Annotated in this window: 36 protein-coding genes (1 of these 36 running past the window's edge); 18 read left to right on the forward strand and 18 right to left on the reverse strand. The window is 67.0% G+C overall.

Features of this window, described 5'->3' with window-relative positions; translation table 11 throughout:
* Positions 1-77 precede the first annotated feature (77 nt).
* Positions 78-524 carry a DNA-binding protein gene (locus BLR02_RS22770; protein ID WP_090570700.1) on the reverse strand — a complete coding sequence of 149 codons (447 nt, stop codon included), beginning with the start codon at positions 522-524 and terminating at the stop codon, positions 78-80.
* Between the two features lie 363 nt (positions 525-887).
* Here BLR02_RS22770 and BLR02_RS22775 point away from each other — a divergent pair, with 363 nt between their 5' ends.
* The 5 genes from BLR02_RS22775 (at position 888) to istB (ending at position 5,818) form a co-directional block, all read left to right on the forward strand.
* Entirely contained in the window at positions 888-1,610 is a 723-nt protein-coding gene (locus BLR02_RS22775) for a ParA family protein (protein ID WP_090570697.1), read from the forward strand.
* Between the two features lie 142 nt (positions 1,611-1,752).
* Positions 1,753-2,034: a hypothetical protein gene (locus tag BLR02_RS28845; RefSeq protein ID WP_143018246.1), complete on the forward strand. Its 282-nt coding sequence runs from the start codon at positions 1,753-1,755 to the stop codon at positions 2,032-2,034.
* Between the two features lie 104 nt (positions 2,035-2,138).
* Positions 2,139-2,816: a hypothetical protein gene (locus BLR02_RS22780; RefSeq protein WP_143018247.1), complete on the forward strand. Its 678-nt coding sequence runs from the start codon at positions 2,139-2,141 to the stop codon at positions 2,814-2,816.
* Between the two features lie 712 nt (positions 2,817-3,528).
* Positions 3,529-5,058 (forward strand): IS21 family transposase, encoded by a 1,530-nt coding sequence (istA, locus tag BLR02_RS22785; RefSeq protein ID WP_143018248.1) that lies wholly within the window; start codon positions 3,529-3,531, stop codon positions 5,056-5,058.
* A gap of 13 nt (positions 5,059-5,071) precedes the next feature.
* The gene (gene istB / locus BLR02_RS22790; protein WP_090570682.1) at positions 5,072-5,818 is read left to right on the forward strand and encodes an IS21-like element helper ATPase IstB; all 747 of its coding nucleotides are present in this window, start codon (positions 5,072-5,074) and stop codon (positions 5,816-5,818) included.
* Between the two features lie 904 nt (positions 5,819-6,722).
* Here istB and BLR02_RS22795 read toward each other — a convergent pair.
* Together BLR02_RS22795 and BLR02_RS22800 are read right to left on the reverse strand one after the other, a co-directional pair.
* Entirely contained in the window at positions 6,723-9,272 is a 2,550-nt protein-coding gene (locus BLR02_RS22795) for a CHAT domain-containing protein (protein ID WP_176849746.1), read from the reverse strand.
* A gap of 35 nt (positions 9,273-9,307) precedes the next feature.
* Positions 9,308-10,276 (reverse strand): hypothetical protein, encoded by a 969-nt coding sequence (locus tag BLR02_RS22800; RefSeq protein WP_090664766.1) that lies wholly within the window; start codon positions 10,274-10,276, stop codon positions 9,308-9,310.
* Positions 10,277-10,644: 368 nt separating this feature from the next.
* On the opposite strand from BLR02_RS22800, the gene BLR02_RS22805 reads away from it, so the two are divergent.
* From BLR02_RS22805 to BLR02_RS22830, 6 genes are all read left to right on the forward strand, one after another.
* A complete protein-coding gene (locus BLR02_RS22805; protein WP_176849747.1) occupies positions 10,645-11,808 on the forward strand; it encodes a type IV secretory system conjugative DNA transfer family protein in 1,164 nt (387 codons plus the stop codon).
* A 100-nt stretch (positions 11,809-11,908) separates the two neighbouring features.
* Positions 11,909-13,189, forward strand: a complete 1,281-nt coding sequence (locus tag BLR02_RS22810) for a hypothetical protein (protein ID WP_143018250.1) — start codon at positions 11,909-11,911, stop codon at positions 13,187-13,189.
* Positions 13,190-13,285: 96 nt separating this feature from the next.
* A complete protein-coding gene (locus BLR02_RS22815) occupies positions 13,286-14,401 on the forward strand; it encodes an IS630 family transposase (protein ID WP_090570142.1) in 1,116 nt (371 codons plus the stop codon).
* A 329-nt stretch (positions 14,402-14,730) separates the two neighbouring features.
* On the forward strand, positions 14,731-15,366 hold the full coding sequence (locus BLR02_RS22820; RefSeq protein WP_143018251.1) for a GTPase domain-containing protein: 636 nt from the start codon (positions 14,731-14,733) through the stop codon (positions 15,364-15,366).
* Between the two features lie 42 nt (positions 15,367-15,408).
* Entirely contained in the window at positions 15,409-16,725 is a 1,317-nt protein-coding gene (locus BLR02_RS22825) for a GTPase (protein WP_090570136.1), read from the forward strand.
* The gene (locus BLR02_RS22830; protein WP_090570132.1) at positions 16,725-17,474 is read left to right on the forward strand and encodes a hypothetical protein; all 750 of its coding nucleotides are present in this window, start codon (positions 16,725-16,727) and stop codon (positions 17,472-17,474) included. The genes BLR02_RS22825 and BLR02_RS22830 overlap by 1 nt, the downstream gene beginning before the upstream one ends.
* Positions 17,475-17,539: 65 nt before the next feature.
* On the opposite strand, the gene BLR02_RS22835 is transcribed toward BLR02_RS22830, so the two are convergent.
* Positions 17,540-18,952, reverse strand: coding sequence for a hypothetical protein (locus BLR02_RS22835; protein ID WP_090570130.1), 1,413 nt, complete (start codon positions 18,950-18,952; stop codon positions 17,540-17,542).
* Positions 18,953-19,156: 204 nt separating this feature from the next.
* On the opposite strand from BLR02_RS22835, the gene tnpA reads away from it, so the two are divergent.
* From tnpA to tnpC, 3 genes are all read left to right on the forward strand, one after another.
* Positions 19,157-19,582 carry an IS66-like element accessory protein TnpA gene (tnpA, locus tag BLR02_RS22840; RefSeq protein WP_176849749.1) on the forward strand — a complete coding sequence of 142 codons (426 nt, stop codon included), beginning with the start codon at positions 19,157-19,159 and terminating at the stop codon, positions 19,580-19,582.
* Positions 19,579-19,929 (forward strand): IS66 family insertion sequence element accessory protein TnpB, encoded by a 351-nt coding sequence (gene tnpB / locus BLR02_RS22845; protein WP_090570121.1) that lies wholly within the window; start codon positions 19,579-19,581, stop codon positions 19,927-19,929. Before tnpA ends, tnpB begins: the two co-directional genes overlap by 4 nt.
* A gap of 113 nt (positions 19,930-20,042) precedes the next feature.
* Positions 20,043-21,563, forward strand: coding sequence for an IS66 family transposase (tnpC, locus tag BLR02_RS22850; RefSeq protein ID WP_090664788.1), 1,521 nt, complete (start codon positions 20,043-20,045; stop codon positions 21,561-21,563).
* A gap of 9 nt (positions 21,564-21,572) precedes the next feature.
* On the opposite strand, the gene BLR02_RS22855 is transcribed toward tnpC, so the two are convergent.
* The 3 genes from BLR02_RS22855 to BLR02_RS22865 all read right to left on the reverse strand — a co-directional run bounded on the left by BLR02_RS22855 (position 21,573) and on the right by BLR02_RS22865 (position 25,071).
* Positions 21,573-21,980, reverse strand: a complete 408-nt coding sequence (locus tag BLR02_RS22855; RefSeq protein ID WP_143018253.1) for a hypothetical protein — start codon at positions 21,978-21,980, stop codon at positions 21,573-21,575.
* Positions 21,981-22,110: 130 nt separating this feature from the next.
* Positions 22,111-22,887, reverse strand: a complete 777-nt coding sequence (locus BLR02_RS22860; RefSeq protein ID WP_090570115.1) for a recombinase family protein — start codon at positions 22,885-22,887, stop codon at positions 22,111-22,113.
* A 6-nt stretch (positions 22,888-22,893) separates the two neighbouring features.
* Complete coding sequence (locus BLR02_RS22865; protein WP_176849750.1) at positions 22,894-25,071, reverse strand: P-loop NTPase fold protein; 2,178 nt, start codon at positions 25,069-25,071, stop codon at positions 22,894-22,896.
* Between the two features lie 246 nt (positions 25,072-25,317).
* Between BLR02_RS22865 and BLR02_RS22870 the strand changes: the two genes are divergently transcribed.
* Genes BLR02_RS22870 through BLR02_RS22885 form a run of 4 tightly spaced genes read left to right on the forward strand, consistent with a single transcriptional unit; the run spans position 25,318 to position 28,395 of the window.
* Entirely contained in the window at positions 25,318-25,614 is a 297-nt protein-coding gene (locus BLR02_RS22870) for a hypothetical protein (RefSeq protein ID WP_090570110.1), read from the forward strand.
* 4 nt (positions 25,615-25,618) lie between these two features.
* Positions 25,619-27,796, forward strand: coding sequence for a dynamin family protein (locus BLR02_RS22875; RefSeq protein WP_090570108.1), 2,178 nt, complete (start codon positions 25,619-25,621; stop codon positions 27,794-27,796).
* A gap of 56 nt (positions 27,797-27,852) precedes the next feature.
* Positions 27,853-28,173: a YkvA family protein gene (locus tag BLR02_RS22880; RefSeq protein ID WP_218127578.1), complete on the forward strand. Its 321-nt coding sequence runs from the start codon at positions 27,853-27,855 to the stop codon at positions 28,171-28,173.
* Positions 28,174-28,182: 9 nt separating this feature from the next.
* On the forward strand, positions 28,183-28,395 hold the full coding sequence (locus BLR02_RS22885) for a hypothetical protein (RefSeq protein ID WP_090570105.1): 213 nt from the start codon (positions 28,183-28,185) through the stop codon (positions 28,393-28,395).
* 368 nt (positions 28,396-28,763) lie between these two features.
* Here the strand turns inward: BLR02_RS22885 and BLR02_RS22890 are convergent, their stop codons facing one another.
* The 11 genes from BLR02_RS22890 to BLR02_RS22940 all read right to left on the reverse strand — a co-directional run.
* Positions 28,764-30,857, reverse strand: a complete 2,094-nt coding sequence (locus BLR02_RS22890) for a DEAD/DEAH box helicase (RefSeq protein WP_090570102.1) — start codon at positions 30,855-30,857, stop codon at positions 28,764-28,766.
* Positions 30,854-32,170, reverse strand: coding sequence for a BREX system ATP-binding protein BrxD (gene brxD / locus BLR02_RS22895; protein ID WP_090570100.1), 1,317 nt, complete (start codon positions 32,168-32,170; stop codon positions 30,854-30,856). The genes BLR02_RS22890 and brxD overlap by 4 nt, the downstream gene beginning before the upstream one ends.
* A complete protein-coding gene (pglZ, locus tag BLR02_RS22900) occupies positions 32,170-34,884 on the reverse strand; it encodes a BREX-2 system phosphatase PglZ (RefSeq protein ID WP_090664770.1) in 2,715 nt (904 codons plus the stop codon). Before pglZ ends, brxD begins: the two co-directional genes overlap by 1 nt.
* A complete protein-coding gene (locus BLR02_RS22905; RefSeq protein WP_090664771.1) occupies positions 34,881-38,588 on the reverse strand; it encodes a hypothetical protein in 3,708 nt (1,235 codons plus the stop codon). The genes pglZ and BLR02_RS22905 overlap by 4 nt, the downstream gene beginning before the upstream one ends.
* On the reverse strand, positions 38,585-42,310 hold the full coding sequence (pglX, locus tag BLR02_RS22910; protein WP_090664772.1) for a BREX-2 system adenine-specific DNA-methyltransferase PglX: 3,726 nt from the start codon (positions 42,308-42,310) through the stop codon (positions 38,585-38,587). The genes BLR02_RS22905 and pglX overlap by 4 nt, the downstream gene beginning before the upstream one ends.
* A 123-nt stretch (positions 42,311-42,433) precedes the next feature.
* Positions 42,434-42,814, reverse strand: a complete 381-nt coding sequence (locus tag BLR02_RS22915; protein WP_342670591.1) for a HigA family addiction module antitoxin — start codon at positions 42,812-42,814, stop codon at positions 42,434-42,436.
* A 23-nt stretch (positions 42,815-42,837) separates the two neighbouring features.
* Positions 42,838-43,119 carry a type II toxin-antitoxin system RelE/ParE family toxin gene (locus BLR02_RS22920; RefSeq protein WP_090664773.1) on the reverse strand — a complete coding sequence of 94 codons (282 nt, stop codon included), beginning with the start codon at positions 43,117-43,119 and terminating at the stop codon, positions 42,838-42,840.
* Positions 43,116-47,327 (reverse strand): BREX system serine/threonine kinase PglW, encoded by a 4,212-nt coding sequence (gene pglW / locus BLR02_RS22925; protein WP_090664774.1) that lies wholly within the window; start codon positions 47,325-47,327, stop codon positions 43,116-43,118. Before pglW ends, BLR02_RS22920 begins: the two co-directional genes overlap by 4 nt.
* A gap of 87 nt (positions 47,328-47,414) precedes the next feature.
* The gene (locus BLR02_RS22930; protein ID WP_245704914.1) at positions 47,415-50,120 is read right to left on the reverse strand and encodes a UvrD-helicase domain-containing protein; all 2,706 of its coding nucleotides are present in this window, start codon (positions 50,118-50,120) and stop codon (positions 47,415-47,417) included.
* A gap of 410 nt (positions 50,121-50,530) precedes the next feature.
* The gene (locus BLR02_RS22935) at positions 50,531-55,780 is read right to left on the reverse strand and encodes a DEAD/DEAH box helicase (RefSeq protein ID WP_090664776.1); all 5,250 of its coding nucleotides are present in this window, start codon (positions 55,778-55,780) and stop codon (positions 50,531-50,533) included.
* Between the two features lie 12 nt (positions 55,781-55,792).
* Positions 55,793-57,671, reverse strand: partial view of a sigma factor-like helix-turn-helix DNA-binding protein gene (locus tag BLR02_RS22940; protein WP_090664777.1) — the final stretch only. Its footprint extends 2,375 nt past the window's final position; only the last 1,879 of its 4,254 coding nucleotides appear in the window; its start codon lies off the right edge, out of view; it ends in the stop codon at positions 55,793-55,795.

The raw sequence follows: 57,671 nt of genomic DNA on the forward strand, positions 1-57,671 counted from the left end.
CTACGCCGGCCGGCGCTGCCGACCACACAAGTCGTGGCGCCCAGGCCAACGCGAAACTAACATTCACAGCGGACCACTCAATGGGGGCCGATCACGATCGCGTCCCCTCGCCGGTCCATTTCGGTCTCCGTCGCGTCCACACTCGCCTCAGCGAGGTCGAGTTGCTCTTTGATGCGCTGTTCGGATGCCTGCAGATCGTCTGTGATGCGCCGGAACGTCGCATCCGCGTCCTCCCTCGCATGGCGATGGATCGTGCAGACAATGGTGTCCAGTTCGGTTGTGAGTGCGGTCTGCGCCGCGGCTACGAGCTCGAGCAGTGGGGCTGGCAGGCTGACGGTGTCGACTGGCTCGGCCGCCGGTGGAGCCGCGTCTCCCTTTGCTGTCCAGACGGTCAGTAGGCGGCGCGGGTTGCCGCGGTCACCAAGTTCGCGGCGTATCGACCAGCCGTTGATCTCCTTGCCGCGGGCGCGGACCCGACGCGCCGCCTCCAAAACCTCAGATTCTGTTACGAGCGGGGGACGCATCCGAGCTGGCTCCGTTAGTTAGTATGTTTGGCCAAACGAACTAACCGCAAACAAACTAACTAATGGCTACCTTTCGGCGCACCCCTCCGTTCGATCTCGGGCCGGACTGTGCTGAGGCCGATGGCGGGGTGTCGACTTCCCTTTGATCGCTCTCCCCTCCCCTCGCCTACCCTACTGCGCTATTCGGAGACAGCAGACGCTAGCTAATGATAGCGAAGCTATATGGCTATCCGGAGATAGCGTCCGCTATTAGGCTTTGCATGCGCTAGCGAGGGTAGCATAGAGAGGCAGGAGTTCGGGCTAGCCGGGCCAGCGGGGCGACTGTACCGCTAGGGGCGCTAGCAGACGCTATTGGGGGATAGCATGGGCAACATCGTGACGATTGCGACCAGCAAAGGGGGCGGCGGGAAAACCGCACTTTGCACCCTCCTGGCCGCTAACTTGGCATCGCGTCTCCGCATCAGCGTGACAGACGCTGATCGCAACGCCAGCTTCGCCACTTGGCATGGGCTCGGCTACGAGGGCCCTGCCCTCACCTGTCTGACCGAGATCAGGCACATCGAGGTGGTGGATACGTTGCAGGCTCAGGCCGAGAGCCATGACCTGGCACTGTGCGACACTGCGGGGTTCGAGAACCAAACCGCCGCGATGGCGATTGCCACTTCCGATGCTGTCCTGATCCCGCTGATGGCCGATCGGGGGACCGCCCGCGAGGCGATCAAAACGTGCAAACAAGTGATCGCCTGCGGCAAGTCGGCTCGGCGAACCATCCCCTATCTGATCGTGCCCATGGCCTGGAATCCCCGCGGACTGGCTGAGCGCGCCACGCTTGAGGAGATGGCGGAGGCCGAGGGTGCGCTTGGTCTGCAGTTGCCGGTCGCTCGGCAACATATCTCCAGCTCAGCTGAGGTGCGCAAAATGTCCTACACGGGCCGAGTGCCGACCTCGGGGACAATCGGCTTGGAGATCGACCGGCTGATTACTGAACTGACCGGGGCCGGTATCCTGCCAGCTAAGTCCAGCTTCCCGTCAAGGGGGCCGATACAGTCCGATCTGTTGGCCACATCAACGGACGCAAGCAGTTAGCGTGTTATATCCCAGCTAGCGGATGCAAGTGCGTCCTAGCGGTGCTAATGTAGATAGCGGAGATAGCAAGGCTAACGGGAGTAGGGTGATGTCGTCCGCTGGACTCAAGCGCAAGCCATCGGGGTTGGAACTAGCTGGGGCCTTGGCTCCGATCACCGGGGATCTGCCTGCCACTACGGGGACCCGCGTTGAGGTCGAGCCGTCAGCGAAGCATCGCCAAGCGGCCACAGAGGCGGCGCCGAAGGTCGAACTGGTCCAAGTGAATTTTCGGGCCAGCAAAGGCCTGGCCAAGCTCATCGCTCGCCTCTCAGCTGAGCGTGGCAGCACCCGCCGCCTCGTTGCCCAACTGCTGCAGCTTGATGGGCACGAGGTGCCTGAGGTCGACCTCAATCCGCCCGACACTCGCCGCCGTTACGACGACTAGCGGCGCTATCAAATGATAGCATCGCTAGCTGTATAGCAAAGCTAGGTGTGGCGTGAGGGGGAAGAAGTACGATGGGACAGGCGAAGCGGCGGAGGGAGGCGGGGGTGCAGGTGATCTATCACCACACCAGCTCGCTTCGCACCAATCTCCTGTGGATGTCTGGCTACATCGACCTCGAGGGCAACTCTAAGGGCGTCATCCATCCCGAGCTGGGAGAGATCCACACAGATGCTGCGTTGCGCCGTCCAATGCGCGACTTCCCACCCCTCGTCTGGTTCACCACGCGTATCGCGGTGCCAGCTTGCCTGCAGCAGTCGACCATTATGCTTCTGGACAAGGTTACGGGCGAGACGCGTGCCATCGACGGCCCGGAGGGATCGTCGAATGCCATTGCACTCAACCGGCTAGCGCTTGGCTTCCCGATAGCCAGCATCCCGGTCACCCCATGGCCGGAGCACGCCGGCTATTCTAGCCCGGAGGGGCAGGGGCTGAATGATAGCGCCAGAGCAGTCGGGGACAATCCAGACGATTGGTGGGTGTCAAACTCGCCAGTCGACCTGCTGCAGATGAGTGAGATCTGGGTCTCTCCACGCATAGCGAACCCAAAGCTGCAACGGTCAGATCACTATCTGATCGACGTGCGACGGATGGTCACGGCGTGCCGAGCAAATCCAAGTGCGTACATTCCACCGAGCTGGATGCCGACGTCCAGGGCGGTGAGGTTGGCTGAGCGTATCGGTGTCCCCGCTATTCAGTCCCGTGGCGGCTTAGTGCGCGACTGACCGTGGTTAAGGCCGGAGAGGCAATTCGGCGGCAGCGGATTATCAACGATCTCTCCGCGATGATGGCCCCGGCTCATGGGGCATATAGGATGGGACGGGGATCGGTTGCTGCTCTAAGCGTTGCGCTCACCTGGGCATTACTCGCCTGTCCGTCCGCAACACGGGTTGCATTGGCCGAGGGAGCTTTTGGCGATGCCGCCCTCGCCGGTGAGATCCAGCAGCTTGGATCACGGTTGGCTCGATCCCTTCCGCACGATACCGAGCAGCTCTACCTGATATCGTCGATTGACGAGGAGTTACGGCTGGACGGCAATGACCGCTGCCGGGTTGTCCATGTTACGGCTGCTCATAAGGGGGCGGCCGTCGCAACGGCTCAGGCTATCGCCTGCCCGACACAGGCAGGCTGGGCGCTACAGGATGAGACAGTGCACCCCTAAAGGTAGCGCGTGCTAGCGATGATAGCGCGCTAGCTTACCTAGCATTGCCTTGCCTTGTTAGCATTGCCCAGGCTCTTAGAGTGCGGATTCCGGAGCATGTCGGCCACTGATTCCGATTTGAAGTCGGCCGGTGATTCCGGGATGAAGTCGGCCATTCCGATCTGAAGTCGGCCACCCCCTGCGGGGGGTGGGGTGTTGCTCGACCCTTGGGCGGGCCCGGTCCTCCTTCGCATGCTGCGCGAGGGGGGAGCGGGATGCCGGCCGAGAGAGTGTCGATGCGACGTGTGCGAGAGATCCTGCGGCTGAAGTACGAGGCGGGCGCTTCCGACCGGGCGATAGCCCGCTTGGTTGACGTGGCGCGCAGCACGGTGCGGCTGTGCCTGGACCGGGTGGCTGCGGCGGGCCTGGCCTGGCCGCTGCCGACGACGCTGACCGACGGAGCGCTGGAGGCGCTGCTGTTCGCCGGCGGCGGGGCGCCGGCCGGACAGCGGCGCAAGGTGGAGCCTGACTGGGTGGAGGTGCACCGGGAGCTGCGCCGGCCCGGTGTGACGCTGATGCTGCTGTGGGACGAGTACCGGGCCACCACCCCGGGCGGCTACCAGTACAGCCGCTGGTGCGAGCTCTACCGGGCCTGGGAGGCCAGGCTGTCGCCGACCATGCGGCAGGTCCACCCGGCCGGGGAGCGGCTGTTCGTCGACTTCGCCGGGCAGACGGTGGAGGTGGTCGACCCGACCACCGGCGAGGTGCGCACGGCGCAGGTGTTCGTCGCGGTGCTGGGGGCGTCGAGCTACACCTACGCCGAGGCGGTCTGGACCCAGAGCCTGCCGGACTGGATCGGCGCGCATGTCCGGACGCTGGAGTTCCTCGGCGGCGTGCCGCGGCAGGTCGTGCCGGACAACCTGCGCGCCGGCGTGCTGCGGGCCAACTGGTACGAGCCCGGCCTCAACCCGACCTACCGCGACCTGGCCGCCCACTACGGCACCGCCATCCTGCCGGCGCGGGTCCGCCGGCCACGCGACAAGGCCAAGGTCGAGGCCGGCGTGCTGGTGGTGGAGCGCTGGATCCTGGCTCGGCTGCGGCATCAGCGGTTCGCCTCGCTGGCGGCGTTGAACGCGGCCATCGCCGCGCTGTTGGCCGACCTCAACGCACGACCGATGCGCCGGCTCGGGGTCAGCCGGCGGCAGCTGTTCGACGAGTTGGACCGCCCGGCATTGGCGGCGCTGCCGGCCGAGCCCTTCGTCTATGCGGAATGGCGCATCCGCCGGGTCGGGCTCGACTACCATGTCGATATCGACGGTCACTATTACTCGGCGCCGCACCGGCTGCTGCGCCAGCAGGTCGAGGCCCGGCTGACCGCCCGGACGGTGGAGCTGTTCCACAAGGGCGAGCGGGTCGCGGTCCACATCCGCGGCGGGCTGCGCGGCCGGCACACCACGCTGCCCGAGCACATGCCGCAGGCGCACCGGCGCCATGCCGAGTGGACGATCGAGCGGATCGGCCGCGAGGCCGCCGCCATCGGCCCTGCCACCGCGGCGCTGACGGCAATCATCCTCGAGAGCCGGCCGCATCCCGAGCAGGGGTTCCGCGCCTGCCTCGGCATCCTGCGGCTGCTGCGGACCTATGGCCGCGAGCGGCTGGAGGCAGCCTGCGCCCGCGGCCTCGATATCGGCGCCCGCTCCTACGGCTCGATCCAATCAATCCTGCAGCACGGCCTCAACCGCCAGGCAGCCCCACGGCCGGCGCGGGACGGCGAGGAGCTGCCGCTGCTGCACCCGAACATCCGGGGCTCCGGCTACTACCACTGAGGAGAGACAGCCCATGCTGACCCACCCCACCCTCGACCAACTGCGCCAGCTCGGCCTGGCCGGCATGGCGCGGGCTTTCGAGGATCTTGCCGCCAATGCCCAGGGCGGCGAGCTGGCACCGGCCGAGTGGCTTGGCCTGCTGCTCGACCGCGAGATCGCCGACCGGCACGATCGCCGGCTCAAGGCCCGGCTGCGGTTCGCCAAGCTGCGCCACCAGGCCAGCGTCGAGGACATCGACTGGCGGACCAGCCGCGGCCTCGACCGCGCGCTGTTCCAGAAGCTGGCCTTGGGCGGCTGGATCGAGGCGCGGGAGAACTTGATCATCGAGGGCCCGACCGGGGTCGGCAAAAGCTGGCTGGCCTGCGCCCTCGGCCAGAAGGCATGCCGCGACAACCACTCCGTGCTCTACCAACGGGTGCCGCGGCTGTTCGCCGATCTCGGCCTGGCTCGGGGCGATGGCCGGCATGCCCGGCTGATGCGCACCCTCGGCGCGGTCAAGCTGCTGATCCTGGACGATTGGGGCCTCGAACCACTCGGGCCGGAGCAGCAGCGCGACCTGCTGGAACTGGTCGAGGACCGCTACGGCCGCGGCGCCACGCTGATCACCAGCCAGGTGCCGGTAGACCGCTGGCACGACCTGATCGGCAACCCGACCCTGGCCGATGCCATCCTCGATCGCTTGGTCCACAACGCCCACCGCATCCAACTGCGCGGCGACAGCCTGCGCCGGAAGCGGCCGGCAAAACCGGTTGAGGCTTGACCCGAACCATCCGACTGACGGAGACAACCAACAGCCCCTGGGCGAGCAGCCACCCCGGCCGACATCAATCGGAATGGCCGGCCGACATGGCGTCGGAATCGGTGGCCGACTTCACCGGAATCCGCACCGGTGCGCCTGAAGGTCGGCAAGACTGCCCTTTACGAGGCGCTCAGGCCGCCCACAATTTGGGTTGTTCGTCCGTTCGCGCGAGCCTGACACTCAGCGCACTTTCGTGTCCTGACCCCTTGAAGGTCCCGCCTTCGACTGCTTGGTGCAGTGCACCACTGCGCCGAACGCTCTGTGACAAGGACATTCACAAAAATCATAATCTATTGTTTCTGCAGTGTTTTTCCCGCATTTACCCATTCTGCCGATTTGCGGGAAAAACTGGCCTACATCAAAGGTGTACGCCTTTGAAAGATGTCATTCCTAGATGCAGGACCGGGGCGGTTCGCCGGCATCTTGCTCTCCGGCCTGCCTTACGGCTGGGGTGGGCTGTGGCCTGCCTTATCGGATCCCCCGCCGTGCTCGCGGCATGTTAGGCGTTCACCCTGCTTCTGCGGTGCTATTCGGTACCGCCCGTGTTCAGCCCGGCAGGACGCTCGGCTCGGCAGCTGTAATCCCTACTACCTCAAGATAGTGTTGGTGTCAGCGTTCTCACGACAAAGCCGTCGGTCGCTATGTCCTCCCGCATCACGGCTGAGCTTACAGGTGCGCCGCAGTCATGGAGCTGCCCTAGCTGATGGGAGCTCGAGTAAGCCGCGGCTTACTTGGTTCTATCGGCCAGCCTGTCTTGGTGCTCGGATGGCGTGACGATAACACCAGTGGCTTTGGGATGCTGCCGGACAAGACCAAGTGTGCGCTGGTTAGCAAACGCTCGAGCGCCACGTCTTAAGGGCGGCGCCTAGCGCCAGTCGCCAGAGACGACGTAGGGCGCCCAGAAGTGAGGGTGGTCCAGCCTTCCGTCGCCAGCGTCGAGCAGCGCGAGCTGCGCTTGGCGCAGCGCCTCGGCCCGCCCGAGGCCCGCGCCTAGGTGACCTTCCAGGAACCGCTCCAGGACGAAGCCTGCCACCTCGTCCTCGATGCTCCATAGCGAGCCGAGGACGGAGTTGACGCCTAGCCGCAGCAAGGCCGCATCGAGGCCGATCCCGCCGCCCGCGTCCTGGCGTGACAGCGTCTCGCACCCCATCAGCAGCGCCAGATCGATGGGCGAGAGGTCGTGGCGTGCGAACTCCTCAAGCCGCACCCGCTCGCCACCCCCCAGGACGAAGGCCGACCTCCCCATCTCCGCCGGATCGGCCTCGAAGTGCGAGGAGAGATGCAGGATCGCGGGGCCGCGCCGGAGCGCCTCAGCGAGCGCGGCCCCCGTCGCCTGCCCGTCGGCCCGAGAGAGCACCTCCCAGCCGCGGGCGCGCGCCGCCGCCTCCACGACCGCGCCGTCGGTAGCCGCTTGGAGCAGGGGCGGCATTCCCGGCGCGTTGGAGACGGTGAGGCTGGCGGCGAGCGGCCGCCCGCCGCGCATTGCGCTGTGCCCGGGGCGGAGGCGCCGCGCCCCGTGCAGGGCCGTGGCGCAGCGGCGCACCAGTGGGGCGCGCCCGTCGTGCAGGGCGGCGAAGGGGATCCTAGGGATCAGCCCGGTCCCCTCCACCACGACCGTCGTGATTGACGGGTCGTCCAGGGCGTCCGCCACGGGAGCGACCAGCAGGTCCCAGGCGCGCCGCGTCGCGTCGAGGTGGCCGCGGTCGGGCGCGCGGACAGCGCGCTCCAGCCCGTAGACGCAAGCCGCCAGGGCGTCCGGCGCCCCCAGCCGAACCTCGCACACCACCACTTGGTCCCCGGCGCGGAGGCGCACCAGCAGGTGGTCGCGGTGCACGAGGTATCCGAGCTGCGCCTCGCCCGGTCCGCCGTCCCAGTCGTCGTCATCCTCGAGGCGCCGCTCGGCCGCTGCGTCGGCGGCGCCGCCGAGTTGCGCGAGCGTCCCGAGGCCGCGCAGCCACTGCGACGGGGTAGCCGCGATGCGGCCGTGCCGGACCAACCCGGCAGTTGCGGCAACCTGCGACCAGAACGCCTCCTCGCGCGCGGTGAAGGGGACCCTCCTGGCCGCCATGGCAGCGAGGGCGCCGTCCGCCGGGCGCGGCACCGCGGCCTCTTCCTGCTCAAGCAGCGCGTCGACGCGGATGGCCTCGCCGATCCGGCCCTGGGCCACCAGCAGATCGCGCAGCAAGGCGTAGCAATCGCGGACCCAGTCGTCCCCCATTCCCTCGAGGCGGTGGCGGGCATGGCGGGTGATGTCGAGCCGTATCGCCTCGTGCCCCCGGGCCGCGGCCTTGAGCAGCGCCGCGGGCGCGAGGGTCGCGGCCGGGTCGCCCGACGCGGCTAGGTCGAGCAGCAGGTGGGCGAGGATTGCCGGGACGTCGAAGGCGAGATCCCGGTCCTCGTCGAGCAGCCCGTCGGCGAGGATCCCGATGAGGACCGCAACGCCTGCCTCCTCGTCCCCCGCGCGGAGCCGCTCCATAGCCCCGAGGAGGCGGTTGTCGTTCAGCGTCGGGCTGTCAGGCCGCAGCCGGACGCCCGCGAGGATCCTCCCGGCCTCGTTGTCGTCGTCTGCGGCGATCGCACGGAGGAACTCCGTGCAGTGGGCCTTCCCCGCCCGGAAGTGGCGCGAGGCCACGATCCGTCGCGCTGCCGCCTTGGCCGCCGGTAAATTCCCGGCCCACATGGCAAGCTGCACCTCGCCGGCGTCCCGCATCAGAGAGCCGAACTCCTCGACGAGTGCGGGCGGGGCGCCGATCCCGCGAAGGATGCGCAGGGCCGCCTCGAGGGCCCGGTGTGCCTCGTCGGGGGCCGACCGCCGGCCGGCCTCGGCGCAGTGGAGCTCGTACCAGAGGGAGAGGAGGCGGATCCCGACCTCCATAGGGAGCGTCGGCAGGAGTGGCTCCGCGGCGTCGAGCCAGGCGACGGTCTCGCCTGACAGCCCGCGGACAGACGCGCCACGAGCGAGGTCGAAGACGAGCAGCTGCGCCAGGTCAACGCGCGCGACCTCATCGAGCGCCGACGGATCCGGCAGGCACATCCGCAACAGGGCGGGACTGGCCTCCTCGCCTGGAGGCCCGGGAGGGAGCCCAAGCAGGCGCCGGAGCGAGGTGGCCGCCCCGCCCCGGGCCTCCGCGGGCCGTCCGCCGAGCCTGGCGGCGTCCCTGCGAAGGCGATCCTGGTTGGGCAGGAGCTCCCGGCGCAGGTTCTCCGGGATGCTAGGCAGCAGCGCCTCAGCGGCGTCGGCAGCCATGCGGACCCCAGCCGCGTCAGCCCGGACGACGGCGATGGTGCCGAGGAAATGGTGCCCCAGGACGCCATAGAAGGCGGCCCGGGGGCCGTCGAGCCCCTCCGCGACGCGGAGCAGCCTCGTGGCGGCCCGCTCCATGCCGCGGGAGTCCATCCGCTGATGCGCAGCCACCGCTTCGTCGTGGGCCGCGATTGCCGCCGCCTCGCTCACGGGCCGGCGCCGACGGGCTTGCGGGGCGGAACCGCGTCGAAGAGCAGCCTGCCGGCGAGTGCGTCGCCGCGCGCGGCGCCCCGCTCCACAGCCGCGCGGAGGATCTCAATCTCCTCGACAGACAGGGTGGCCTGCGACCGCTCCGCTCGCCAGCCCTCCGGCAGGTCCGAGAAGTTTCCGAATACGAAGAGAACCAGCTCGCGCCGCCCTGTAATGCCGCCGACCTCGAAACCGAACCGGGTGTAGGCGAGCACCCGCTCCTGCTTGGCGACGACGAGCGCCCGGGCGGATGTCCGCGGCGCGGCCGCCCCGTGGACCTCTGCGTCCGCGGCCTCGACGAGGTGCAGGGCCGAGCGCGGATCTAACGGGACCAGCTGGTAGTGCCGCTCATGAATTGGCCGGTGCAGCAGCGCCGCGCTCGCCCTGCGCGCCTCGACGGCTGCCGTCAGGGCGTCAGGCAACCCCTCCACGGCGATGCCGTACCGCGCGGTGATCTCGGCCACTGCCGCCACGGCCTCATCCTCGGAGGCCGCCCCGAAGTCGCTGCGGTAGGCGGAGGGACGCAGGCTCCGCCGGAGCTCGGCCTCGGGGACAAAGCGCCCCTCGGGCAGCGGCGGAAGCGAGCCTATCCAGCTCGAGGCGCCCGCGACCGAGGCCCACTTTCCGTAGCCCGCGAGGCGCATGCGCTCGGCGAAGGCCGCGCACTCCAGGTTGAACCAAGTGACGTCGATGCCGGGCACCTGCGCCGCGAGGTTTGTCCTGTCAACGAACTGACGCACTAGGTCATCGGGGGGCCTGTTCCTTCCTTTGAGAAGCCGTGTCACCTGCCCCTGGCTGCGGTCGAGCACTGCGGCCATATCGACGTTCCGCCGCGGCATGCGTGGATTCCGCTCCTCGTCGGCGTTGTCCATGAGCCAGCGCATGTTGAGCCCGCGCGGGCTTCGCTCTTCGTCGTTCCCGCCCATCTCAGCCCTCCGCTGCCAGTCCCCGCCTTCGGCGGGGACTGCACCTGAGAATGCGGGCGCCGTCCAGCGCGAGTGGCGCGCGGCGCAAGGGTGCGCAACACCGCGGCCCTGCCAGTCCGCCGCGGTCAGCCCGATAGTCCGCCCGCCCGCCGCGCGGCAAGGGGAGTCCCCCGGTCACGGCGGCGGAGGGGTCCGGAGGGGGCATGGTGGGAGGGCAGCCGGAGAAAGGGCGCGCGCGCGCCGGGGGAGGGCGCGCCGCCCCCAAGGGTTTCCTGCTCGGCCGGCGCTGCCCAGAGCAGGCGGAACGCCGAGTCGGCTTCGTGTGCCGGACCGAGGCTCTGACAGGAGGGGGCGGGGCGCCCGGCGAGGTGGTCGCCTACGGCGGCGATGCCCCGGTCATCACTATGGCGCCCACCGGGGCGGGCAAGACCAGCGGCCCAGTTGTCTCCAATCTGCTTTTGTTCCCCGGCCAGGTGATCGCAGTCGACGTGAAGGGTGAGCTGCTCGCCTTGACTGGTCGACGGCGCCGCGCGATGGGGCAGGAGGTCCACGTCCTCGACCTCCGCGACGGCGCATCCGGCGGGGGGTGCCTCAACCCGCTCGATCTGGCGGCCCGTTCCGGCACTGAGGCGGCAGCCGTCGGCCGCTCCTTCGCCGCGTGCCTGATCGAGCGCGGCGAGGAGCGGGACAGGTTTTGGAATGATTGGGCGGAGACCCTAATCGGCGGCGCCGCAGCTTGGCTACTGGAGGACTGCCCTCCGGGAGAGCGAAGCCTCAGTCGGGTCTTCGACCTCTTCACCGACGACGATCCTGTTTATAAAATCGCAACGATGCTCGACGCCAAGAGGGTCAGGAACCGCGCAGCCTACGCGGCCTTCGCGGGCTTCCTGTCGCTGCCGGACCGAGAGACGCGCCCCTGTGTACTCGGCAGCACCACGACGCATCTGCGCATATTCGACAGCGCCCTCGTACGCCGCCTCACCGACGCCACCAGCTTCGACCTAGACGCGCTCGTCGCTGGGCGCCCGATGACGATCTACATCGTCGTGCCGCCGTCCCGCCTCGCCGCCTACGCCCCGCTGCTCCGGATCTGGCTCTCAGGGCTGATGAACCTGCTCTCGCTCCGGCAGCGCGCACCTCGGCGCCGCACCTTGATGCTGGTCGACGAGGCCGCCCAGCTCGGGCGGATGCAGGCGTTTGTCTTGGCCTCGACCCTCATGCGCTCCTACGGCCTGACGCTATGGAGCGTGTGGCAGAACGCCGCGCAGCTCGACATGTACGGCGCGCAGGCGAGGACGCTTGTCGACAACGCCGGCGCGATCCAGTTTTTCGGGGTGCGCAACATGCGCATGGCCGAGGAGCTCGCGGCGCTAGTGGGCGGCGTCGACCCGCGCGACCTCATGTCGCTCGGCCGCGACGAGCAGTACGTCCTCCTGGAGGGCGGTCTTCCACAACGGATTGGTCAAGTTCGCTACTACGATGACCCGCTGTTCGAGGGACTGCCGGGCGGCCCACGGCGGCGCGCACGGTGACGCCGCGCAACGGCGCGCAACCGTCTGCGGATTGCTGGCCCTAATCGCCGCGTGTTCCTGTTCGGCGCGCCGCCGGAGCGCGGCAGACAGGAGGCCGGAGATGACGAGAAGGAAAACCGCTCCCCCCGCCGCGGGCATGCCGCGTCCCCACCTGGACGCTCGGCCGCACCTCAGGCGTCGCGACGCGCTCGCCCTGGCCATGGTGCTGGTGTCCCCGCCCCTCCTGTCGCCGCGCCCCGCGCGGGCGATCCCGACGCTAGCCGCGCTCGCCACTTGGGAGAACTTCAAAATCGCGGCCTCGGTGGTCGGCAGCATCGGTAGCGCCGTCACCGCAGCCTTCACCGCGCGCCGTGCTCTCGCGGCGCCCCCTGAGACCGCCGTCGAGCGCGCGGTCCAGGTGCTGACGGCGCAGCCCGCACTCCTCGACGAGATGCTGAACTTCCGCATGGTGATACGTGAGGAGCTGGAGCGGTCCCGGGTCCATGAGATGACGGACGAACTCCGCGGCCGGGCTGAGACGGCGCGCGACTTCCTCCTCGGAATGCCGGAGGGGCCGCGTCGCCTGGAGCTCTCGGCGCGTGAGTTCATGGAGGTGTCCCTCATCCTCAACAAGCTCGCCGGTTACGGCTCGGCGGCGATTTTTCCCTCCTATGCGGTTGGCTGCGGCGTGCAGCTGCTGCTGGCAAAGATGGCAATGGGCGACCGGGACGGGCCGCAGCCCGCCGACATCCGGCGCCGCATTGAGCGGCATCGGCGGCTGATCGCCGGGTGGACGGATTCGGGCCGCCCTACCAATCCGGCCGCCCTCGCCGCGGGGCTCCAGCCGGAGATCTTCGGGACCGAGGAGTGGCTCGCGGGCCCGTCCGTGGTGCGGCTGGCGGAGACCGTCGTTCGCACCGACACGCAAGTGCCCCAGGTGGTGAACGGGCAGGCCAGGACAGTCACGGAGTCCCGCTGGCACGTGAATGAGTTGTCCATCGCTTTCCTTGGCTTTGACGCCGCCGGCGAGCCGAGGACCGACCGACGGGTCACCCGCACCCTCAACTTCGCACCCGGCGCCGAGCGCCCTTATCGCTACGCGTTCCGCGCCTCGGTCGGGCACTACCCGAACGCGACACCTGTCGAGCAGATGGTGCGGTTCCCTTGCCTCACCTCGAATGACAGCTGGACATCCTGGGAAGCGCAGCCAGATGGCCAGGGACGCGTCCAGCTGCCCAACGGGCTCGCCCAGGTGCACGATGGCAAGCGGGCCTGCATTGCCGACACCTACAGAGCCAAGCGCGCCCGCCTGCTCGAGCTCCGGGACCAAGAAGCGAAATTCCTCGACGCTCAGGCAGCCATGGTGGCCTGTATCGAGCACCTGGGCCGGATCGAGGTGTGACCCGGCCGCGGGCGGCGACACTAGTGTCCTGACCGAGAAATAGCTGGTCACTCGTGGTTGGCTGTGATTCGCTGCGGCTGGCAGCGAGGACTGATCATGGCGACGCCGCGGGCGGTTCGGATCGAGTTGTCGGAGGCCGAGCGTGCCGAGTTGGAGACGCGGCTACGCCGGCGGAAGGTGGCGCGCGGCGACGCGGTGCGGGCGGAGATCGTGCTGCTCGCCGCTGACGGCTTGAGCAACCTGGCGATCGTTGAGCGGCTCGGGGTGGCGCGGATGACGGTGGCGACCTGGCGGCGCCGCTTTGCCGAGCTGCGGCTCGATGGCTTGGCCGACGAGCCCCGCCCAGGTGCTCCCCGGACCGTCAGCGACGAGAAGGTCGCCGCGGTGGTGACCGCGACGCTGGAAACCCTGCCCGCGGGCCGGACGCACTGGAGTTCGCGTGGCATGGCCAGAGCGGCCGGGCTGGCGCCGTCCACCGTGCAGCGCATCTGGAAGGCGTTCTCGCTGCAGCCGCACCGGGTGGAGACCTTCAAGCTCTCGACCGATCCGCTGTTCGTCGAGAAGGTGCGCGACATCGTCGGCCTCTACCTCAGCCCGCCCGAGCGTGCCCTCGTGCTCTGTGTCGATGAGAAGAGCCAGATCCAGGCGCTCGACCGGACGCAGCCGCTGCTGCCGCTGCGCCCCGGCCAGGTCGAGCGGCGCACCCACGACTACAAGCGCTGCGGCACGACCTCGCTCTTCGCCGCGCTCGACGTGAAGGCCGGCACCGTCATCGGCACCTGCATGCCGCGGCACCGGGCGGCGGAATTCCGCCGCTTCCTCGACACCGTCGAGGCCCGGGTGCCGGCGGACCTCGACATCCACGTGATCATGGACAACGCGGCAAGCCACAAGACGAAGCTGGTGCGAGGCTGGTTCGCCAAGCGGCCCCGCTGGCATGTCCACTACACCCCGACCTCGGCCTCCTGGATCAACCAGGTCGAGCGGTTCTTCGCGCTGCTGACCGACGACGCCATCCGGCGCGGCGCCCACCGTTCCACGGCGGAACTCGAGGCCGCCATTAAGGCCTACATCGAAGCCCACAACGCCGAGCCGAAGCCGTTCACCTGGATGAAGAATGCCGATGACATCCTCGCCGCCGTCCAGCGCTTCTGCCAGCGCACCATCGCCGTCCAGGCAAAGTGCCTGGGAACTTCAGAGTCAGGACACTAGCCGCTAAGTAGCACTGCACTGCGTGCAGGATGCCTTGGTAGCCGACCAGCAGCGCCTCGGAATGCTCGGCGCAACGACTTAGCGCATAGTGGAACACCATCACCGGCAAGTCCGGCACTGCTGCTACAGCCTTGGGGGACGGGGCGCCGCGTTACTCGAAAACGAGGCCGCCCGGAGGCGTACGAAATACAAGCAGTTCAAGGGCTCCCGGGTCAGAGTACAATCGTCGCGCCGGATGCGCGACGGTTTTGGAGGTTAACGAGTATGTGATCTGCCGTTCCGTGTTGTCCGACGGTAGCGTCAGCGGCAGGCCCTTTGACGGAGGCGGCATGTTCGGCTTGGAACTCGCGGGGCTCTATTTGGCAAAATGGGCCTACGACAACGTCGCCCCGCAGCTCGCGCGGGCACTCGCCTCCCCGCCGCCCCCTGACCATCCTTCACAGGTCATTGCTCTAGTGGGCGCGACCTGCGCCGGTAAGTCCACGCTCGGGAACCGCTTGGCGGGGCGCGCGGCCTTCGAGACCGGGCCGACGCACGGGACGACTTCCCGTACCCACGACGCAACTTGGCGCGGCGGCTGGGTGATCAGGGACACGCCCGGCCTGCTCGACGACAGGTCTCCCGACCCGGTCTCCGTCTCTCGGACGGCCAAGGTTGTCGTCTACGTCGCCTCCGGCCAGCTGCTGCGCCCGGAACTCGACGCTCTGCGCCGGATCCGCGAGTGGCAGCGGCGGGAGACGGGCCGGGGTGCGCGGGAGCGCCACGCTGTCCTCTTTTGTGGCAAGGCCGACCAGCGTCACGGCGCGATGCCGCGCGCCGAGGCCGAACGCGTGGAGCAGGAGGTGCGCTCGCAGATGGCGGACCTGATGCCCTCCGATCACGTCGTATTCGGTTCGGCGCTGAACCCGGATTGCGCGGGCGTGCGCCGGCTCGGGAACCTTCTCGCGCGCCTCTCCAGCGCCTGATACGAGGCAAGGACTGCAAATCCAAGGATCGGAGGGAGTGGGATGCTCGACGACACGTCGCCGCCGGACAACGCGGCGCTCAGGGCCGAGATGGAGCAGGTGCAACGGGAGCTGAGCGGCGCGCTCGAGAGCCTGCTCAAGGAGGCGGGGGCCCGCCTGAAGCCCGCCGAACGGGACGAGATCGTCGCGGAGTTCAAGGAACTCGACATCCTGCTCGAGCGCCTGAAGAGTGGCCTCGTCTGGATCGCCATCTTCGGGCGCACCACGGCAGGCAAGTCGGCGGTAACCAATGCCATCATGGGCGCGGACGTGGCAAAGGTCGGCATCCAGCACGACCTGACGCGAGAGGCCACGGCCTTTGAGAAGCGGCCCTGGAAGATCGTCGACGTGCCCGGGGTAATGGGGAACGAGGTCCTGGAGGATCTCGCCGTGACCGAGGCGAAGCGGGCACTCGGCCACGTCTTCGTCATCGAAGCGGAGCCGTTCGCCCCCGAGATCAAGCTCTTCGACGCGGTGCATGCCGCGACGCCGGACACCCAGAAAATCGTCCTCTTCAACAAATGGGACATGTACGAGGGGCGGATCCCCGCGGCGGACGTCGCCATGGTGAAGGCGAAGGTCTTCGAGAAGATGCGCAAGTATGTTGCGTCCGACGAGGACATCGTCTTCGGCAGCGCGCTCCGCTATGACCCGGCATCGGACATGATGGTCCGCCAGGAACTGCCGCAGCTCATGGACCGCCTCTACGCGGGCGCCGGGACACTCGGGCAGGTCATCAACGTCATCGACCCGGCCAACCGGGCCTCCGAACTCCTCGCGGGCATATCGGGCAAGGTCGCCGCGGTCCGGACCAAGGTGGCTCGGAAGGTGGTCTTCGCGTACGGCCTCGCTTCTGTCGCGGGCGGCGCGGTGCCCCTCGACACGCTCACGGTCCAGCCCGGCCTCTTCGCCAGCGAGGTGTTCGTGCTGTCGCGCATCTTCGGCAAGACCATGCGGGCGGCCGACGTTAAGGGTACCGCGAAGGAACTCCTGAAAACCTGCGGCATCCTGTTCGCCGCCGAGTTCGCGGCGATCACCGCGGCTGACGTCGCCAGCACCGTCGCGTCCGTCTTCGTCCCGTTCCTGGCGCCAATCTTCGGCATCGCCGACGCCGCTCTGCTGTCCTGGTACAGGTACCGCCGGGCGGTCATCTTCGGCGAGGTCGCCATGGAGTACGTGAAGCGGGACTTCTCCTGGGGAGGCGAGGAGCCGAGGGCAATTATAGCCGAGTGCAAGGCGCGCGCGCAGAAGCACTACGCCCGCTTCGAAAAGGCTTCCGACGCCTTCGGCGCTGCCGGGGCGGCTGGCCGCCGGGCCTGATGTCGGACCCTCTCCACACGCTCGTCGACTTGGCGACGCTGATGGACGCTTACGACCGCGCCGCCGAGGCGCTGTTCTGTATCCGCAGCGGGGCCACCGCCGCGGCGCACGGCGCGGCCCTGGTTGGGGCGTCGGAGGTGATAGGCGCCTACCTGGAGGACCGCGCCCGAGGTGCGGGGCTGGCCATGCCGCAGGCGCGGCGCGCCCACCGGGCCGGGGTGGCCTGCCTCGCGGGGCTGGCCGCCGAGTGGGGCCGGGGACCGCCGGCCCCACTCCGCGTCCGTGCCTTCCGCCAAGCGACCGGCGCCTGCCTCAGCCATTGGGGCGACTTCATCCAGTGCGCCGTCGCCGAGGACTCCTGCGCTCAGGTCTGGCTGGCCCCCGCCTTCAGCTTCATGACGGCGGTGGCGGCGGGCTCGCGCAGGCATGCCCAGGACGCGGTGTCCGAGTGCGACCCCGCGCCCGGCGCGCCGTCCGCGGCCGTCTACGCCGAGGAACTACGCCGGGCAGTCCTCAGCGGACTACGCGAAGTAAAATACCATTCCGAAAAGACGCTCCGCGGCACCTGGGCGAGCGAGGTGGCAGTGAGCGAGTCAAACGCTTTCGCGCGGACCTTCGTAGACGGTGTCATGGGTGCATTCGGTGACGCCAGCATGCACGGGGAGCACGGCCGCATCCGCGTCGTCCGGCGCAAGGCCGAGTACGTGAAAAAGCTCAGCCTTGAGCTGGAGACACGCTTGCATGGTTGACAGCCCGGCGCGCGACTGTGGCGGGCGTCGGCAGGAGAAACGTAAGTACCAGCGGGCTCATGCCCCTATCTGTATGCCAGCCGCTTTGACGTACCCTGGCGACCACGGTGGCCGACCACGACTGGCCTCGGTCTATCGCAGTCCGGAGAGCAGTAATGGCACTGCTTGCAGATCAGCCTACCGCACCGCTCGCAGCTTGCGTTCACCCCAATGACCAGCGGGAAGGTGTTGCAGGCGTAGCCACCCCTCTCGCCCCCGCAGTTGGCATAGACGGTTCTCACCGTGCCGTCCGCTGTCTTCCCGACCAGAACATGCGGGCCTTGGACGTTGAAATGGACGAAGGAGAGCTCCTGCGCCGCGACTCCATCCCCTGCTTTGCCGAGAAGGTCGAACAGGCCCGCGATTGACTCTGTCGAATCGTGCAGACCGCCGCACTGGCTTTCCTCAAGGTCGATGGCGACCTCGTACGGGTTGCCTGCACGTCCTTCCTGGACTGCGTACGGGAAAGGACGGCCGGGAGCGGCGGGATGTTCCCGCAGGCGGGGCCTGCTCCGGACCCTCGTCGACAGCGACCCGAAGATGCTGCCGGGCTTGAGGGGACGTTCGTGACTGCCGAACTCTTCGAAGGTGACCATGTCTCGGAGGAAGCGGATGAACTCCGAGGGCCTGCCGACCTTCTTGCATCTCTTCATGAATTCGGAGATGGCGAACATGGCGATGGTGGCTTTGGAGTAGCCAGCGCTTTTGACCGTTAACGAAAACCGGTCGACGATGCTCTTCTGCTCATCATCCAGCTCTCCGTAGAGAGCGGCCTCTTTTTCTCGGCCGCACGCGATGGCGGCGGCGAGGGTAGTCTCCTGCCATCCTGCGAAGGTTCGCGCTAGGTCAAATAGCTGCTCGTAATCCGGGGCGACGCCGGGCAGCTCGAACGCCCATGCGGGCAGCTTGTCATCATGAAACTGGATGGTCACGGCGTGTTCGCGGCCCGGCAGCTCGTTGATTGCCGCCTTGACCTTCTCGATATCGGTGAGCTGAACTACGCCGAGGAAAACTTGGTGTGGCCTCACCGGCCTCCAATGCTCCGTTGCTACGCCAGCGATGGCGACGTCACGACCAGCGACGCGCTTGAACTCCTTGACGTACGGATGTGGGCATCCCTGTCCGTACTGCAGGTGGTTCTTTACATCCAGATGGTGACCGTTCGCCACAATGTCGCAGCGTTGCCAAAGGCCGGACGAGCTCTTTAGCTGCGTGAGAGATACGTCCTCGGCCGGGCACCCGTACACCTTCGGGATGAACTCTAGGACGAGCCGCTCAGCCATTCGGGCGTATGCCATGCGCTTGATGAGGTTCTTGGCTTTCTCCGGCTGACTTGGTGGGAGACCCAGGCCGCGCGACCAGATCTCGATCAACCGTTTGTCGTCGTCGCTGATACCGCGAACCGAGGATAATACGTACTCCCCGGCCTCTTCCGTCACCGAAACTAATTCCTCGGCCCGTGCGGCGTCTTCGACGAGTTCCGGGCGGATCGTGTAAAGGTTGAACTTCTTGAGTGGGGCCGAATGCGTAAGCGTCGCGGCGACTGCACATTGCGAAGCGGGCTAGGCTTGTGATCGAAGTCGGTCATGGGCAAGACGCAGATGCCGCTGACCGAGGTTGAGGACGCTCCTACGATTACTCGTATGAGTGTGCTTGAGAAGCCGGTGGAGGTGATCACCCGCGGCGAGCGGCGGCGGGTTTGGACGGACGCGCAGAAGCGCGACATCGTCCTGGAAAGCCTGGAGCCGGGCGGCTCGCCGGTTGCGGTGGCGCGGCGGCACGGCGTTGGCACCGGCCTGCTCTACACTTGGCGTCGGCAGATGGTGGAGGGGCAGCTCAAGGCGTTGATGCCCGCGGCGCCGAGCTTCGTGCCGGTCGCCGCGGTGCCTGACGGCGCGGTTGCGGCAGTAGATCCGCCGGTGCCGGAGGCGCCATGCTCAGCTGCGAGACCCGATGCCGCACCCGCCCCGATCGAGATCGTGCTGCCTGACGGCGTGATGGTACGGGTGAGTGCGGCGGTGGAGGCGGCGGCGCTGCGCCGGGTGCTGGCCGCGTTGGGGCGGCGATGATCGCGCCGCCTGCGGGATTGCGGATCTGGCTGGCCTGCGGCGCCACCGACATGCGCAAAGGGATGACGGGCCTGGCGATGCTGGTGCAGCAGGGCTTGGCTGAGGATCCATTCAGCGGGGCGGTGTACGCCTTTCGTGGCCGCCGAGCCGGGCTGATCAAGCTGCTCTGGCACGATGGGGTTGGCCTGTGCCTGCTGACCAAGCGGCTGGAACAAGGCCAATTCCCTTGGCCGACGACCGCCACGACAGGATGCATCGCCTTGTCGACGGCGCAGCTGGCGGCGCTGCTCGATGGCTGCGAGTGGCGCGCTCCGGTGGCGCGCCGCAGGCCGGAACTGGCGGGGTAACAGCGCTGCGATTCGGTCTGAAATGGTAGGCCCGACGCGATGGCCTTTGGCATCATCCGGGCGTGCAGATCGACCTCGACACGCTGCCCGATGATCCCGCCATCCTGCAGCAGATGCTGCGGGATGTGGTGCACCAGCACGGCGCGTTGCATGCCGAGAACGACAAGCTGCGGCTGCTGATCCAGCGCCTGCTGCGGCAGCAGTTCGGTCGCCGATCGGAGCAACTGAGCCCGGACCAGCTGCAGCTCGGGCTCGAGGATCTCGAGCAGAGCGTCGCCGAGAACCAGGCCGGGCAGGACGCGGCGAAGGCCCAGCAGGGCCGCCGCCCGGCACCAGCCCGGCGCAACCACGGTGCCCTGCCGGAGCATCTGCCGCGCTACGAGGTGCTGGTCGACGTCGAGCGCCGCGACTGCCCCTGCTGCGGCGGCACGCTGCATGCCATCGGCGAGCTCCGCACCGAGCAGCTCGACATCGTGCCCGCTCAGCTGCGGGTCCGGGTCACCCGCCGCCCGCGCTACGCCTGCCGGGCCTGCGAGAGCGCGGTGGTGGTGGCGCCCGCGCCGGAGCGGCCGATCGATGGCGGTATGGCGACCGAGGCGCTGATCGTGCATGTGCTGGTGAGCAAGTTCTGTGACAGCCTGCCGCTCTACCGCCAGGCGCAGATGCTGGCGCGGCAGGGCATCACCCTCGACCGCTCGACGCTCAGCACCTGGGTCGGCCGGGCCTGCTGGTGGCTGACCCCGCTCTATGACCTGCTGGTCGGCACGGCGCTGTCCGCGGCCAAGCTGTTCGCCGATGACACGACATTGCCGGTGCTCGACCCGGGCCGTGGCCGGACCAAGACCGGACGGCTCTGGTGTTACGCGGTCGATGACCGGCCATGGTGCGGCCCAAGCCATCCGGTTGCGGCCTACGTCTACACCGAGGATCGCAAAGGCACCCGCCCAGCCGGGCATCTTGCAGCATTCCGCGGCGTGCTGCAGGTCGATGGCTACCCTGGGTTCAAGCGGCTGGCGGGCGATCGCGCCGACGCCTCGGTCGGCCTGGCGTTCTGCTGGGCCCACATGCGGCGGTACTTCTACGAGTTCCACACCTCCACCCAATCGCCGCTCGCGGCCGAGGTGCTGGCGCAGGTCCAGGCGCTCTACGCGATCGAGGGCCAGATCCGTGGCCATCCCGCCGAACATCGACGACAGGCGCGGCAGGACCGCAGTCGACCGATTGTCGAGGCCCTGCATGCCTGGCTGCAGGTCCACCAGGGCCGTGTCTCCGCCGCCTCGGACCTCGCCAAGGCCATCCGCTACGCCTTGCGGCATTGGCCCGGCCTGACGGTGTTCCTCGACGATGGCCGGGTCGAGATGGACTCGAACGTGGTCGAGCGCGCCATCAGGCCCGTGGCCCTCGGGCGCAAGAATGCACTGTTCGCCGGGAGCGATGGCGGAGCGCGGCACTGGGCGATGGCCATGACGCTTATCCAAACCGCCAAGCTGAACGGCGTCGACCCGCAGGCCTGGCTTACCGACGTGCTGGAGCGCGTCGTCTCCGGCCGGACCAAAGCCACCGAGTTGGAAACCCTGTTGCCGTGGAACTGGACGCCCAGTAACTCGGCCGCGGCACCCGCTGTCGCGGCGTAGCCGCCGAGCTCAACCAGCCCCCACCGTCAATGCAACTCTGCCCATGCCGCCGCCGCGACGCTTACCCGAATGCGACAGGGCGCCGTGGTACGGCTCCGCATGGGAGTCCCTGATGGCCATAAAGGCTTCGACCTTTCCAACGAGGTCGCGGAGAAGGGCCTCATCCCTGCAGTAGCGATGGTGCCAGAGTGCCTTTTCTTCGGCCCAGGTAAGGCGCTCCAAGTGTTCCGCATGGAGGTTCGCCGCCACAACGCGGCGCTTTCTCCCTGCGGTGAACATTTTGACGTCGGTGACCTTCACGAGGATTGCTTGGCTCTCCTCGTTCAGGAGGAGGTCGTAGCGCTCGTCCGGCTTCGGCTGAGGAACGTCGGAGGTGGGTGGCGGATTCCACAGCAGTTCCCTCAGCCTGTCGAGCAACGCCCCAATCATTCGATACTCGCCCCTACGGCCTTAATCCTGCTCGAAAGAGGCCCAGCCTCTTGATGAACTTGCCCCCGACCTTGGAGCAGTTGGAGTGAGAAAATTTGTTCGTGGTGGTCCGTTTCGCTTAGGATGATGCGAGCCTCCGCTCTATGTCAGGACCCCGGCCCGTATCTATCACGCGCTTAACCTGCATCGGGTGCCAGGCCAGCCCACCGGCCGGCGCTGGCACGCCGCGCGCGGTGAGCGCCATAGCGAGCTCGCGCAATGTCTTCGCGCCTGCACGTCGCGCGGCTTCGACATAAGGCAGAACATCGGCAGCGCGGGCGCGCGACATTTGCTGTTTTACCGCCGCCGCTGCGCGCGCTTGGTCGGGCGTACCTGCGCGCAGGCGCGGGTTACCGAGCACAACGCCCCGCGTTTTCGCCATGCCCAGCGCCGCGCGCGTCCGCTGGCTGATCAGCCCGGCTTCAAGCTCGGCGACGGCAGCCATTTGCGTGACGAGAAATTTGCCCACTGGGCCAGGTGGCACCATCGGCAAATCGCAGAACACCACGCCTCCTTCACCGCTTCCCTCTACGACTCCAAGGAGGAAGCGCGCATTGCGTGCGAGGCGATCTAACTTGGCGATCAGCAGCGTCGCGCGCTGCGCGCGGCAGGCGGCGAGCGCCGCGGCGAGCTGCGGCCGGTCGTTCCTTTTGCCGCTCTCGACCTCTTGGAACTCCGCAATCACCTCGCCCCCGCCGGCGACGTGCCGGGCCACTGCCTCGCGTTGGGCGTCGAGACCGAGGCCAGAACGCCCCTGACGCTCGGTGCTCACGCGGTAGTAGGCGACAAAGCGCGACGTAAGATCCGGACTGGACGGCGCGGGCCGCTGGACAGGCGTTGCAGTCGTCGTGCGCACGCCCGCTTACTCTGCCCGAAGCCACGCCGGCACGGGCAGAAGCGCTTCTTCGGCTCCTCGCTCGACGAACGTGTCGCGCAACTTGCGCAAGTCCTCCAGCATCCGGAACTGGAGCGGCGTAGCGGTCGCCGCGTCCCACACTAGGCCGAGCGCCCCAGATGTCAGAAAGGCCTCGGGAACAGCGGTCGCGCGCAGGGCAATGTCGCCGCGCAGCGCAAACCAGAGCAAGTCCAACAGGCGCCTAGCATTCTCCTGCACCGCCGGCCGACTCGGCGCCTCTACCAGCACGGCCGCCGCTCCGCGGACGGCCGACGCTCGCCAGAGTGGCCCATTAGGATCGAGGAGCGCCGTCCGGTCCAGATCGGAGCCGTCCATGCGCAGCAGCTCCTCTACCCCGCCTCTTTGCTCAAGGCGGGCCAGCGCCTCTGTACCGTCCGGGGCAAGGCGGGTCCGCAAAGTGGCGCGCAGGCGGCTCTCACCGCCCGTTACGCGCTGTAGAATCCCCTCTGCGCTTTCGACTGCCTCAATGTAAACGCGCTGCTGCGCGCCGGCGGAGTCGGCCCATTTCGAGAGGAGGGTGAGCTCCCGTGCTCGGGCCTCGGCATCCGCCGTGTTGCGCGCATAGCGTTCCCACTGGCTGGCCGCGGACAGTAGCGCCGGGAACGCGATGGCCCGCACGTCTTCTGGCGGGAGGCTGGGGAGTCCGTCATCGGCCAATGTGCCCAAGAGGGCCAGGCTTGTCCCGGCCTCGGCAAGGAGCTTGGCATGCTCGGAGGCAAGCATGGTGTCGGCGGCAATGCCGAGCGCGCTGCTGTAGCCAGTGCACAGCGCGAGGATCAAGGTTACTGCCAAGCCTCGTGCGGTGACGCCCCTCTGGGTGGCCTGCTGCCCAACCCATTCGGCAATGCCTTCCGCAGATGTGCCTTCGCGGAAGAGCTGGAGGACGTTATCGTGGTCAGCCCAAGTGGCACCTTCCGACGCTTCGGTCAAAAGCCGCACCGTGCGGTAGACCCTACCAGAGTCACTGATACCAACGTCCTGCAGCCAGACGCCGCATAACTGCAAGATGTTGTCGGTAGACATGCCTACGCGAGGGATTGCGTACCGATCAAGCAATCCCGAGACGCGCTCGCGCTCCTTCTGCTCGCCCTTTTCCTTATCCATCAAGCGTTCAAGTTGACGGTTACGGCGTGTGATGCCGTCGGAGCCGAAGGCGTTGAAAGTGTCCTCGACGTAGGCGTGGAAGAACGCCTCGTCCACCTCGCGCAGGAGGGATGCGCAGATGGCGGACCGCCAGTCGAGCTCGTCTTGGCGGTGTCGGCGCGCCTCTTCCTCCATCAGCGACAGACCGCGCGCCAGAGCTTTGAGTTGCCGCGGATTGGGCGGCAGCACCTCTTCGAGGCCGGCCGCCGCGCCGTGCGGCACAAAGGGGCACGCGCGCGCTGTCTCGGCCTCGAACAGACGGCGCCGTTCGGCTAGACCGATTGCCGGGAGCCGGACGCGGAAGTCAAGAATCTTGTCAAGGAAGCGCCGCCCATCGCCCCAAGCCTTATTATACTCCTGGAGCGACGCAGCTACGACATCCTCATCGAACGGCAGCAGGAAGGAGTAGCCCGGCAGGTCGAGAACGTCGCGCAGCGCGAGGAGCAGGCCGGGCAGCAAACGCGGATCGGCGCGGTCGAGGTCGTCCAGAATCACCACCACGCGCCGATCCGGTCCGAGCGCCGCACGCACCTCTTTCAAATGCCCAGGGCCGATCTCTAAAAATTTCGTCGCGGCCGACTGGATCGCCTGGGTAGCTTTGCTGGCCTTCGCAGCTTCGGCCAAACGCCTTGCCGCATCACGGCCGGTGACAAACGCCCTGAGTCTTGTCGTCGCTTGCGGCTCAATCTTGCGCGCGTCAGCCGCTTTCAGGACGGCCGACGCTAAGCCAGCCCAGAGATCTTCGGCCGTAGCCGACGCGGTGGGCGCGAACCATGCCACCAAGTGGCCGTCGCCTTCGACGAGGGCTTTTGTCCATCCAGCAACAGTGGACTTGCCCTCCCCCCAGTCGCCGAGCAGTCCGACCCGGACGGACCAGTCGGCCGGTGTCCCGGTTAGCAGGCGGTGCAATCGCCGGGCCACGTGCCGACGTTCGAGGAGGTCGTCAGCGGCGTCGTCCAATGCCGCGTCGTAGCCACCCATTGCCGTCATGGGACAAAATTCTTAGTTTGGTCGAGCATCGTCCATACGATGCCTTCAATCATGAATTTTGTCACGGATCCAAACGAGCGTTTGACGGTCCGTGACAACGCAACGATAGTCTCTCAAGCCATATTCTCCATATTCTCACGAATTAAGTAGCAATATGCGTCTGGTGCATTTTTACTTTTAATACGTTTCGATACGTGTGAGGGTGTCGGCAGGGCGACGGGATCAAAGGAGGCATCGATGGACACCCACCACGGGCGCAAGCGGGCATCACAGCGTGGCTACACTGGCGACCTGATCAAACTCATCCGCAGCTACGGCACCTTCGAAGGTGACCGCCAGATTCTGGACCGGCACGAGATTGCCGCCTGTTTGGAAGCCGTCGCCCGCTTCAGGGCAAAACTCCTGAAGCTGCTCGACAAAGGTGGAGGCATTGCCGTGTTCCGCGAGGACGACGCTCTAATTACAGTGTTCAGCCCAGACACCTATCGACGTCCGCGCCGAAGCCAACGTGCTCGCCGCCTGCGTCTGGCTTGAGACGATGATTCCGCTGGATCTGAATCTGAAGCAGCGTCGGCTGGACGCAAACCTTTCTCAGGCTGCACTCGCCAAACGCCTTGGCGTGACCCAGAGCCAAGTGCTCAGGTACGAAGCTGAGCCGGACAACGTGCCGGCACGTGTGCTGCGGGAATGGCTCTCCGCTTGCGGAGAGATGCAGGCTACCCGCGGTCTGGACGTCGGCACCCCCTATGCTGGCTTACCCGAAGGCCTCGCCTCTCTCGCGCTTTACGCTCGCAACCAGCCAGCTTTGGACGAAAGCGATACCGTCAGGCCCGCAATCGGCATTGAGGATCTTATAACGGCGCTCGGCGAGCGTGGCCGCAAGCCGCGACTGCTCCTGTGCGGCAGATACGACGCTGGTAAATCACGCTTGGCCAACGCGCTGATGGGCGCCGATCGGCTCCCCGCATCCTACCAGCCGGCGACCCGTATCGTCTGTCTGGTGCGCCACCTGGCCGACAAGCCAGCCTGGCAACGCGAAGACGTCTGGATCATGGGCGAGGGCTTCGACCTGAACCGCGTCGAAGAGGAAAAGCATTGCGAGGACCATCGCCTTGTCGCAGGAGATTTCGAGACACTTGCGCGTTTCGGCACGCACAAAGGGCGCCGCGATGCCGCCCTGGGTGAACCAGTTGCCGCCCTGGTCTATGTCGATGCTCCCATTCTGCATGCGTGTGACCTTATCGACACTCCTGGCCTGTCGCATGATGAGAGAGACAATGCCCTCGCCAGCGCGGTGTTCGCCCGCGGTGATGTTCTAGTCTACCTGTCGCCTCTGACGGGCTTCATGAACGGCGAGGACCTACGCGCTCTCGGCACGCTCATCGAAGCGCTGCCGAGCAAAGATGGCGAGGCGCCGCTCCGTGCGCTCGCGGTGCTCGCCACCCATGCGCATATCGGAGTGACCGACGCCGAAGTGGCAGGTGCGCTCGATGCGGGCGCCGCTCGTACGGCCAGAGAATTAGCTCCGTTGATTGACCGACGCGTCGAAACAACTGGTGAGGCTATCGATGAAGTGGCGCTCCGCGCCAGATTATTCCCCTGGTACGTCGAAAGCGCGCCCCGACGCGACGCCTTCGAACGAGATACCCGTGAGCTCCTCGGACAGACCATTCCGATTTTCGTGCAAAGCCAGCTCGACCACACGGTAACAGCTTTTCAGACGCAGGCGGACGAGGCCTATGGCCGCGAGGCCGAGCATCTTCGCGCTCTGCTTCAAGAGCGTGAGCATGCTGAGGAGCAACTCCGCGCCATGCAGGCCGCCGAGCCCGAGCGTCGGCGTCGGCTGCAGGAACAGCAGCGACGGATCGAGGCCCACATTACTCAGGCAAAGACGCAGACGCGTCTCTTCATCGAAGAGACGATTAGGCCGATGCTTTCGGAAGATCGATTGCAAGAGCTGATTGAGGGGCGCTACGACGAATCGAAGCTGGCGGAGCAGCATGCGGCGAATGCGGTGCTCGTCGATATTCGGGCCGAAGTCGAGCGGATTATCGCCGTCAGAGCCGAAACCCTTGCTGCCGACGTAGAGGCGTTCCTCGGCGAATATGGGCGACCGACGGATGTGAGCGTCGGTCCGATTGATGTCCCGTTCGATGCGCGTGCCGCCTTCATCGGCGCGCTTGCCGCTGGCGGCGCCTTCGGAGCGCTGTCCACTTGGGCTGCCGTAGCTGCCGGAGGCAGCAATCTCGGAGCCTACATTCTCGTGCCACAGGTAGTCGGTCTCCTTGCGCGCCTTGGCATCGGGATCGCTGGCGGCACGGCGACGGGCGTGTCCCTTGTTTCGGCACTGGGCGGTCCAGTTGGCATCGGCATCGGTATAGCCCTGACGATCGGACTGTTCGCCTGGGAAGTCTTTGGTCGCTCATGGCAGTCACGCCTCGCTCGGCAGATCTCGGAGCGTCTGCTGAGCAAGGAGGTCGACGTGGTCGGCAAGGTTACCGAACAATGCGACCGCTGCTGGGACGAGACGCTGCAGGGCTTCCGCGATGCTGCAGCAAGAACTGAAGATGATCACGGCAAGCACCTTGCACGCTTAGCCGCGCCGCTGAACACGCCCCGCGACGCTTTAGAGGCCCGGCTCAAGCGAGTGGAGGCGCGCCGCGCCTTCTTGTCCTTCCTCCCTTGGACCCCGCTTTCGAAGGGTGCGGCCGCATGAGGTCCGCCGTAGACCCCCAACCCGAACGCAACCGCCTAGCCATCACTGGAGATCACATGGACCCGACTGATCCGGCTGCCTTCTGGACCAAGGCCAAGGCCGTGCTGCGCCAAGCTGGCGAAGCCGTGGTGCTGGAGGCCACGAAAGCCTGGTACGTGGCGCAGGATCCAGCAACGCCAACCCATGCTAAAGCCATGCTCTATGGTGCCCTAACATACTTTGTCCTCCCTACTGACGCCGTTCCAGACGCGCTGCCGATCATCGGCTTCAGTGACGACCTAGCGGCACTCAGTGCTGCGCTGTATGCCACGAACACATGGATTACGCCGGGCACTCTGGATCAGGCGCGCGCGTCCGTTCGGCGCCTATTCGGCTAGGGCGCGTCGATGTCGTTCGCATGGTTCGACGATGCTGCTGACTGGGCCGGTCAGGCCTGGGAAGCTGTGGCGGATGCCGCCAAAGCTGTATGTGACGCCGCCACATACGCCGCCGGCCTGCTCATCCTGATGTGGCTGGTGGTGCACCTTGGCCCGATCTTTCTAGTTTGGCTTGCCGGTGCGCCGGCCTGGGCCGTGCTGATGCTGATTTTTGGCTTGTAGGTCGAAGCAACTTCAATCAGCGGCTACATAGGGAAAGAGAGTAGAACAGATGGCTATTCCACCGATCATGGGACAGGCTATGGCCGGTATTGCGGCGCGGGAGGCGATACAGGTCTTTGCCGCCACAGGTGGCACCACCGTTGTAGTGACAGCAACGGGAATCGTCGTGCCAGTCGTCGTTGCTGGCGGACTGGTCGCCCTCACAGGCCTTGGTATTTATGCCGGCATGAAAGTGGGGAGGAAGTATCTTGTTGGGTCTGGATTAAGCCGGCCGGTCTAAACTGGAGAGACCTTCTCAATTTTGTATGTAGCAGTATGGTGCAACCGTAAGGTCTCATGTCCACCGCTGAAGCGGCGCCCGTTTATGGTTAAGCCGAGCAAGTAAGCTGAATCAGCCTGTGCGCACGCCGACATAGGGCAGTGACCGCCGCAGTGTCGGAAGTCCTGCCTTGCAGAACAGCGCGTATGATTAGTTCCGGAAGACACAGACCGAACTTTAGCGCGTCATTCAGTTTGTCAGGAAGCCGCGGGTGCACCGCGTTCGGCTCGATAGATTTGAATGCCGACGCCAGCTTGCTCAAGTCCCGCATCTTCACCGTGACGGTGAAATCATCGAAAGCTGTCGCCGGTAAACCAAGATCGTTCAGGCCCGCCGCAACGGACGCCATCGCGGCGCCGCCGCCAAAGCCCCACAGCACGACGCGCGCTTCGCCGTCCGTCACGAGCGGAAGCGCGTCGGCATCTACAAACTGAAGGCGTGTGCGGATGTCCTCCAATGCCGCCTCGGCACGCCGCGATAGGCGACACCCCGGCAGGGTCCCTGCCACCACGCGTTCGACGGCGTTGGCCACCACACTCGACATCGGGCGACCGGTGCCGAGCCAGCGCGAACGACCGCCGCCCTCGGTAGGCAGGACAGAGACGGTCCGACGCCTCCAGTCGACATCCGTGACCTTCCAGCTTCTGCCGCCGAGCGAGATCACGGCAGGTCCGCTGCCGTACGCTGGTGCTATGCTGGCTGGGTGAACCGAGCCGAGGTCCAGCGCCCCGTGCCGGACGGCCAACAGGAGTGGTTGGCTGAAAGCGGCGACGAGGTCTCCGAAATGCCGGCGACCGAATTCACGTTCGCCAACGGACCCTAGGCCGAGGACGCCGGTGTCTTCGGCGAGGATCCCGTTCGCCAGCATGTGTGCGAGAATGTCGTGACGGTCCGCCTCCGGTATCGCGTCCACCGCTGCACCGAGCCAGAGATCTATGTCCGCGCGCGCCAGGCCCTTCTCCTGGAGGACGAGTGCCATGACCTGCTGGGCAAAGATGTGCGACGGCCGTGGCGGAGCCTTAATCGCTTCTATGATCCCCTCGCGCCAGAGGGTTGCGAGCGCCAGACAAGCTAGCAGCTCCTCGTCGTCGGTGGCCAGGAACAGGCAGTTCCTCGCCGTCCCGCTCCGCCGTCCCGTGCGGCCCATGCGCTGAAGGAAAGAGGCGACGCTCGGCGGCGCACCGATCTGGATGACCCGGTCCAGATCGCCAACGTCCAAGCCGAGTTCGAGAGTGGAGGTTGCAACGATGACGCAGTCAGGCTCGGCGATGAAGGCGGCTTCGGCTTGCCGGCGCTCGTCGAGAGAGAGCGATGCATGCGACACGAAGGTCCTCACGCCCGCCGTCCTGAGCCCGGCCGCGACCTCCTCGACGCGGGTCCGGCTGTCCGCAAAAACGAGCCGCCGCTCACCGCGGTGTAAGCGCGCAATGACCGTGACCGCGTTCCGAACCGACCCAACATGATCGGCCGTGACCTCGCCGTCCGCTACCGGGCGCGTGGGCCCGAGTACCCGCCCGCCCCGGCCCAGTGTCAGCCAATCGAGCAGTTCGGACGGGTTGCCCACCGTCGCCGTTAGGCCGATGCGCTGGATCTGGCGCCCAGTAAGACGCTCAAGGCGCGAGAGCAGGAATAGCAAATGCCAGCCCCTGTCGTCTCCGGCGAAGGCGTGGAGCTCGTCCACGACGACCGAACGGATACCGCCGAGAAGGCCGACGTGATCGAGGCGCGCCGAGATCAGCATCGCCTCCAGGGATTCGGGCGTGGTCAGCAGGATCTCGGGCGGATCCCGGAGCATTCGCCTCCTCGCGGGCTCGCCGACGTCCCCATGCCATAGCCCGACGCGCAGGCCGACGAACCCGGCGTAGCGCTCGAGGCGCGGGGCGAGGTTGTTCAGAAGCGCCTTCAGTGGGCAGACGTAGATCGCCGACACCCCCCGCCAGCCCTCCCCGGCGATGCGGGAGACCAGAGGAAACGCGGCGGCCTCGGTCTTCCCGCCCGCCGTCGGGGCGAGCAGCAGCACGTCCTCGCCGGCAATCACCGGTCCGACGGCCTCCGCCTGCGTGGGCCGCAGGTCGGGCCAGCCAAGAGTGCTGACGATGTGGTAGCGGAGCGCGGGGTGGAGCGCGTCGAAGGCCGCACTCACGGGTCGAGCTCGACGTCGTCCACATCGACCGCACCGGCGGCGGCGCGCTCGGCCTTGGTCATCTCCCGCTCGTCGACCGTCGGCGAGTAGTGCCGGCGCGGGTCAAAGTCGGCGAACTGGTCCACGCGGTCGAGCACCTCGGCGACCAGCTTCCGGAGGTAGAGTCGCGGCGCGACACCCGCCCGCCCGCCGAGGCGTCCCGCGACCCCGCGCGCGAGGTCAGCGACATAGACGTCGTCCACGACCGCGCGAATGCGTGCTTGTTGGGCGCTGTGCTCCGCGAACAGGTCGCGCACCCGCCGCCCCACGGTAGCCAGGGCGTCGAGGTCGAAGCCCTGCAGTCGCACTTGGACGGCGCGCGGGTTGTCGAACCGGGCCTCGGTGGCGAAGTCCGTGTGGAGCCTCTGCGCGAGAGGCGGGAGGCGCTGGACGCCCTGTGGCCCATCGAAGAAGGCCGTCGTACCGGTGACGACAAGGTAGAGGCCTGGGTACCTTCCGGCATCGAGCTCGTCGAGGACCTGCCGCAGCGCGTTGAGGCCCTTCTCGCGCGTGTCGGCGCGCATGCGCTGGAGCGTCTCGGCTTCATCGAGGACCAAGACGAGGCCCGATCGACCGCTGTCGCGCAGGATCGTCAGGAGGCCGCCGAGGAAGTGCATGGCCCCGAAGGCGTCGAGGTCCCCCTTGATCCCCGCCGCACGCTTTACCGCGGCCGCGACGTTCGGCTGGCCGCCAAGCCAGGCGATCAGGCCCTCGGCGAGGCCGGCGTCGTCCGCGAGCAGGGCGCGGCGGTACGCGCGGAGGACGGCCGAGAAGGCGGGCGCGGTCCTGGCGATCGCCGCGAGCCGGCGCTCCATGACCGTCTCGGTGGCCGCGGCCAGCGCCTCCGCGTCGTCGCCGGCGATCCGCCCCTCCGCCAGCACATCCTCTTCCAGAGTGTAGAACCATGCGTCCACGGAGGGGCGCAGTGCCCCCTCGGGGGTGTCGGAGGTCGCAAGGCGCTCGACGAGACGCCGGTAGACGGTCTCCCATCGGTGCAGGGGTGTCTCGGTCTCGCTGACCTGCACCTCGGCCGTAGCGAAGCCCGCAGCACGGGCGCGCTCCTGCAGCCAGCGCGCCATGAATGTCTTCCCCGACCCGTACTCGCCGCGGACTGCCTTAAAGGCCCCGCGCCCGGCGGAGGCTGTTGCGAGGTCCGCGTCGACTGCGGCCTCGAAGCGGTCCATGCCCACTGCGAAGGCGGCCAGGCCCTCGCGGGGCACGGTGCCACGGCGGAGCGCGTCGAGGATCGCGGCCCTGCGCTGGACGCCGATCATCAGCGACCGCCAAGCTCGAATTGCATGCGGAGCAAGGCTTCGTCCAGGACGACGTCCTCGCCGTCCTGGACGAGGATCTGCGCCTGGTCGAGGTTGAGCACCCGCCGCGCCGCGCTCACGAAGCCCGTAAGACGTAGCACCGGTATCCCGAGGGACTGAGCCAGGCCCGGCCTTGTGATCCGGCCGCCCCGTGCCGCCAGTGCCGCCAAGAGCGCGTGGATTTGGTCGTCCGGGGGCGCCCCGCGCCCGGCCAATTTCCGCTGCGCGGCATAGCCCTCCGACTGCAGCAGCGCTTCAATCCAGAGCGGGGCGGAGCCCGTCGGCACCCGCGCCAGCGGTGGTGTTTCGGAAGCAGACGCACCGCTGCGGCTATCCGGCCCGCTGACGAAGAGATCGACCTGACGCGGTTCCGACTTCCGGCGGTTGGGTGGTGGTGACGCGACCTCAGGCTTGCGCGGAGGACCGGGCTCGCCCTCGGCACCGCGCCACCACGCCGGCTCGGCGGGCGGTGCCTCGGTCCAACCGGACGGAGGGTCGCCAGACGAAAGCACGGCAACGGGCACGAGGACTTCCTGCGGAGCCGCTCCTCCGTGGTAGCCACTCCGCCGTGCGGCTAAGCGGAGGCGCTCACTCCATGCCGCGACGATCGTTGTCGCCCCTCCAGGCGCCAAGACGCGGCCGCCCGCGAGCGCGACCTCGCCCTCACCCGGCGGCGTGCCAGCGCTTCGCCACCGGGCACCCGCTCCGCCAGACATTTGGATGGTTCCCTCGTCGAGTACATGGCCGTGGTCACCGGTGACGATGACAATCCGGCCGGCCTGCCGGGCGGTATGCAGAATGGCGGATACCTGGCGAAAGTCATCGGCGGTCCAGGTGATCTCAAGCTGGTCGCTTCCAGACAACTGGGCATCGACCGCGTTGTGGACGATTCCAACAATCTTTTGCTGGTGGTCAGCGACGGCAGCCTGCAGGTCGCCTCCGAGTTCAGGCCCGGAGGCGAGGTCGGCCTTATGGAACAAGCGGGGAGGCTTCCCAGCCCGAGACACCGCGACGAGGCTTGGAAGCCCCGCAAAGCCCGCACGCTCCGCCGTCTGGTCTCCTCGCGTCAGCTTCCCGCAGAGCAGGCTGGCCCGAGAGATCTCGGTGACCGAGGGCAGCGCCGCGGCCCCAATGAACGCACCTCGCCCGTCTGTTGGGGCGAGTTCCGACCAACCCAGGCGCCCGACGGTTTCGGCGAGGTGACGCCAGACCGCAAAGCTGAGGCCGTCGAAGACGAGGAGAAGGACCGGCTTCTCGCGCGCCAGCGGGGCGACCACCGCATCCAGGACGCGCTCGACCGGGAGCGGCACGTCGCCGTGCCCGCCGCCCTGGTTCCATCCCTTCAGAAGCGCCGCAAAGGATTGGTTCTCCGCGTCTCGCTGCGCAGCAGCCGCCTCGGCGATGCGGGAGTAAGCCGCCGCGACTTCCGGAAGCTGATCGCCGCCGCGGACCGCCTGCCGCGCGCGGTCCACGAACCCCCCTTCCAGGGCGTAGCCTGCGGCGGCTTCTGCAAGCGTGCGGAACACGCGTTGCCGCCCCCGGGCAAGCCAGCCCACGATCCTGGCAGCCATGGTCAAGCGTCCGATCCGCGCAGCGTTGTCGCCGGCGCGGTCGTGGCTGGCGACCTCGCGGACACGGTCCCAGGCGGCGCCCACGTCGTCAGCCTGTCCTGTCTCCGCCGCGCGGCCCAGTGCGTCAGCCGCGTCGCGCAGCCTGGCGTCGAAGCCGAGCTGCAAGGCGGGGCTGAGCCCCGCGGCCCGCTCGGCTCGGATGTCGGCCAGAATGGCTGCGGTCCGCGCCTCCGCGGCTCGGCTTGCCGCGGGATCGTCGCGGGCAAGCCGGTCGAGCACCCGACGTCCAGCCTCGGCAAGGCTTCGACCCACGTCGGGATCCACCGGGACACCGCCGACGAGCGGCTCAAGCCGAACGGCGGCGTCCCGGAGCTCGACGCGCGGTGCCACCTCGCCGAACACCACGCCGCAGGCCAGCGCGATCGCTAGGGCGTCGCCGCCCCGGCCTGCCGCGGCCGCGCCCAGAACCAGGGCCGCGGCCGGCCCTCCCTCCACGCCAAGGCGGCTGGCCAAGGCCTGGCGAACGTCGGGTGGAAGCCGCGCAAGCCGGTCCAGGCCGACTGGGTCGAGCGTCCAGGTCAGCAGCGCCGCCGCGTCGCCGCGCCCTTCGGGCAGGCCCAGCACCTCTTCGAGCGCAGCTCGCCATGCGGTGTCGAGGTCCAGGACGCCGCCGGATGCCGGGCGATATCCGTCAGCAGGCACGTGGGCCAGAAGCAGGTCGGCGAGCCACCGCTGCGCCGCCAGTCGCGGGTCGACCGCATGAGCCTTGAACAGGCTCCGCAGGGCAGACCATCGGTCGGTCTGCTCGAGCCGGGCGCGCGGGAATCGCGCGACGATGTCGCCAGCGAGGGCAGCGGCGTCGAGCGGGGTCAGTAGAATCATCCCCTCGGCGTCGGATTCTGCCTCGTTGAGACGCTCCCTCATTTCAAGCTCGGAGGGGCACCAGGCAACGCGGAAGCGCTTTCCTCGCCGCTCGATAGCTTCGGGCCAGTTGCGCTTGACCGGGGAGCGCATGGCGAGGACGCGCGCGCCGGTATCGCGCCGCAGGAGATCCTCCAGCGCGCGTTCGATCTCCGCCCGGTCAGGTGCCAGCAGAGGGCTCAAGCAGCCCCTCCGGACTTCAATCGGGTCAGCCGCCACGAGATCGTCAGCCGGGCGCCAGGAGAGGCGACCAGGCGACCTCTCAGCTCGTCAATCGCCGCCGTCGCGGCGGACGCGTCCAGCACCACCTGCTGGCGCTCGTCGACCACCTCCTCGCCGGGCGGTGGCGGTGGTGGTGGCGATGGGTCGTCTCTGGGCGGCGGCCCATCGCTCGGCTTGGTTTCGGCGAGCAGCCGCGAAGCCCGGGTCTGGACGTCGCGGAGAACGGGCCTGAGTTGCACCGCATGCTCGTCCGCGTCGAGCATCTCGACGAGCTTCTCCCGCAGGCCCTCTGCGGCACCCTTGCGATGGTCGCCCAAGCCAGTACCGGCCTCGATGATGTTCCAGTCGGCCGAGGCCACGGCCTCCCGGACTTCCGACAGCGCTGCCAGCAGACGGCCCACAGCCGCCTCGCTCGTCTCCAGTTCCGCATCGGCTAACGCTTCGACGCGCGCGAGCGGCGTGGCCGCCCCGGCGAGGTCGCCGAGCAGTGACTGGGCGGAGCGCATTGTGGTGAAGCGCGGAGCCGTGGCCGCCACGCCGAACCTCTCCGCCCACGGCCTGAGGTCCTTCAGCAGCTCGGCGAGGAGCGTCCGTTTTGCAGCGCCCTTCTCCTGGAGATCGGCCGCCAACGTCGACAACGTCGCGCCCTTCCGGACCTCGCCTGGCTTCAGCCCGAAGAGGGCCGCGGCGCGTTCGCGCGCCTTGGTCCAGGTCGTCTCGTCGGGGAGAGCCTCCTCACGCAGTTCGACGCTGTCATCGATGCGGTCCAGCGAGATCGTCACGGGCGCGCCGTTGCGGACGGGCGCGCGGTCTGCCTGCGCCGCGAAGGCGAGGATGACGAGGTTCTGCACGCGGGCTGGAAGCCCCATCGGCTTCGGCTCGTCGATCCAGGCGCGGAGCTTCGCCACGGTCAGCGGCCCGCCCCCGGTCCGCGCATGCATCGTGGCGAAGTGGTTGGCCCAGTCGTTGGTGAGCTGAAGCTGCGTCTGGCTCATCACCGCGAGCTTCAGCGGGACGGCGATGGCGCCGAGATGCTTCCGGTCCGACGTGTCCTCGATGAACTTCCGCTGGTCCGGCTCCTGCGCCGCTTCCTGGACGCGATCCAGGACGCGGCGGAGCACGGCGTCCCGCACCTCGGTGTCGAACAGCGGGTGGGCGGGATAGCGATGCTCGAACCAGCGATCCAGCAGCTGCGTCATCGCGGCCTTCATGTCGGCGCCGACCGGCATCTGGGGCACGAAGGTGCCCTGGAGCGACACAAGCCGGTCCTCCGGAGGTACCGGCGTCCCGATGCACCCGTCGTTGTCGTTGCGGATGCCGTAGGCGGTCTCGATGCAGGCGCGGATCCGCTGGTGCAGAGCGCTCTGTTGGCTCCGCAGCACCGCCCGCGCCTGCTCGCGGTCCGAGGCGGACAGCATCCGCGCGGCCTCGTTCAGCCGCTCTCCGGTCCCCGCCAGCAGGAAGTCGATGCGGACCAGCGTGCCGAGATCCTTCATCGCGCGGTCGCTCAGGTACGCGGGCTGCCACACCACGCCGCCCGATGCCCCGTCGTCGTTGAAGTTCTTGGCGTGGGCCAAGTGCGTCGAGGGCGGCCGCCCCTTGGGATCGAAGGGCAAGCCGAGCACCAACACCGGCACGCCGCGCCCCTTCAGGCGATCGGGGCTCACCTCCGCCACCGCCTCGAAATAGAGATCGACCTCCCGCTTCGTGCCGCGCCAGGCGTGCTCATAGTTCACGAAGGGCTGGGCGCCGATGATGGTGCCGTCCTCCCGGATGCCGAGGGCGTCGAACAGGATTCGCTGGAGCTTGCTGCGTCGCTGCCCGTCGTTGTCGGCCTGGGCCGCGTTGGCGAGGATCGGCTCCACGTCGACGCCGCTGATCTGCAGCGACACAATCGGGGTCTGGTCGTCGGTGACGCGGATCTCGCCAACCCGCGTCGCCCACTTCCGTACCTTCTGGAGGACGATACCCCCCTCCCCTCCCGGCACTGGCGACACCACGGTCCCGTGGTTCAGGGCGGCCAGCCGCGGGGCGGTCAGTGCCCGCAGCGCCGGCACCTCCGGCACCAGGGCCGCGAGCAGCAGGGTCTTCAGCAGGCGGGCGTCGTTGGCGAAGCGGCGGGCAACCTGCGCGTCCGTGCGTCCGTCCTGCAGGTCCTGCCAGGACACCGCGTGCTCCTGCTCCAGCAGCGGGAGCAGCTTCAGGTTCCAGAGCTTCTTCGCGTTGTCGAACTCGATCAGCATCCCGTCCGAGAAGGGCTGGTCACCCGTCGCGATCTCGTCCCACAGGTCGCCTACGGGGATCAGCGCCCCGAGGCGGAGCTCTTCCCGCCGCTTCACCAGCAGGGTGAGCATCAGCTTCAGCGCCGTCCGCTCCCGCTGCAGGACCGAGGACGCCGCAATCAGCGCCTGCACCAGGGCGGGGCTGAAGGGGTAAGTCATGCGGAACAGGGCGCGTTCCCCGTCAGATCCCAGCAGCGTGTCCAGCACCGTCTGCCGGGCGCGCATCACTCGCTCGAACTCCGCGTCGATCTCCTGTTTCGCCGTCTCCGACTTCGGCGCGAGGAGGCGCTTCTCGGCGATCACAGGCAGGTTGCGGTCTTCTAGCAGGACCTTATCGAAACGCGCTTCCCAGTATTTCAGCGTGTCATAGAAACCGACGAGCTCCGCACCCGCATGGTTGTCGCCGATCAGCTCGCGCAGGTCGCGCTGCCGGGCCACGAAGGACACGATCGGAATCGGCCGGTTCGCGTCCTGCGCCTCCACCAGCTTCGACAGCTTCGAGCCTTCTTCGTTCACGAACTTGACGTTCTTCGCCATCGTCGCCAGCCAGAGGATCAGCTCGTCGAGGAACAGCACGACGGCGTCGTAGCCGAGCCGCTTCGCGTGCTGGCTCATGATGGCGAGGCCCGCGTCGAGGTCCACGAAGGCCTCGCCGCGCGTCGCCGCTACGCCGGCGTAGTTGCTGAAGTAGGCCTCGATCAGCCGGCCGACCAGGCGCTGGCGTTCCTCGCCCTCCGGCGGCTCGAGCGCCGCAGCTTCGAAGGAGCTGGCGTCCCACTGGTTGCCGAAGTCGCCCCAGCCGTCGTCGCTGGCGGTCGCGCCCTCGTTCAGATGTTGGAAGAAGGCGTCGTCGCCCATCTTGGCGCGGAGGCCGCGGGCGTCCTCGAACAGCTTCTCGCCTAGGTAGAAGCCCGGCGTCGGCGCGGTCGGCTCGACCTTGCGCACATGGGCCGCGTAGCCGCCCAGGATGGCGCTGGTGACGTCCTTCGCCCCGATCATGTGGTAGGGCACCATCAGGAAGCGCTTCCCGCCGAGCCAGCGGTCGTGCTTCGTCACGACGCCGGCGAGCTCCGGGACGCCGCGCGCCTTGGCGTTGCCGGCCAGCAGCAGGTTCAGCACCGCCATGAAGTGCGACTTGCCGGCGCCGAAAGATCCGTGGAGGTAGCAGGCCGCGCTCTTGGCGCCCTCGACCGCGCCCTGGATGAAGCCGAGCGCCTTGTCGAACGCCTTGGCGAGCTCCGTCGTGACGACGTAGCTCTTGATGGTCTCGGCCGCGCCCGCCTCGGTGACGCCGTCCGACAGCTTCAGGACGAAGTCGTTGGTCTGCACCCGCTCCGGGATGGTAATGAGGTCGCGAAGCAGCGGGCGCGTGGCGTCGCTCATGCCGCGGCCCTCCGGGTACGCGTGCGCCGGGCGGGCGCGGGTGGCGTCCAGTTGCGGAGGTCTTCGATGGTCAGGCCGCGCTCGCGCGCTTCCTCCTCAATGAAGCCGGCGAAGTAGTCGCCCATGCGCAGTCCCGTCTCCGCGTCAATGTCGTTGTGCCACTGCCGAAGCCAGGGGACGAGTTCCAACAGCCCGGCCAGCATCGGCAGGAGCCGGACGGAGGGCCAGCCATCCGTGTCCCGCCGTTCCACGTAGAGGGAGGCGAGCGCCCTGGCGCGGGCGAGGTGGTCGTGGCCGGCCCAGAGGATCGGCAGGCTGGGGTCGGCATCGCGGGCGCAGTGAGGGAAAGAGACGAAGCGTTCTTTCGGCACGTCGAGGCCGCCGCGGAGCCCCCAGAAGGTCGCGGACAGAAAGTCGGGCGTGCGGTACTTCGGCGGCACGGGGATGTCCCCGACCTCCGCCACTTTGCGGCGCTTTGCCTCCGCCGAGATGGCGGCGTCGGCTGCCTGCTGCACGGCTTCGGCGGCGACGCCGGCTACCATGCGGGCGGCGTAAGCCTCTGAGGGTTCGCCCTCGCCGCGCGGGTTCTGCCGCGACCACGCCGCACGAAGGAACTCGTCGCGGCGGGCGGCGAGTTCCGCGTCGATGGCGTCCTCGGCTCGCTGCTTCTCCCAGGTCGCTTCCCAGTCGGCGCGCTTGCGCAGGCCGGTCTCACTGTAGCGGAGGGCGGCAAGGAAGGGCGCGGATTCAGTCGCGGCCAGCTCCGCCACCAGCGCTTCGAGGTCGAAGCCCACGCGGCCGACATAGAGCTCCGCGACGGACTGAAACTCCGCATCGGCGCGCGTTGCGTCGGCGAGGTTGCGGGTGGTGACGATGCGCGGGTCGGCGGCGTCCCAGAAGCGCGGGTCTTCCAGCCGGTCGAGCAACCAAGCGCGGAGCGCGCCTTGCTCCATCTTCTCCCAGGGCTCGGAGGACCAGCGGCGCTTGTACTCGGGCCGCTCGATCAGGCCGATGGTGGGATCAGACTCGATGAGAGCTATGCGTTTTTCGACGGTGGCACGGTAGTCTTCCGGCCAGTGGACAGGTACGTCGACGATAGCGGCGGCCCGGTGACGCTCAAACCAAGCAGTTTTCAGGTCACCACGCACAGCGCGTCGCGCCATAACAATTTCAAAGGCACGCTCGCCGACATTGAGTGGTGGCGGGACACCATACTCCGGCGGTGCCTGATGCAGCCCGTAGAGGCCGTAGCATTGCCAATCAATTTCTTCCTGCAATGCAATCGCGCGACGTAGGAGACGCTCATATTGCTGTTTAGAGGTGTCGAGTTCGCTTCGCTTAGGGAGAGTGCGGTGACAGGCTGCTTGCGGCGTGCAGGCCGACATATCCAGAACCACTCTGTCGATTTCGATCGCACGATCACCGACATATTCAGGACACACAGGAAATGATTCAAGACGCGTTGAGGAAATCTCGATAAACTGCTCCCATGCCTCAGCAGTTATTCCGCCACCAATGCCGCGCAGTCCCTTATTGTGACAAGCCTGCTTAAGCCAGAAGCATGCAGCAGAACTGTTGAGAATGGCATTTATTTGTAAATGATCCTCACGCCCATATTCGGGCCGTAACTTCAGAACAGCCGCCTTACTATTGAATATCTTTCCACCGCATCGGTCAAATACAAAATGATTGTGTGTTGATACCACAGGATAAACTATCGTCAAAGGGGATGCGAGTTTGGCAGGATAGAGTTCCTGGAACTCGTACCATTTCAGCCCGCGGTCGACCATTGGGGTTCCAAAGCGTTTGCGACCTTTCAGATACGATTTTGTTGGCCAGAGCGCTCGAAGCGTCGTCGGAATATGCGTTTCGGGTGCAGGCTCGAAAGTCGAAAGGTGGGTCCACACAACGCTGTTAACTTGGCGGATCTGGTAGTCCCTCACCTCTTCGCCGACAACAAACGGATAGGATGAAGCACCGCCAAGGCGATTGATTTGAAAAGCATTTTCAAACACATATGCATCGTCTGCACCAGTGACGGCGGATATGCCTGCGGCCTGAAGATGATGGATTAGGGGTTTTGAGGACTCTTCCATCAATTCCTGCACATCCGCAGCTCCGCCGCCACCAATATTCCAAGGATGGCGAGAAAGTACCTCTCGCGGCGTATCTTCAGAACTGATGAACGTGCTCTCGCTACCTACAAGGTCGGTCTGTGTGACGATTGCTGACCACACCAGCCCACGCGCCGGATCTTCAGGCGCTTCAGGTTCGCCTCGTATGCCTCGAACCGTCCTGACTACTGATCCAACAGGCTCCCGATGCCTTCCGAACATGATCACGGTCGGCGTGCCGTGCCCGGGAATATAGGCTCCGGAGCAGTCCACGACGTGGGTGAGATCCAGTCGCGACAGAACGCCCTCAATTAGCTTCCTACCAAATTCGCGCTTCATAAAGCTGTTGGCGACGATCAACCCGACGAAGCCCGCAGGCCGTTCCCGCGTGCCGCGCTGGGCTAGCCCGAAGAAGCGTTCGGTGAAGGGGGCGCCGAGGCCATACTTCATGTGGCAACTCTCGAAGCGTGCGCGGTAGGCGTCGCGCATCGCCGCGTCCTTTGGCGTGATGTAGGGCGGGTTGCCGACCACGGCGTGGTACTCACGTGCCAGAAGGGCCTTCAGCCCCGCTGCGTCCTCTGCAGAGTAAAAATGTCCAGAGACGTGATCGAAGCCGTCTCCGATTTGCGCGAAGTCACGCTGACGTCCATGCAGCAGGCTATCGCCGACAGCGAGGGACAAGCGAAAGTCTGGTGCGGAAGCCAGGCGCGTTTCACCCGCCGCCTTCAACGCAGCCACCAACAGCCGGAAGCGCGCGATCTCGACAGCGAAGGGGTTCAGGTCGACCCCCGCCACCGCGTCCAGCGCCTTCTGCGCCTGCGCCGCCGGCGGCATCTCCGGCGCGTGGCGGCGCCATTCCTCCAGCAGCCGAGCAAAGCCGCCCAGCAGGAAGTGGCCGCTACCGCAGGTCGGGTCGATCATCCGCACCTGCTCGTGCCCGAACTCGCGGATTGCCGGATCGAGCGTGCGGGATAGGATCCACGCCTCTACGAAGTCCGGCGTCTGCAGCAGGGCGAAGCGCTTCCGCGCCTCCTCCGACAGGTCCTGGTAGAGGTCGCCGAGGAATCGGGTGTTCCAGTCCGGGTCCGCGAAGTCGTGCACCGGCGCGCCGGTGTCGGCCCCGCGCTGGCGGAAGAAGTCGAACAGTTCCTTCGCCCCGTCACCGGAGACAGGCAGCCGGAACAGAGGATTGTGGTCGGGGTCGTAGAGGCCGCGGAGGCCGGGCAGTCGCGCCACCTCCCCGAACATTGCCAGCAGGTACTCGGCGTCGCTGTCCGTCGGATGGGCGCGGAAATGCTCGCGCTGCCGCATCTGGGCGAGTTCCAGCCGCTCACCGGCACCGGCAATGAGCGGCCGGTCCAGCAGGCCGTTGTCCTCAAGGAAGCGGAGGAAGACGAGGGCGAGGATCCAGTGCACCGCCGCTTGGTCCACCGCGGCGCCGAAGAACGTCTCGAAGGTGTCCGCGGTGCGCCTGGTGTCCCGCGCCTCCTGCCACTCGGCCTCGACCGCGGCACGGCCGGCGGAGGAAGCGTGATGGCCACGAAGATCGGCCTCCAGCTTCTTCCTGAGTTTCTTCAGATCATCGAGCAGCCGCTCCGCGTTCACCATCTGCCGGCCCGGTCCCCTGGTATTCGTTGTTGGTGTCGAAATCGCCAGGCAGCCCCCGTCCGACGATCCTGCTGAACCTAACGGCGCCGCTCCGGCAGGACGGAGGCGGCAGCCCGACAGATGCTAGGCCGCAGCCCTCGGCGTGACCTCGGCGCGGATCCGCGCTCCGGCCTCCTGCTCCGCAACTTCCAGCTCATGGGCCTTCTGGAGGTTGAGCCAGAAGGCCGGCGTGGTGCCGAAGTGCCGGGCCAGGCGCAGCGCCGTCTCCGCCGTGATGGCGCGCCGCCCGCCCAGGATGGCTGTGATGCGGTTGGCCGGCACGCGCAGCGCGAGGGCCAGCGCATGGGCCGACAGGCCGAGCGGCTCCAGGAACTCGTGCCGCAACACCTCGCCGGGGTGGACGGGGTCCAGGCGTCCGCCGCTGTCCACCCCGGCCAGGTCCACGCGACCGGCATCGAGGTCGCTCCGGGAAATCGGCCCGGTGGTCTTCCCTCGGGGCCTCACGCGTGTCGTCATGGCGAGCCTCCTCAATGGTAGTCCACGATCTCGACCTCATGCGGGCCGTCGTCGCGCCAGATGAAGACCAGGCGCCACTGCCCGTTGATCCGGATGGAGTGCTGGCCCGCGCGGTCGCCGCGCAGTGCCTCCAGCCGGTTACCGGGCGGCACACGCAGATCGTCCAGCCGTTCGGCCGCATCCAGCATGGCCAGCTTGCGGCGCGCCGCCTGGGCCAGGTCCCGTGCCATGCCGCGAGGCAGGCCGCCCTGGAAAACGAGCGCGGTCGCCTTGTCGCCGAAGCTCCGGATCACGACGGTACGTAGCGCGTTATACGTGGAACATCAAGCGTAATGTCTCGGGCGGCGGACCGGCCACCGGCGCGGTGGGCATTCGCCAGCCAGGGGTCCGTCAGCCGGGTCCAGTTCGCTGCGGAGATGACCGGCAGGATGGCGCCGTCAATCTCCGGACGGCCGGGCGTGGCCTGGGGGATGAGGAGCCAGAGGCTGGGCGGGCCGCCCGAGGCGCCGGAGGCCTGCGAGAACTCATCCAGCATGGTCATCAGGTCGTAGCGGGCGATGAGACCGGGGCGGGTCAGCAGGGCCGGTTGGCGGAGGGCGAGGACCTCTTTCGCCACGCGCGGCGCAGCCTCAGCGGCAAGTCGGAGCAGGTTCTTGAAGTCGGTGCTGTCACGCGCGGCGGCGTCGGCTGTGAGCGCCTTCGGCCAGGCAATGCGGCGTTCCTCGGCCCGGGTCCGCATGGCGTGGAGCATCAGGCGTTCGAGGCTGACGACCTCTCGGGGGAAGCGGCGCAGAAGTTCGGTCTCGGCGTCGCGGGCGCGGCGGGGCTCGACGGTCAGGGCCAGGAACACGCCCTTCTCGGCCGCAAAGACGATCTTGTCCTCGATTGCCCGAGCGGCAAGGACATCAGGGGTCGCCTCCTGTGCCGGAGCGAAGGTGGCGTGGCGGATCAGTGTCGCGGTGCCGCTGCCGCTGTCGGCAATGGAACGGCTGTAGTAGCCCACACCGTCCTGGCCGGCGTCGCGCCAGTCGACCTCAGCACCAGCTTCCTCCAGCAGGGCATCGAGGTCAGGGCGGAGCGGCAGATCCTCGGCCTCCGGAAAGCGACCGCGGACGCGGGCGCGCAGCTCTCCTTGGCTGAGGGCACGTATGTTGGCGAGCGTGCCGAGGGCCAGCTTCAGTGCCCCGAGCGCCTTCATGCCACGCGGGTAGAGCTCGCCACGCGCGGAGAGGGCGGCGCTGGCCGAGACGGCCATGGCGAGGCGCAGCCGGCGCTCCGCCGTCAGCGCGCTGGCGCGTTCCGGGACGGGGACGACGCCGAGCTCGTCGTCCACCCTGCCGGGGCTCGGCAGCGGGGTCTCAGCGGCGAGCTTGTCCGCGGCGCGTCCGAGGCGTCGTGCATACTCGGCATTCTCCGGCGACGCGGAGACGAGGACGGCCGAGGCTTCCGGCTTCACCTCAGCGTAGGAGATAAAGCGGGTCGGGGTGACGGAAGCCTCGAGTTCGACGGCGGCGCGGATCGTCGCGCGCGCGCGTCGCATGCGCTCCTTGTCGTCTTCCCGGACCGAGCCGCGGGAGCCGAGGAGCTGCACCGCAAGTTCGTCGACAGTGGCGACGCCCCCTGCCCTCTCGATCAGGGTGCTGAGCTCGCCCCGGACGGCGTTCAGGTCGGCGCTCTTGTGCCAGCGGGTTCTGGCCGCTTCGAGGGCTTCGGCCACGGCGCCGCGGGACGTTCCGACGGCGGCGGCCACTTGGCCAGCACTGGCCCAGAACACCGCGTCGTCGTCGATGCCGAGGTAGTAGGCGAGGATGCGGTCCTCGGGGCGGTCATCGCCGGCCGGGCGACGCGGGAGCAGCTGCTCTGCCAGTCGGTCCAGGGTGGCCCGGCCGCCGTCGTCTTCGGTGATGCCGCCGGGGACGAGGTCGCGGCGCAGCTCAGCGAGGCGCTTAGCGCGTTCGCGGATCTCCTTCCGGATGCGGTCGCCGACGCCGGTGAGGTAGCGGAACTGGAGGCGGGGCACGCCCAGGAGTTGGTGGACGGTATGGATTCCCATCTGGTCCAGCACCGCACGCGCCTCGACCCCGTAGCCGACCTCGGCGATGCTGCTGGTCCGATCCAGGCGAGGGGCGATCACCTCGATGCTATCGGCCGCGGTGGCCGCGCGATCCATCGGCGAGAAGGCCGACCGCCAGGCCCGCAGCATCTCCTCCGCATTTCCGAACCGCTCGGCAGGGTCGCGGCGCAGGGCACGCCGGAAGAAAGCCTCCAGGCCGTCGCGTAAGGCCGGGTCGAAGCGGTCGACGGCGATTGTCGCCTCGTCCTCGATGAAGCGGGCCTCGGTCAACCCGTCCCCGAAGGTGGGCGGTGTGCCGACCAGCATCTCGTGGAGTGTAATTGCCGCAGCATAGCGCTCAGCGTGGAGGTCCCAGCGCGGCGGGCGGCGGTCAACGAGGAACGGGTCGAGGTAGGGCCTGGTGCCAGCCGTGACGTTCTCCAGCGGCGCCCGCGACAGGGAGAAGTCGAAGAGCACGAGCCGGTAGGCTCCAGTCGCTACGGCCTTCGCTATGCCGATGTTGTCGGGCTTGACGTCGCGATGGGCGACACCGTCCTGCTCGAGGTACTCGACGGCCGAGAGGAGGTGCTCGCCGAAGCGCCGCATGAGGTCGAGCGAGAGTGGATCGCCGCCGCGGATCCACTGGGCGAGCGTGCGATCGCCGGCACGCTCCATGAGGATGGCCGGCCGCCCGGCGATGGTGGTGTCGGCGACAAACCTGACAATGTTGGGGTGACGAAGAGGGCGCAGGACGTCGGCTTCGGCCCGGATGCGATCGGCATGCGCATCGTCGAGGGCGACCTTCAGGACGAATTCCTCGCCAGTTGCCTCCTGCTCGACCAGGAAGGCGTAGGCGCTGCCGCCCTGCCCGAGCCGGCGCTTGATCACGAGGCCGCCTTCCAGGTGGTCGCCGGGCGCTGCCGTCGCGGGATCCGTGACAAAGACCGGCATGGGTTCCTGAGGGGCGGCTTCCCGCTCCGCTTCGGCCAGATACTCCAGGAACTCGCGTGCATCGCGCGGCCTGTCGCGCACCACTGGGGTGGTAGCGGCCCGCACCATCTCCTCAAGCCAACGCCCGACGCCGTTCATGGCGCCAGACAGGAGCAGGCCGTTCCCCTCCCGGAGCTTGGCCGGAAGCTCAAGCGGGCTCCCGGCCGGCGGTCGGCCGGAGAGGAGGTGGTACGCAATCGCGCCGAGCGAGAAGACGTCGGCCTGAGCGGCGCCGACGTCCGCGGCCGTCGCGGCCTCGGGCGCGAGATAGATCTTGGAGGGGTCGGTTATGTGGTCTTCGACGTGCAGGGTCCCGGCCGTCATCATGGCGCCCGCGGTGCTTCCCTCGGCTCGGCTGGCAACCTGCCAGTTGGTGACCTGAAGACGAGGGGAGGCGCCGTCAGCATCCCGGACGAGGACGCTCTGCGGCGCCAGGCCGCGGTGGTAAAGCCGCTTCCCGTGCGCGTAAGCCATCGCCTCGCCCAGCTGCCGGACGAGATCCAGGCGCTCGGCGAGGGCCAGCTTCTCGAGACGCCGAGACATGAAGCGGTCCAGGCGAAGCGCGTCCGGGTCGTACTCGAACACGAGCGCTGGTCCCAGCTCGGCCTCGCGGTAGTCGAGGACGCGCTGGATGCCCTGGTGCTCCAGGCCCTCCAAGACGCGGGACTCGCGCTGGGCGGTGCGCGCTAGGCGGTCCCGTGCCTCAGGCGTGGTGGCGCGCGCGTAGGGATAGATCCGAATCCGGCGCTTGACGCCCGTGGCCGCGTGCCGCGCAGCGAAGTCCTGCCAGTTGTCGCCCTCGCCGAGGAGCTGTTCGAGTTCGTAGTCGCCGACCCTCCGTCCACGTCCCGGTGGTCGAACGCCGGCCTGCTCCAGAGCCTTTGTGATTTGCCGTGCTGCCGTAGAATCAACCGCCGCTCGACGCCCAAAGCCGAGCTCATCCGCGCGCAGCAACGTGCCGATAACGCCGGGGTCGTCGGGCTTGCCGGGCTCCCCTCGCAGGACAACACGCTTCGCCGTGCCGGGGTCCAGGGCCGGGCGTTGGCTCACCTTGGAGAGGAAGATCAACGGCTCCACCCAGGGTGTGATGCGAGCACCGTGGCGGCCGCTGAGAGCCTCCTGACGGCGTAGGACGGAGGCGAGGCGCTTGGCTTTCCGGTTGGCGAGCGGAAGTGGGTTGTCGGTGGCGACCTCCCGCCCTTCGGTCCGCCACGTCCAACTGTAAGCATCACCACGGACGCTTCCTGGCCGGGACTTCGCCTCAATAAGAATCAGGCAGGCAGGTGTGAGGACCAGGGCATCGACCTCGTTGACCCTCCCTTCGTCATCGATGAATTCGAAGTTCGACCAAGCGCGCCACGGTTCGTGGTCCGGCAGATTGTCGCGCAAGAAGTCGAGGGCTTCCCTCTCCCACTCAAAAGCCGACTGGCTGACAGCGCTCCAGCGGGGCGACTTCATCGTCTGGGGAAGCTCCACATTAGCTGCTTTTCCATCTTAGCCGAGGGTACTTGCTTAGGCAGTCCCCTTACTGGAGAGCCCGCGTCATCAGTGGCGGAGACCGCCTTGTTCTCCGCCATTGCCTATAGGTCGAGCCGCGCCGTGGCATTTAGGGGAGGTGCAGCTGATGAAGGTCGAGCCGTTGGCGCCAGTGCGTTCGACCAGCTGGCCGGTGATGCACGTCGGGCATTGCCACAAACGTTGGCCATCGACCGTTTCGAACTGGACGTCTTCGCCGGCGATGTCACAAAGCTCCTTGATGTACCGGGAGGGTGCGATCCGGTTATAAAGAATGAACGTGCCTCGGCTAGCGCGGGTCAGCGCTACGTAAAATAGACGCCGCTCTTCCGCGTATTGAAATGTCTCGGGTCGCGGGATGACGAGGTTGAGCAGTTCGTCGTCCTCGATGCGACTAGGCACGCCGTAATCGCCTTCGCTGACGTCGAGTAGGATCGTGTAGTCCGCCTCCATTCCCTTCGACCGGTGGAACGACAGGCCGTGCACCTCGATGTTATCGAATGTGGGCGGCCGTCCGTGGAACGGATCGAGCAGGTTGTAGCGCCACAATACAAGCACCTTGAGCCGATCACCGCCGTGCTTGTGCCACAGCGCTGGGTTGCCGCCGAGGAAGGTTTCCAGCCGATTAAGCACATTGAAGCACGCATCGCGGAAGTTGCGCTTGTTACGCTCGACACTAACCGGGATGGCCCGAATTGACCGCGGAATGGCCGGACGAGACGACTTTACCGTCTTGGTCAGTTGTGCTGGGTTCCTTTGAATGAACTTGGCGGCGGAGTCGGCGAGCATCTGGTTGCAGCGGTAGGTTCTCTCCAGGCGTCCTTGCCAAGAGGCACCGAAGTTTGCCTCGAACTGGGTGAAGATCGTGATGTCCGATCCGGTGAACCGGTAGATTGATTGCCAGTCGTCGCCAACGGCGAATAACTTGGTGAATGGCTTCTGGTGTTTGAGCGCCTTGATCAGGTTGGCACGAGGGTCCGAGATGTCCTGAAACTCGTCGACGAGGATCAGCGAATAGGGGCTGCGGTACCGTCCTGTCTCGACCAGCCTGACCGCATCGCCGATCATTGAATCGAAGTCAATGCGCTTCTGTTCTTCCAGCTTGCGCGTGTAGGCCTCGGTGATGAGCCAAACAACCTTGGCGAAGCGCTCTGCGCGATTACGATCCCGCAGCGACTTGGCCTTCTCCATCAGCATGTCGAGCGTGAGCCGGCTGGCCCGAATGTGCTTGATGCAGACGCCGATAATCTTGTGGTAGTGGGTCACCACCACTGGTGCGATCGCCTTCAAGACCTCGTCGTACGGCTTGTCGAGCAGGGGGATCTCGCGCTTCTCAAGCTCGGCCCGAAGCCGCTCCAGCAGCGAACCGTCGGATGATTGCGCGGAGGTCGTCTCAAAGAAGTCGGCATTAATCCTCGCGTAGCCCAACCGCTTCAGCACCGTATGAGCGGCATAGTTTGGAAAGGGGGAGCTCCCGTCGGCATTGATCGCAAAGTGCTCGTGTACTGTATTAGTGTTCGGATAATAGAAATCAGGATGAACGTAACGAACGCTTCCGTCTTCATCCCGCGTCTGCATCTGCCGCTCATATTCGAACTCAACCGAATGGCGCCACAACCAGTTGGCTATGCTCTGCTCCTGCAGCGATTTAACGTAGACCCCAGCAAGAGTGCAGATCCCGCTGCCCCGCTTGCCGTTGGCGTCGGCGATGTAGCGTACATAGTCTTCTGGGGTGTCGAACTCTGCAGCTGGGATGTCAGCCTTGGGGTAGAGCGTCAGAAGATCGACCCATAGGCTGCGGAAGTCGACGTCAGTGTCGGTTAGTTCGCGAATTATGCTGTTTATGAAGCGTACTTCGCCGGTGGCGTTCTCGACCCAGTTCGCAAGCTGCGGTGGCTTGCCCTCGACCTCCTTGATGATGCCGAGGCCGAGCGCGTGGAATGTGGTGACACGGCATTCCAGCTTGGCCGTGTCCAAACCGAGCTGCCGCGCGATCCGCTCCTTCAGTTCATCGGCCGCGTTCTTGTTGAACGCTAACACCAAGATCTCGGACGGCCCGTGAACTCTCTTCTCTAAGACATAGGCGACCTTACCAACCATGGTCGCAGACTTGCCCGATCCCGCGGATGCGACAAGGAGGTTGCTGTCCTCCAACCGGATGCAGGCCTCGCGCTGCTCATCGGACAGAGAGATTCCGCTGAGGTTATCGAAGAAGCGCTCGAAGACGCGCATCTCGTGGACGACGAATGTCTCGTTGTAGCGCCTGCGCTCGTTCGGATCGGTCAGCATCCTAAACGATGTCGGCAGATGCGTCCGCACGCCGACGGGTATCAGAGCTGCGTCGAATAGCGGGTGTACCAGCGCCTGCGAGACGCTTCCCGGCACGGCAGCGATGGCTCGGCTGATGTCCGACTGGGCGAGATATTGACGCTTGGCACTGACAATCGAGCCAATGGCCGTGTCGACCTCTTTAAGCTGCTGCTTATTGCGGTCGATGAGGTTGGAAAGATGTAGGTTGACGAACGCGAGCACATCGGTCTGAAGGCGCTGAGCACCTTTACCGGAAAGGCCGGTAAGCGTGTCCAGGCGCGTGGCCGTGCGGATCTCAACGGAGTGCCAGAGCAACGCCTTGGTGACGGTGACGGCAGTGATGCCCATGCTGGGGATGTCGTTATCAGCACCGAAGCGCAGGCGGTCGCAATGCGATCGGTCCAGCGTCAGCTTCCAGTTGTTCATTAGAAACAGCTTGGCCCACAGGCTAGGGCCGTACGTGCGAGACCGGGCGAACATCACTACACGTTAGACTTTTCCGATTGGTTCTTTCAGCGATTTTTCTTCGCAAGCGTCTGGGCACCGTGCTCGTCCGTCGTGTCGCCAACGGTGTCGTCCAGCTTGGGGACCTGTAGCAGATCCATGCCTAGCGCGAACATGCATTAGGCGAAGATCGAGGTGTCTCCTCGAGACCAAACCGCTCTGCCCCTACGCCACTCGGCGATGGCGTCCGATCGCGCGAGTGGTCTAGCTGCTTATCCCTTCCGCTTGGCGGCCTAGTGCCAGACAACGAGCGGCAATAACAGAGCACGTGCAGGCCCAAGATGAAGGTAGCGGCCCCCCTTCCCACTAGTGCCCGACAATCTGCGATGGCTTCAGCGCCGCCTGGACACCGCAGCTCCCTTCCGCCGCTGAAGCGCCGCCAGCATGTCCGGCTGGGCGGGCCCGCTTGGTTGAGGTGCCACAGCTTCAGCGCGCAGGCTGTAGAGCCGAGGGCTGCCTGCTCCCTCCAACACGCGTAGCGCGGCTCTGCGGTCGAGCATACCATCGCGGGCGTCATCCTGGCTGACTGAGGACAGAACGCAGGTGATGCAGGCGGTCCGGCAGATCTCGTGGTGTGCGTCGGACCGCCGCAGGACCCGATGTGTCGCAGCGAGCCATTCTTTGCTTCGTCGGAACATCTCTGCCATGTGTCCGCCGCCGTGTCCGACAGCGTCGAACACGCGAACGACCCAGCGCCCAGTCGCAATCGGGTCGACCGCCATTCGGATCTCGCGCTGGTCTAACTCAAGCATCTCGGCACCCGCCTGGGCCAGAGCATGGCCCAGGGTCGTTAGACTAACCGGATCGGTACCCGAGACGTCAGTGAACTCGAAGCGTACCAAATCGGTGAATTGGCGGGCCGCAAAGGTCACGTTGCGGAGGACTGAGGCTTGGCCGATGGCCCCGCTGCAAGGTTTGCCACTTGCTCGGTAGAGAGGCACGTGCCGCTCGAAGCCAGAGGGTAGCTTTTTGGCTCCCTCACCCTTGGCCATCTCCTCAGAATCCGCGTAGCCGCAGGCCGTGCACAGTGCGAAGCCCAGATCGCCCCGCCCGGCGTTGGCCGCGACGAGCTCCACGTTCTCGAGGAAGGAGGCGTCTAGCCCGGGAAGGCCGCCGTAATCGTGCTCCGACATGGTGGAGCGGCCCGCGGCATGATTGATGATGAGTTCAACCGCGCCTACGCGCTGCCGCTGGCCAAACCAAGACGGGGCGTCGGACGCGGCTGTGGCGTAGCCATATCGTGGAACGAGCAGGCGCTCCGGCCACTTGCGCATTCGGGCGCTGCAACCGTCCACGCCACACCGATCGTCGGGCGCCTCAAGGACAGTCAGGCACTTTGAGTGGCCATCGTCGCATTGATGGCGCCAGAGTGTGACGCCAACCATGTCATCCTGGTCACTGCCCCATGCGCGCTGAACGCCCTGGGATCGAACGAACTGGCCGCCGACAATGACCACCGAGCCGGGAACGTACTCGGCTACGGCAACTGTGCCGTCGCGCTGCAGCTTGAAACGGTTGGCCCCCTCCTTGCCGACGTTCACGACAAGCGAGTTCAGGCCAATGGGGAAGCCATAGCGGGGCAAGAACTTGCGGTTTCCCAGCTCTTCGACGACGGTGGCCTCGCGGAGCTCCCTCGCCTGTCGCGCAAGGGCATTCATTCTGAACTTGGCTGAGCTGGTGCCGCTTGCCCCTTCTGCGCGCCACTGATCGACGACACGACGGAAGTCTGCCTTCCACTCGCCGACGGACACCGAGAAGCGTTCGACGACCCCGTCGGCAAAGGTCCGCCAGTCCGCGGCTTGGCGTTCGAACCCCGTCCCGGCCGCAAGCAGGGCCGCCCTTCGGCGGATCTCCCCGCCTTCTGCGGCAAGGTGCTCCACAAAGTGGACGAACTCGGATGCGAGATCTGGCTCCGCCCCGCGGTCCCACCATGGCTCTGGTCGCCGCATGCCTATCGGGATCGGTGTCGCGGGCTGGATCTCCACCGGACCGATGGCACCCTCCTCCAGGTAGGGGGGCCTGGGCACTCCGCAGAAGGCGCCGATCTTCCCGAAGGCGTCCATGGCTCCAGCCTTAGCGTCGAGTGGGCGAATCGCCTGGAAGAACTCACCAAGCAGCATGGCCTGCAGGTGGCGCCGCGCGATGCCCTCTCGCTCCAGCATCACGTTGGCACGCCGCAGCTCCCGCCGGAAGAAAGACTGGAAGTCGTCGAAGGCCGCTTGGTCGTAAGGGCGGCGGCGCGCGAAGGTGCAAACGATGGACGCGCCATCCGTCCGGCGTCCGGCCCGTCCACCTCGCTGGAGGTAGTTGGCGAGCCCTGGCGGCATATTCGCCATCAGCACCCCACAAAGGCCGCCAATGTCGATGCCGACCTCCATCGTGGTGGTGGCGCTCAGGATGTTGCGAATTCCTTTCGAGAAGAGCTCCTGGAGCCGCCGGTTTTCTTCGGGTGAGAGCTGCGCAGAATGCTCGTCCGCCCAGAGCCCGATTCGAAACGCTTGGTCGTTGCGATATGCGTGCCGCGCGCGGGCAAGGCGCGGGTGACGGTCGAGCTCGTCCTGGCCAACCTTGGATAGACCGCCCTGAGACCCTCGGATTGGTGCGCAGCCCAGGACCGCCCTGGGCCAAACCGCGCCCGTCCTTGGGCACCGGTGCACCTCCTGGGGTGCCCGAAGCCCCAGTTCGAAGAAGCGGACGCGGAACGCGTCGACCACCGACCTGCCCACTCCACGCTCACCAAACTCCAACCAAGGCAGCGCGCTGTCCCGGGCGCACCCGGCGAGTTGGGCAAAAGCGGCTTCAAGGAGCGGCAAGGCGAGCGCCGCCGCCGCATCCGGCTCGATACCCGCAGCGCGCAGCACCGCAGTAGCGAAGCGCGTGCGCCGCGTCTCGCCGGGCCTGCCTGGCAGGAAGGAGGACATGGAGGGGCCGGGGGCCGCGAGCGACATCCAGACACCAACGGGATAGTAGGAGGCGGAGCGGTCCATCTCGCCGTCACCAAAGGTGACACAGCGGTTCATGCGAACAGTGTCGCACAGCCCCGCCAGGACCCCTGGCCATGCGCCCGCCAACGCCTCGCAGGCCGCTTCGTTAGGCATTAAGCCAGCCAGCCGATCAGGAAAGCTGAGCTCCTCCAAGCCGGGGAAGACCACCTCGGCTAGTCCCGTCGTCTCAAGGCTCAGGATGCTGGGCACCGCCACTGCAAACTCGCGCGCCAGAATAGTGTCCACTCTTTGTCTGACGTTGTCTCGATTGGTCTCCCACTCGCCTTGCGTCCAGTCCACGGACTTGTGGAACTGTCCCTTTTCGCGGTCGAAGAACTGAGCGGTAAGCGGGTGCGCCTTAAGCTGGGTCGACCAGAAGCGCATCGTGCCGCCAGCGGACGCGCCCCGCATGTCAGCGCGGCACGCTGCCAACTCCTGCTCGATAATCGTGCGCTCGCTACCCTCCGTTTCCTCGAGTTCTTCCAATAGGCGTCGCTCATGCTTCCTCAGCCTAGCCAGCTTGGCGTCGCTGAGCGACGCGCCCTGCAGGCAGTCAGCGATCATCGCGCGGCCCATCTGGATCTCGTGTGTGGCCGTCAGGGTTGGGCCGAGCCGAGCCGCTGAGGGGCGGCTATCGTTGAACGCGATAAGCCGTCGGCCGTCGGCCGGGCGCCACGCGCGATCCGCGCCCGCCCAGGGCGGCATCGACGCGAGCATGGTTTCAGCCGCCATGCCAAGCCCTGCCGTGTCCCCTAGCTGGACGAGGGCGAACTTCCCGTCCTCGCAGGTTGGGCATGCCTGGTGCGTTCTGAGTTTGGCGTGGGGCATCAGGGTCTCCCGTCGCCCGTCCGCCAGCTGGTACGGCTCCCAGGCGGGGTCCGCCGGGTCCGCCGGCCTCAGGAAGCGGACGGTGGAGGCCGCCTCGTCGTCGTCGTCCTCGAGGCGGTCGTCGTCCTCCCTCCAGTCGCGGGCGGGCCGAAACCGGTTGTCCCCAGAGTTGTAGAACGCGGCCATAAACCAGTCCCCGCACGATCGGCAACGGGCTAGGGGCAGGGTCTGCGTGCTGCAGGCCGGACACACTTCATGTCTGCTCGAGAGCACAGGCCCTGCGCCGGGCAGCCTGTAGCTGCTCGCGTGGGTGCAATCCGGGTTCACGCAGGTCATCGGCGCGACGGGGCTGCGCACGAGGAAGTGGATCTTATGGGGAAATAGCGGGAGCTCATTCGCGCTCCACCGGGCACGGGCCCCGAGGCGGAGCAGCCTCTCCGTCGCGCCTCTGGTCTCTGTGTCGCTCCGTCCCCAAAGCGCCGAGCTGAGCCGCCCTAGGGGGACGATGTCGCCGCCCGTGCTGGCACGCCACAGCTCGTCCTGCAGGCGATGCATCAAGGGCGCGCGCGCCAGGATCTCCGCGAGGGCGTTAGCCGGACGGGTCTGGTGCGCGGCAGCATCCAGGGCGCCCGGCCCGGCGAGCGCCCTGCCCTCTTCGGCCACCCGCGCGGCAAGCCCTGGATCCTCGACCAGACCGCCCTCATCCAGAAATGGCGTTGTGGGCAGAATATCGGGCACGTCCACAGGCGTGGGAGCGGCAGCTGGAGCGACGGTTTCCTTGAGCTGCGGGCGAGTCTTCTGCCCCTCGAGGACGTGCACGTCCGCCGCAGACCGCGAAAAAAGTGCGGCGCTGAACTCCTTGAGGTCTCCGCCCAGGGTGGCGGACGCGCCAAGCCACATGACATCTTCATGGCGGAGCCCGCAGCGCAGCAGGACACGGCGGAGAAGTAGCGCGATCTCTGCGGCGAGCGTCCCCGAGTAGAGATGCATCTCGTCCAGCACGATCACGCTCAGATCGCGCCCGAAGAACGGCGCGTCCTGCGGCCGGATGAGCATGTACTCGAGCATCGAGTAGTTGGTGACCAAGACGTCCGGCGGGTTTTCTCTGGCCTCTTTCCTGGTCCTGACCCTAGATCTGTCAAAGGGCGGGTAGTTGACCTTGTCTGCGGTCCTGGGGTCCTCTGGGGTTTCGCTGGTGAAGTGGAAGAGGCGGCACGCGTTCTGCCCCTTCATCCATCCGTGCAGGCGTTCCACTTGGTCATTGACCAGGGCGTTCATAGGGTAAAGCACAATGGCGCGGACGCCTTCCGCCCGCCCGGTGCGCGGACGCGAGTGGAGGTCGTTCAGTAGAGGCAGCAGGAAGGCCTCCGTCTTGCCCATACCGGTCCCGGCGCGGACCACTACCACTGGACGTGAGGGACCTGGCCGCTGCGCCAGCTCGATGGCGTCGCGCTGATGCTGGTAGAGGGGACGCCCAGTCATGGATCCGTCGACTCCGGCGAGCTGCTTCCGGAGTGCGGGCGCGAAGGAGCCATCCCTGACGAGATCGTCGATGCTCGCCCCCGAATCTGCGGCGGGGAAGATGCCCTCGACGAAGAGCTCGCTAGCCGAGCCGCCGCCCCTGTCTTCGCCCCGCCAAACCTGGCGCACGCGCTCTTGGAGTGCGGGGTCGCGCATGTACGCATCGGCGGACGCGACGTCGACGAGGCGGTCCTGCATTTGTGCCCGGGTCCGGATTGCGTCGACCTGGAGGGACTTCTCGATTTCCAAGACGGAGCTCCTTCAGCGAATCAAAGTCGCTAAGCGGGCGAGCAGATGGACGGCCAGCCAGCGCCGGACCGGGGCGATGGTCAACGCCGTGGCAAGGTTCGGCTCCTGCCGCGGGGGCGTCGGTGCTGAGGCATTCGTCCAGGCCAGGGACGCGATGCTCCCCTCAGCCCTGGATGCCAGGAAGTTCTGGTCGAACCTGGTCGCTTCGAGAGCGCGGGCGAGCAGCGCCTGTTCCGCACCGGCGACCTCTCTCACGTCCGAAGGCAGCATGCGCAGAATTAGTGCCTCGATGAGGCGTTCCTGCTCTCGTCTAGGAACTGGCTGTAGGCCGTGCGCCACCACCCGGATTGTCGAGCAGGGCGCGTCGGCGGTGAGCCGCTCCAGGATTGCCCCACCCTTGCCCGCCGCTGATGCTGTCAGGAATTGCGCGACGAGCGCCTCCGCGAGGTTCGGACGCGGTGCCCAGGTACTGAGAAGGCGTCCGATGACGTGTGCGGAGGCGGCGTCCACGGACGCCCGGCAGAGGGCGAGGAGCCCCTTCGCGCTATCCGCCTGCAGGCGCGCAGCGGCGCTGGCTACCGCGGCGGGGGCGAGGATCGGCAAGCGCCCTGCCACGGCGAGGCGCAACGCCTCGGGGCCGTCCACCGCCTCGGCCAGGAAAGCTCCCACCGCGGCCGCATGGTCGCCGGCGGCCACGCTACCCCCGAGCCAAGCGGGACCGTGGAAGAGGCAGACGCCATCGACTCGCTGTGGCGGATGCTCAAAGGTGAACTCGGCGGAAGACGGCAGTTCCCTGGCGGGTACCAACTCGGAGATGCCTTCAGCGGACCACGCGAGTGCCTTGTGGCGCTCGGTCCAAGCTATTGGTGTCGCCAGACAGACCCGGACAACAGCATCATCCACCTCGCAGCCGACGACGACACCCGTGTCGGTCGCTGCCTCAGCCAGTGGGATCCCGGATCCGTTCAGGTTGAAGTGCCTGCGCTCAAGTCTGAGCGCCTCACCAAACCCGAACAGGCGTCCGGCCAGTCTAACGCCCTGCTCGCGGTAGACCGTAACGGGACGGGGCCCCTCGAAGACTGTCCATTCCTGGCCATCCGCATGGTCCGGTAGGCAGACCCAGAGCCTGGCCCGACCGTCCCGGCCAGTTTCGTAGGTTTTGGAGGGGTTGAGCGGCCGCCAGCCGCCCCCATCGTTCAGCGCGGCCCCGCCCGGCACCTGCCCGAGGAAGACCATGGCCGGGACGGTGACGCGCTCGCCTGCCAGGAAGCCGTCCACGCGCCCGCGGCGGCGCAACGCATCCAGGCCCGGAAGCAGTGCGAAGCCGGGGAAGCGCCACCCCTGGCCGTCGGGGTGTGCCACCAGGGACTGACCGCCGACCAACGCCCTGTGGGGGACGAAACCATCCGGGGGGCGCGGCAGCGCCAGGGCCGCGATCCCGCCCCAATACGCGGGCCCGCCGGAAAGGGACAGGCTGACCGCCAGATCAGGGACTGTCCTACGCGCCTCCGACTGATTCTCAGCCGTCCAGAGCACCTCGCCATTGCACGAGGCCGTGGCACCCTGGGGCAGGCCGGAGCGGAAGACCGCGAGAACATAGCTGTCGTCCAGACCGTGCTCCTCGTCCGCGGGCACTGAGAGTCGCAGGGATCGATGCAGCAGGAGGGCCACCCCGCCGCTCCGGGGTAGCGGTGACACGAAGGGGTCGAAGGCGTAGCCGCCGCGCACCCCTCCCAACGGGAACGCCATGATGTAGTCGTCGGCGGCCCAAAGCCGGATGGTGTGCGACGCTAGGACCTCCAAACCCCGCTCGACGCGCACAGGGCGCTCCGACGTTCCCCGCAGCCCCATCCGCACCCAGGGACGCTCCGCGTGCCAAGCGACCGAGCCG

The organism is Belnapia rosea (assembly GCF_900101615.1).
Lineage (GTDB): Bacteria > Pseudomonadota > Alphaproteobacteria > Acetobacterales > Acetobacteraceae > Belnapia > Belnapia rosea.

Bases quoted from the DNA above. Each gene is read 5' to 3' on its own strand.
- tnpC (WP_090664788.1), top strand. From the start codon at position 20,043: ATGCTGCGGGATGTGGTGCACCAGCACGGCGCGTTGCATGCCGAGAAC.
- BLR02_RS22885 (WP_090570105.1), top strand. From the start codon at position 28,183: ATGTCGTTCGCATGGTTCGACGATGCTGCTGACTGGGCCGGTCAGGCC.
- BLR02_RS22880 (WP_218127578.1), top strand. From the start codon at position 27,853: ATGGACCCGACTGATCCGGCTGCCTTCTGGACCAAGGCCAAGGCCGTG.
- BLR02_RS22875 (WP_090570108.1), top strand. From the start codon at position 25,619: ATGATTCCGCTGGATCTGAATCTGAAGCAGCGTCGGCTGGACGCAAAC.
- pglW (WP_090664774.1), bottom strand. From the start codon at position 47,327: ATGAAGTCGCCCCGCTGGAGCGCTGTCAGCCAGTCGGCTTTTGAGTGG.
- BLR02_RS22810 (WP_143018250.1), top strand. From the start codon at position 11,909: ATGACGAGAAGGAAAACCGCTCCCCCCGCCGCGGGCATGCCGCGTCCC.
- BLR02_RS22770 (WP_090570700.1), bottom strand. From the start codon at position 524: ATGCGTCCCCCGCTCGTAACAGAATCTGAGGTTTTGGAGGCGGCGCGT.
- BLR02_RS22815 (WP_090570142.1), top strand. From the start codon at position 13,286: ATGGCGACGCCGCGGGCGGTTCGGATCGAGTTGTCGGAGGCCGAGCGT.
- tnpB (WP_090570121.1), top strand. From the start codon at position 19,579: ATGATCGCGCCGCCTGCGGGATTGCGGATCTGGCTGGCCTGCGGCGCC.
- BLR02_RS22825 (WP_090570136.1), top strand. From the start codon at position 15,409: ATGCTCGACGACACGTCGCCGCCGGACAACGCGGCGCTCAGGGCCGAG.
- BLR02_RS22930 (WP_245704914.1), bottom strand. From the start codon at position 50,120: ATGAACAACTGGAAGCTGACGCTGGACCGATCGCATTGCGACCGCCTG.
- istB (WP_090570682.1), top strand. From the start codon at position 5,072: ATGCTGACCCACCCCACCCTCGACCAACTGCGCCAGCTCGGCCTGGCC.
- BLR02_RS22830 (WP_090570132.1), top strand. From the start codon at position 16,725: ATGTCGGACCCTCTCCACACGCTCGTCGACTTGGCGACGCTGATGGAC.
- pglX (WP_090664772.1), bottom strand. From the start codon at position 42,310: ATGGTGAACGCGGAGCGGCTGCTCGATGATCTGAAGAAACTCAGGAAG.
- BLR02_RS22820 (WP_143018251.1), top strand. From the start codon at position 14,731: ATGTTCGGCTTGGAACTCGCGGGGCTCTATTTGGCAAAATGGGCCTAC.
- BLR02_RS22865 (WP_176849750.1), bottom strand. From the start codon at position 25,071: ATGGGTGGCTACGACGCGGCATTGGACGACGCCGCTGACGACCTCCTC.
- BLR02_RS22870 (WP_090570110.1), top strand. From the start codon at position 25,318: ATGGACACCCACCACGGGCGCAAGCGGGCATCACAGCGTGGCTACACT.
- BLR02_RS22905 (WP_090664771.1), bottom strand. From the start codon at position 38,588: ATGAGCGACGCCACGCGCCCGCTGCTTCGCGACCTCATTACCATCCCG.
- BLR02_RS22775 (WP_090570697.1), top strand. From the start codon at position 888: ATGGGCAACATCGTGACGATTGCGACCAGCAAAGGGGGCGGCGGGAAA.
- BLR02_RS22800 (WP_090664766.1), bottom strand. From the start codon at position 10,276: ATGGGCGGGAACGACGAAGAGCGAAGCCCGCGCGGGCTCAACATGCGC.
- tnpA (WP_176849749.1), top strand. From the start codon at position 19,157: ATGAGTGTGCTTGAGAAGCCGGTGGAGGTGATCACCCGCGGCGAGCGG.
- brxD (WP_090570100.1), bottom strand. From the start codon at position 32,170: ATGATCGGCGTCCAGCGCAGGGCCGCGATCCTCGACGCGCTCCGCCGT.
- istA (WP_143018248.1), top strand. From the start codon at position 3,529: ATGCGACGTGTGCGAGAGATCCTGCGGCTGAAGTACGAGGCGGGCGCT.